General features: G+C 72.2%; 48 protein-coding genes and 3 rRNA genes (2 of these 51 running past the window's edge). 40 read left to right on the forward strand and 11 right to left on the reverse strand.

All coding sequences use genetic code 11. From position 1 onward, the window contains the following. The 9 genes from ACW14Y_RS27870 to ACW14Y_RS27910 form a co-directional block, all read left to right on the forward strand. Positions 1–431, forward strand: the 3' portion of a protein-coding gene (locus tag ACW14Y_RS27870; RefSeq protein ID WP_266274348.1) for an SRPBCC family protein. It extends 52 nt beyond the left edge of the window; 431 of the gene's 483 nt are visible here — the last part of the coding sequence; its start codon lies beyond the left edge, outside the window; its stop codon occupies positions 429–431. A 5-nt stretch (positions 432–436) separates the two neighbouring features. Further along, on the forward strand, positions 437–865 hold the full coding sequence (locus tag ACW14Y_RS27875) for a cupin domain-containing protein (protein ID WP_045942344.1): 429 nt from the start codon (positions 437–439) through the stop codon (positions 863–865). Next, complete coding sequence (locus ACW14Y_RS27880; RefSeq protein WP_380305294.1) at positions 862–2,148, forward strand: beta-ketoacyl-[acyl-carrier-protein] synthase family protein; 1,287 nt, start codon at positions 862–864, stop codon at positions 2,146–2,148. Before ACW14Y_RS27875 ends, ACW14Y_RS27880 begins: the two co-directional genes overlap by 4 nt. After that, positions 2,145–3,380 (forward strand): beta-ketoacyl synthase N-terminal-like domain-containing protein, encoded by a 1,236-nt coding sequence (locus ACW14Y_RS27885; RefSeq protein ID WP_380305292.1) that lies wholly within the window; start codon positions 2,145–2,147, stop codon positions 3,378–3,380. The genes ACW14Y_RS27880 and ACW14Y_RS27885 overlap by 4 nt, the downstream gene beginning before the upstream one ends. Positions 3,381–3,428: 48 nt before the next feature. Then, entirely contained in the window at positions 3,429–3,794 is a 366-nt protein-coding gene (locus ACW14Y_RS27890) for an antibiotic biosynthesis monooxygenase family protein (protein ID WP_030396587.1), read from the forward strand. Between the two features lie 4 nt (positions 3,795–3,798). Next, the gene (locus ACW14Y_RS27895; protein ID WP_456983708.1) at positions 3,799–5,226 is read left to right on the forward strand and encodes an FAD-dependent oxidoreductase; all 1,428 of its coding nucleotides are present in this window, start codon (positions 3,799–3,801) and stop codon (positions 5,224–5,226) included. Between the two features lie 125 nt (positions 5,227–5,351). After that, positions 5,352–5,750: a nuclear transport factor 2 family protein gene (locus ACW14Y_RS27900; protein WP_030301365.1), complete on the forward strand. Its 399-nt coding sequence runs from the start codon at positions 5,352–5,354 to the stop codon at positions 5,748–5,750. A gap of 32 nt (positions 5,751–5,782) precedes the next feature. Continuing rightward, positions 5,783–6,961, forward strand: a complete 1,179-nt coding sequence (locus tag ACW14Y_RS27905) for an RCC1 domain-containing protein (RefSeq protein ID WP_380394593.1) — start codon at positions 5,783–5,785, stop codon at positions 6,959–6,961. A 146-nt stretch (positions 6,962–7,107) separates the two neighbouring features. After that, complete coding sequence (locus ACW14Y_RS27910; RefSeq protein WP_380305288.1) at positions 7,108–8,157, forward strand: ArsR family transcriptional regulator; 1,050 nt, start codon at positions 7,108–7,110, stop codon at positions 8,155–8,157. Between the two features lie 216 nt (positions 8,158–8,373). Here ACW14Y_RS27910 and ACW14Y_RS27915 read toward each other — a convergent pair whose 3' ends face one another. Both ACW14Y_RS27915 and ACW14Y_RS27920 read right to left on the reverse strand, forming a co-directional pair. Further along, positions 8,374–9,126: a GNAT family N-acetyltransferase gene (locus ACW14Y_RS27915; protein ID WP_380312593.1), complete on the reverse strand. Its 753-nt coding sequence runs from the start codon at positions 9,124–9,126 to the stop codon at positions 8,374–8,376. A 171-nt stretch (positions 9,127–9,297) separates the two neighbouring features. Further along, positions 9,298–10,197: an SDR family NAD(P)-dependent oxidoreductase gene (locus ACW14Y_RS27920; protein WP_380312590.1), complete on the reverse strand. Its 900-nt coding sequence runs from the start codon at positions 10,195–10,197 to the stop codon at positions 9,298–9,300. 217 nt (positions 10,198–10,414) lie between these two features. Here ACW14Y_RS27920 and ACW14Y_RS27925 point away from each other — a divergent pair, with 217 nt between their 5' ends. The 11 genes from ACW14Y_RS27925 (at position 10,415) to ACW14Y_RS27975 (ending at position 23,463) form a co-directional block, all read left to right on the forward strand. Further along, the gene (locus ACW14Y_RS27925) at positions 10,415–12,136 is read left to right on the forward strand and encodes an MDR family MFS transporter (RefSeq protein WP_402724549.1); all 1,722 of its coding nucleotides are present in this window, start codon (positions 10,415–10,417) and stop codon (positions 12,134–12,136) included. A 304-nt stretch (positions 12,137–12,440) separates the two neighbouring features. Continuing rightward, positions 12,441–13,415: an NAD(P)-dependent oxidoreductase gene (locus ACW14Y_RS27930; protein ID WP_266274337.1), complete on the forward strand. Its 975-nt coding sequence runs from the start codon at positions 12,441–12,443 to the stop codon at positions 13,413–13,415. A 31-nt stretch (positions 13,416–13,446) separates the two neighbouring features. Beyond that, positions 13,447–15,081 carry an outer membrane protein assembly factor BamB family protein gene (locus ACW14Y_RS27935; RefSeq protein ID WP_380390575.1) on the forward strand — a complete coding sequence of 545 codons (1,635 nt, stop codon included), beginning with the start codon at positions 13,447–13,449 and terminating at the stop codon, positions 15,079–15,081. Positions 15,082–15,156: 75 nt separating this feature from the next. After that, on the forward strand, positions 15,157–15,786 hold the full coding sequence (locus ACW14Y_RS27940; RefSeq protein ID WP_380309616.1) for an NAD(P)-dependent oxidoreductase: 630 nt from the start codon (positions 15,157–15,159) through the stop codon (positions 15,784–15,786). Between the two features lie 201 nt (positions 15,787–15,987). Then, positions 15,988–16,626, forward strand: coding sequence for an NAD(P)-dependent oxidoreductase (locus ACW14Y_RS27945; RefSeq protein ID WP_030396577.1), 639 nt, complete (start codon positions 15,988–15,990; stop codon positions 16,624–16,626). A gap of 289 nt (positions 16,627–16,915) precedes the next feature. Next, positions 16,916–17,596 carry a DUF2269 domain-containing protein gene (locus ACW14Y_RS27950; protein WP_266274334.1) on the forward strand — a complete coding sequence of 227 codons (681 nt, stop codon included), beginning with the start codon at positions 16,916–16,918 and terminating at the stop codon, positions 17,594–17,596. A 13-nt stretch (positions 17,597–17,609) separates the two neighbouring features. Further along, positions 17,610–18,833 carry a sensor histidine kinase gene (locus ACW14Y_RS27955; protein WP_456983713.1) on the forward strand — a complete coding sequence of 408 codons (1,224 nt, stop codon included), beginning with the start codon at positions 17,610–17,612 and terminating at the stop codon, positions 18,831–18,833. Continuing rightward, on the forward strand, positions 18,830–19,495 hold the full coding sequence (locus tag ACW14Y_RS27960) for a response regulator (RefSeq protein ID WP_266274332.1): 666 nt from the start codon (positions 18,830–18,832) through the stop codon (positions 19,493–19,495). Before ACW14Y_RS27955 ends, ACW14Y_RS27960 begins: the two co-directional genes overlap by 4 nt. Positions 19,496–19,703: 208 nt before the next feature. Next, a complete protein-coding gene (locus tag ACW14Y_RS27965; RefSeq protein WP_266274331.1) occupies positions 19,704–20,105 on the forward strand; it encodes an SHOCT domain-containing protein in 402 nt (133 codons plus the stop codon). 38 nt (positions 20,106–20,143) lie between these two features. Continuing rightward, complete coding sequence (locus ACW14Y_RS27970; protein WP_380439259.1) at positions 20,144–20,896, forward strand: ABC transporter ATP-binding protein; 753 nt, start codon at positions 20,144–20,146, stop codon at positions 20,894–20,896. Then, complete coding sequence (locus tag ACW14Y_RS27975; RefSeq protein ID WP_380439249.1) at positions 20,893–23,463, forward strand: ABC transporter permease; 2,571 nt, start codon at positions 20,893–20,895, stop codon at positions 23,461–23,463. The genes ACW14Y_RS27970 and ACW14Y_RS27975 overlap by 4 nt, the downstream gene beginning before the upstream one ends. An 87-nt stretch (positions 23,464–23,550) precedes the next feature. Here ACW14Y_RS27975 and ACW14Y_RS27980 read toward each other — a convergent pair whose 3' ends face one another. Further along, positions 23,551–23,832 (reverse strand): HPr family phosphocarrier protein, encoded by a 282-nt coding sequence (locus tag ACW14Y_RS27980; protein ID WP_402724558.1) that lies wholly within the window; start codon positions 23,830–23,832, stop codon positions 23,551–23,553. Between the two features lie 229 nt (positions 23,833–24,061). Here ACW14Y_RS27980 and ACW14Y_RS27985 point away from each other — a divergent pair, with 229 nt between their 5' ends. The 4 genes from ACW14Y_RS27985 (at position 24,062) to ACW14Y_RS28000 (ending at position 29,677) form a co-directional block, all read left to right on the forward strand. Further along, positions 24,062–26,932, forward strand: coding sequence for a bifunctional acetate--CoA ligase family protein/GNAT family N-acetyltransferase (locus ACW14Y_RS27985; protein ID WP_456983716.1), 2,871 nt, complete (start codon positions 24,062–24,064; stop codon positions 26,930–26,932). 92 nt (positions 26,933–27,024) lie between these two features. After that, positions 27,025–27,624, forward strand: coding sequence for a DUF5998 family protein (locus ACW14Y_RS27990; protein WP_266313222.1), 600 nt, complete (start codon positions 27,025–27,027; stop codon positions 27,622–27,624). A gap of 178 nt (positions 27,625–27,802) precedes the next feature. Further along, entirely contained in the window at positions 27,803–28,987 is a 1,185-nt protein-coding gene (locus ACW14Y_RS27995; protein ID WP_380309606.1) for an alkaline phosphatase family protein, read from the forward strand. A gap of 33 nt (positions 28,988–29,020) precedes the next feature. Then, a complete protein-coding gene (locus ACW14Y_RS28000; protein ID WP_030396566.1) occupies positions 29,021–29,677 on the forward strand; it encodes a thymidine kinase in 657 nt (218 codons plus the stop codon). Between the two features lie 75 nt (positions 29,678–29,752). On the opposite strand, the gene ACW14Y_RS28005 is transcribed toward ACW14Y_RS28000, so the two are convergent. Next, complete coding sequence (locus ACW14Y_RS28005; protein WP_380309604.1) at positions 29,753–30,502, reverse strand: VOC family protein; 750 nt, start codon at positions 30,500–30,502, stop codon at positions 29,753–29,755. A gap of 164 nt (positions 30,503–30,666) precedes the next feature. Between ACW14Y_RS28005 and ACW14Y_RS28010 the strand changes: the two genes are divergently transcribed. Further along, entirely contained in the window at positions 30,667–31,527 is an 861-nt protein-coding gene (locus ACW14Y_RS28010) for a sulfurtransferase (RefSeq protein ID WP_380309602.1), read from the forward strand. A 101-nt stretch (positions 31,528–31,628) separates the two neighbouring features. Here ACW14Y_RS28010 and sepH read toward each other — a convergent pair whose 3' ends face one another. Then, positions 31,629–32,705, reverse strand: a complete 1,077-nt coding sequence (gene sepH / locus ACW14Y_RS28015; RefSeq protein ID WP_380310335.1) for a septation protein SepH — start codon at positions 32,703–32,705, stop codon at positions 31,629–31,631. Between the two features lie 624 nt (positions 32,706–33,329). Between sepH and ACW14Y_RS28020 the strand changes: the two genes are divergently transcribed. Further along, positions 33,330–34,175, forward strand: coding sequence for a hypothetical protein (locus ACW14Y_RS28020; RefSeq protein ID WP_456983718.1), 846 nt, complete (start codon positions 33,330–33,332; stop codon positions 34,173–34,175). Positions 34,176–34,179: 4 nt separating this feature from the next. Here the strand turns inward: ACW14Y_RS28020 and ACW14Y_RS28025 are convergent, their stop codons facing one another. Beyond that, positions 34,180–35,502 carry a D-arabinono-1,4-lactone oxidase gene (locus tag ACW14Y_RS28025; RefSeq protein WP_380310332.1) on the reverse strand — a complete coding sequence of 441 codons (1,323 nt, stop codon included), beginning with the start codon at positions 35,500–35,502 and terminating at the stop codon, positions 34,180–34,182. Positions 35,503–35,595: 93 nt separating this feature from the next. Continuing rightward, positions 35,596–36,852 carry an MFS transporter gene (locus ACW14Y_RS28030; protein ID WP_380310330.1) on the reverse strand — a complete coding sequence of 419 codons (1,257 nt, stop codon included), beginning with the start codon at positions 36,850–36,852 and terminating at the stop codon, positions 35,596–35,598. 134 nt (positions 36,853–36,986) lie between these two features. Between ACW14Y_RS28030 and ACW14Y_RS28035 the strand changes: the two genes are divergently transcribed. Next, entirely contained in the window at positions 36,987–38,129 is a 1,143-nt protein-coding gene (locus tag ACW14Y_RS28035; RefSeq protein WP_380390567.1) for a ferrochelatase, read from the forward strand. A gap of 161 nt (positions 38,130–38,290) precedes the next feature. Then, positions 38,291–39,112 carry an inositol monophosphatase family protein gene (locus ACW14Y_RS28040; RefSeq protein WP_380310337.1) on the forward strand — a complete coding sequence of 274 codons (822 nt, stop codon included), beginning with the start codon at positions 38,291–38,293 and terminating at the stop codon, positions 39,110–39,112. Between the two features lie 167 nt (positions 39,113–39,279). Here the strand turns inward: ACW14Y_RS28040 and ACW14Y_RS28045 are convergent, their stop codons facing one another. Further along, positions 39,280–39,465 (reverse strand): hypothetical protein, encoded by a 186-nt coding sequence (locus ACW14Y_RS28045; protein ID WP_030301315.1) that lies wholly within the window; start codon positions 39,463–39,465, stop codon positions 39,280–39,282. 502 nt (positions 39,466–39,967) lie between these two features. Between ACW14Y_RS28045 and ACW14Y_RS28050 the strand changes: the two genes are divergently transcribed. The 4 genes from ACW14Y_RS28050 to ACW14Y_RS28065 all read left to right on the forward strand — a co-directional run bounded on the left by ACW14Y_RS28050 (position 39,968) and on the right by ACW14Y_RS28065 (position 44,090). Beyond that, complete coding sequence (locus ACW14Y_RS28050; RefSeq protein WP_030396557.1) at positions 39,968–40,621, forward strand: response regulator transcription factor; 654 nt, start codon at positions 39,968–39,970, stop codon at positions 40,619–40,621. Positions 40,622–40,674: 53 nt separating this feature from the next. After that, complete coding sequence (locus ACW14Y_RS28055) at positions 40,675–41,982, forward strand: sensor histidine kinase (RefSeq protein ID WP_380310326.1); 1,308 nt, start codon at positions 40,675–40,677, stop codon at positions 41,980–41,982. Between the two features lie 311 nt (positions 41,983–42,293). After that, positions 42,294–43,271: an acyl-ACP desaturase gene (locus tag ACW14Y_RS28060; protein ID WP_380310324.1), complete on the forward strand. Its 978-nt coding sequence runs from the start codon at positions 42,294–42,296 to the stop codon at positions 43,269–43,271. Between the two features lie 519 nt (positions 43,272–43,790). After that, positions 43,791–44,090, forward strand: coding sequence for a DUF4193 domain-containing protein (locus tag ACW14Y_RS28065; RefSeq protein WP_030396554.1), 300 nt, complete (start codon positions 43,791–43,793; stop codon positions 44,088–44,090). A 266-nt stretch (positions 44,091–44,356) separates the two neighbouring features. Here the strand turns inward: ACW14Y_RS28065 and ACW14Y_RS28070 are convergent, their stop codons facing one another. After that, complete coding sequence (locus ACW14Y_RS28070) at positions 44,357–44,806, reverse strand: DUF3093 domain-containing protein (protein ID WP_380310322.1); 450 nt, start codon at positions 44,804–44,806, stop codon at positions 44,357–44,359. A 115-nt stretch (positions 44,807–44,921) separates the two neighbouring features. On the opposite strand from ACW14Y_RS28070, the gene ACW14Y_RS28075 reads away from it, so the two are divergent. The 6 genes from ACW14Y_RS28075 (at position 44,922) to rrf (ending at position 52,431) form a co-directional block, all read left to right on the forward strand. Beyond that, positions 44,922–45,539: a PaaI family thioesterase gene (locus tag ACW14Y_RS28075; RefSeq protein ID WP_231978753.1), complete on the forward strand. Its 618-nt coding sequence runs from the start codon at positions 44,922–44,924 to the stop codon at positions 45,537–45,539. After that, a complete protein-coding gene (dut, locus tag ACW14Y_RS28080; RefSeq protein WP_380310320.1) occupies positions 45,536–46,003 on the forward strand; it encodes a dUTP diphosphatase in 468 nt (155 codons plus the stop codon). Before ACW14Y_RS28075 ends, dut begins: the two co-directional genes overlap by 4 nt. A gap of 69 nt (positions 46,004–46,072) precedes the next feature. After that, positions 46,073–46,876, forward strand: coding sequence for a DUF3710 domain-containing protein (locus tag ACW14Y_RS28085; RefSeq protein WP_380310318.1), 804 nt, complete (start codon positions 46,073–46,075; stop codon positions 46,874–46,876). A 430-nt stretch (positions 46,877–47,306) separates the two neighbouring features. Further along, positions 47,307–48,829 (forward strand): 16S ribosomal RNA (locus ACW14Y_RS28090). A gap of 277 nt (positions 48,830–49,106) precedes the next feature. Then, positions 49,107–52,229, forward strand: a 23S ribosomal RNA gene (locus tag ACW14Y_RS28095). A gap of 85 nt (positions 52,230–52,314) precedes the next feature. Further along, positions 52,315–52,431, forward strand: a 5S ribosomal RNA gene (rrf, locus tag ACW14Y_RS28100). Together the 16S, 23S and 5S rRNA genes form the textbook arrangement of a ribosomal RNA operon. An 81-nt stretch (positions 52,432–52,512) precedes the next feature. On the opposite strand, the gene ACW14Y_RS28105 is transcribed toward rrf, so the two are convergent. Both ACW14Y_RS28105 and ACW14Y_RS28110 read right to left on the reverse strand, forming a co-directional pair. After that, entirely contained in the window at positions 52,513–52,965 is a 453-nt protein-coding gene (locus tag ACW14Y_RS28105; protein WP_380312261.1) for a GNAT family N-acetyltransferase, read from the reverse strand. A gap of 30 nt (positions 52,966–52,995) precedes the next feature. Continuing rightward, positions 52,996–53,781, reverse strand: coding sequence for a VOC family protein (locus tag ACW14Y_RS28110; RefSeq protein WP_456983722.1), 786 nt, complete (start codon positions 53,779–53,781; stop codon positions 52,996–52,998). Between the two features lie 199 nt (positions 53,782–53,980). Between ACW14Y_RS28110 and recD2 the strand changes: the two genes are divergently transcribed. Continuing rightward, positions 53,981–56,185 (forward strand): SF1B family DNA helicase RecD2, encoded by a 2,205-nt coding sequence (gene recD2, locus ACW14Y_RS28115; RefSeq protein WP_380393413.1) that lies wholly within the window; start codon positions 53,981–53,983, stop codon positions 56,183–56,185. Positions 56,186–56,409: 224 nt separating this feature from the next. Then, positions 56,410–57,263, forward strand: the 5' portion of a protein-coding gene (locus ACW14Y_RS28120) for a citrate synthase (protein WP_375983141.1). The gene runs 436 nt beyond the window's last position; the window shows 854 of its 1,290 coding nt (coding positions 1–854); it begins with the start codon at positions 56,410–56,412; its stop codon lies beyond the right edge, outside the window.

Consider the following 57,263-nt stretch of genomic DNA (forward strand, 5'->3'; position numbering starts at 1 on the left):
TCTGGGACGTCACCAACGACGTCGCCGGCTGGCCGGAGCTGTTCACCGAGTACGCGTCCGCCGAGATCGTCGAGCGCCGCGGCGAGACCGTCCGGTTCCGGCTCACCATGCACCCGGACGAGGAGGGCCGGATCTGGAGCTGGGTCAGCGATCGCACCGTCAACGTCGCCGACCGCACCGTCCACGCCCACCGGGTGGAGACCGGCCCGTTCGCCTACATGCAGATCCACTGGCGGTACGAGGAGCTGCCCGAGGGCGGCGTCCGGATGACCTGGATCCAGGACTTCTCCATGAAGCCCGTCGCCCCGGTCGACGACCAGGGCATGACCGAGCGGCTGAACATCAACTCGCCCGTGCAGCTGGAGATCATCCGGCAGAAGGTCGAGGCCCTCGCCGCCGGTTCCAACGCCGTCCCCGCCGAGAAGGAGTGAGCGCCGTGGCCGCCAGGAACATCCGCATCATTTCCGCCGACGACGTCCCCGCCAACCGCAAGCGCGGCGGCGAGACCCGCGCGGTGCTCTCGCCCGCCACCTGCGGCGCGACCTCCGGCTTCATGGGGACCGCCCGGCTCCAGCCGGGGGAGCGGATCACCGAGCACTACCACCCGTACAGCGAGGAGTTCCTGCTGCTCGTCCGCGGCGAGCTCACCCTCGACCTGGACGACAAGCCCTTCGAGCTGTTCGCCGGCCAGGGCGTGCTGATCCCCAAGGACATCCGCCACCGGCTGCGCAACACCGGCTCCGAGGAGGCCTTCGCGGTCTTCCACCTCGGCCCGCTGGCGCCGTCCCCCGAGCTCGGCCACGTCGACACCGAGGACGGCCCGGGCACCAAGGCCGAGGGCCACATAGTGCTGGGGGAGCGATGACCGCTTCCCCGTCCACGGGTGACCGCCGCGTCGTGGTCACCGGGATCGGCGTGGTGGCCCCCGGGGGCACCACCCGCGAGACCTTCTGGGAACTGATCACCTCGGGCCGCACCGCGACCCGTCGGATCTCCGCCTTCGACCCCTCGGCGTTCCGCTCGCAGATCGCCGCCGAGGCCGACTTCGACCCGGTCGCGGCCGGCCTCACCCCGCTGGAGCTGCGCCGCGCCGACCGCTACGTGCAGTTCGCGCTGGCCGCCTCCCAGGAGGCGGTGATCGACGCCGGACTGGAGCTCGACGAGCGCACCCGGGAGGCCACCGGTGTGGTCCTCGGCTCGGCGGTCGGCGGCACCATCGTCCTGGAGGACGAGTTCGTCGTCGCCAGCGACTCCGGCCGCAACTGGCTGGTCGACCCCGACGTCACCAGCCCGTTCCTCTACCAGGGCCTGATCCCGAGCAGCCTGGCCGCCGACGTGGCCGTCCGGCACGGGGCGCACGGCCCGGCGCTGGTCGTCTCCACCGGCTGCACCTCCGGCATCGACGCCATCGGCCACGCCTACCAGCTGCTGGTGGACGGCGAGGCCGAGGTGATGCTCACCGGCGCCTCGGACTCCCCGATCTCCCCGGTCACCGTCGCCTCCTTCGACGCCATCAAGGCCACCACCCCGGACAACGACGACCCGGCGCACGCCTCCCGGCCGTTCGACCGGGACCGGCACGGCTTCGTGCTGGGCGAGGGCTGCGCGGTGCTCGTCCTGGAGGAGCTGGAGCACGCCCGCCGGCGCGGCGCCCGGATCTACTGCGAGGTGGTCGGCTACGCCAACCGCGGCAACGCCTTCCACATGACCGGTCTGCGCCCGGACGGTCTGGAGATGTCCGAGGCGATCACCGAGACGCTGCGCCAGTCCCGGCTCAACCCCGAGGACATCGGCTACATCAGCGCCCACGGCTCCGGCACCCGGCAGAACGACCGGCACGAGACCGGCGCCTTCAAGCGCTCGCTCGGCCACGCCGCCTACGGGGTCCCGATCAGCTCGATCAAGTCGATGGTCGGCCACTCGCTGGGCGCGATCGGCGCGATCGAGATGGCCGCCTGCGCGCTGGCCGTCGACCGCGGGGTCGTCCCGCCGACCGCCAACTGGCAGAACCGCGACCCCGAGTGCGACCTCGACTACACGCCCAACACCGCCCGCGAGGTGCGGGTGGGCGCGGCGCTCTCGGTCGGCAGCGGCTTCGGCGGCTTCCAGTCCGCGATGCTCTTCGCCAAGCTGGGGAGGGGCCGATGAGCGCACGACGTGCCGTCATCACCGGTATCGGTGTGGTCGCGCCCAGCGGCGTCGGCAGCGAGGCGCACTGGAAGTCGGTCTGCGGCGGCGAGAGCCGGATCGCTCCGATCACCCTCTTCGACGCCGGCCGGTACGAGACCACGCTGGCCGGCGAGGTCCCGGACTTCGACGTCAACCGGTACGTCGAGCGCCGGCTCCAGGTGCAGACCGACCGCTGGACCCACCTCGCCTACGCGGCGGCCGAACTGGCCTTCGGCGAGGCCGAGCTGGACCCGTCCACGGTCGAGCCGTACAAGCTGTCGGTGGCGCTCGCCAGCTCCTCCGGCGGCAACCAGTTCGGCCAGCGCGAGCTCCAGCGGCTCTGGCAGCCGGACACCTCGCGGACCGTCGGCGCCTACCAGTCGATCGCCTGGTTCTACGCCGCGACCGTCGGGCAGCTGGCCATCAAGCACCAGGCCAAGGGCCCGTCCAGCGTCCTCGTCTCGGAGGGCGCCGGCGGCCTGGACTCGCTGGCCCACGCCGCCCGGCTGGTCCGCCGGGGCGCCGACGTGGTGCTCGCCGGCGGCACCGAGGCCCCGCTCGGCCCGTACGCGCTCGCCTGCCAGCAGCGCAGCGGCCGGCTCTACACCGGCACCGACCCGGCCGAGGCCTACCTGCCCTTCGACGAGCGGGCGGCCGGCTTCGTGCCGGGCGAGGGCGGGGTGGTGTTCGTGGTCGAGGACCTCGACCACGCGCTCGCCCGCGGCGCCCGGATCCGGGCCGAGATCGCCGGCTGGTCCGCCACCCAGGACGCCGTCGCCTCCAGCAGGACCGGCTCCGGCTCGGTCCGGCAGTACGCCAGGGCGCTCGGCACCGCGGTCGAACGGGCCGGCCTCACCCCGGGGGACGTCGACGTGACCTTCCCGGACGCGGTGGGCCTGCCCGCCTACGACCGCACCGAGGCCGAGGCGCTGCGCGCGGTCTTCGGCGACGCCGGCCCGGCCGCCGTCACCACCCACAAGCCGCTCACCGGCCGCCTCTACCAGGGCGGCAGCGCCCTGGACGCGGCCACCGCGGTGCTCGCCATGGACAACGGCCTGATCCCGCCGTCGGCGGGCCCGGCCCGTCCGGCGGACGGCTGCGACCTGGCCTTCGTCCGCGAGGAGCGGGCCACCGAGGTGCGCAGCGCGCTGATCGGCGCCCGCGGTTTCGACGGCTTCAACAGCGCCGTCCTGCTGCGCGCGCACTCCTGACACCCACGAGCACCACCCACGAGCACCACGACCCGGAAGGAGACCGTCATGCCGGTCGACGAGGGCGCGGCACAGGGCCGCGTGCTCTTCCTCATCACCGTCAAGGAGGAGCGCCGGGAGGACTTCCTCAAGGCGTACGAGCAGATCCGCCACCTGGTCGCCGAGGGCGTCCCCGGACACGTGCGCGACCAGGTCTGCCAGTCCTCCACCGACCCGGAGCAGTGGCTGATCACCAGCGAGTGGCGCTCGCTGGACGACTTCGTCGCCTGGGAGCGGACCGAGGAGCACCGGGACCTGGTGCGCCCGATGCGCGAGTGCTTCAGCGACGCGAAGTCCATCCGCTTCCACATCAAGGCCGAGACCTCGCGGGACACCCCGAAGGCGGGCCTTTCCACTCCTACCACCGCGGGGTGAGGTCATGACACGGACTCTGATCATCGGCGGCAGCGTCGCCGGCCTGGTGGCCGCGCTGGCGTTCGCCGACCTGGGGCACGACGTCACCGTGCTGGAGCGGGACGCCAACGAGGCCCCCGACACCGTCGACGAGGCGCACGGCAACTGGCAGCGGCCGACCGTGCCGCAGCTCCACCACTCGCACGCCTTCGGTTCGCTCGGCACCAACCTGCTGCGCGAGCGGCTGCCCTCCGTCTACCAGGCGCTGGTCGCGGCCGGCGTGCGGGAGATCGAGCTCGGCAAGGCCATGCCGCCGACCCTGGCCGACAAGACGCCGCACCCGGCCGACGCCGAGCTGCGGATGCTCGGCAGCCGGCGGACCACCTTCGAGCTGGTCCTCCGCCAGGAGGCGCTGCGCAAGCCGGGCATCTCGCTGCGCCGCGGCGAGACGGTGCGCGGTCTGACCGTGGCCGACCGCGGCCCGGCCCGGGTGACCGGCGTGGTCACCAAGGACGGCCGCACCATCGCCGCCGACCTGGTGATCGACGCCAGCGGCCGCCGCTCGCAGGGCCACGAGTGGCTGCGCGAGCACGGCCTGGCCGAGCCGGAACTCGTCGCGCAGAGCGCCGACATCACCTACTACACCCGCTACTACCGGGCGCACGGCCCGCGTCCGGTCGGCCCGCTCAACCGGGGCTTCGGCGCCGGCGGGCTCTGGGACCACTACACCGGCGTGATGTTCCTCGGCGACAACAACACCTTCGCCATCTCGTTCGGCATCCTGCCGGACGACACCGAGCTGAAGCAGATGCGCGCCGAGGACGTCTTCACCTCCGTGGTCCGGGCCACCCCGCTGCTCGCCCCCTGGGTGTCGCCGGAGGCCTCCGACCCGATCTCGCCGGTGCACGCGATGGCGGGCCTGGACAACTCGCTGAAGCTGTACGGGCAGGACGCCCAGCCGGTGCCCGGCTTCCTTCCGGTCGCCGACGCCGTCTGCACCACCAACCCGGCGTTCGGCCGGGGCGTCTCGCTGGCCATCGCCCATGTGCTCGGCCTGGCCGACCTGGTGCGCGAGCACCCGGAGCCGGACGCCGAGCAGGCCGCGCTGGCGGCCGGCCTGGCCGGGCGGACCTTCCGTCCGTGGTTCGAGGACGCCGTCCGCAACGACGCGGGCCGCGCCCGGCTCTGGCGGGCCACCGTGGCCGGCCAGCAGCTGCCGCCGCTGCCGCCGGACGTGCTCACCTTCGGCACCGTCGCCGAGGCGGCCGGTACCGACGAGGTGGTCTGGCGCCGGCTGGTCCGCACCATGATGTCGCTCGACAACCCGGCCGGCCTGTACGAGGACGAGGAGATCCGGCTGCGGGTCAAGCAGGCGGTCGCGGGCGGGCCCCCGCCGTTCCCCGCCCCGGACCGGGCGACGCTGGTCGACATCGTCCGCCGCGCCGCGAACTGACGAACCGTCACCACCGCGTCGGGCGAAGCCGGTTCGACCGCTTCGGGCGACGCCGTTCCACCGCACGGCCCCGCGTTGTTGCACGGCCCCGCATCGCACCGTCGCACAGCTACAGGAGGAGAGTCATGAAGGTCGTCGACCACCCCAACGCCAAGCTCATGGAAGCGGTCTACGCCGCGTTCACCGTGGGCGACGTGCAGAAGGCGGCCAGCTACTGGACCAAGGACTGCGTGCACTACTACCCGGGCACCAGCGAGCTGTCCGGCGCGCACGAGGGCATCGAGTCCGCGCTGGCCTTCGCCGGCCGGATGTTCGAGATCTGCCAGGGCCGGATCACGATGGAGATCCACGAGATCGGCGCGAGCGACTCGTTCGCCTTCGCCACCGTCTTCACCCGGTACGAGCGCGAGGGCAAGAGCCTGGAGATGCCCTTCGTCAACGTCGCGCGGATCCAGGACGGCCTGATCGCCGAGTTCTGGACCTACCCCGAGGACCAGTACGCCGTCGACCAGTTCTGGGCCTGACCGCCCCCCGACTATTGAGAGGTCGCATCATCATGGCAGGCATCATCAGCAGCTGGGGTGACAACACCAACGGCCAGCTCGGCGACGGCGGGACGGTCAACCGGACCACCGCGCAGGACATCAAGGGCCTGGAGAACGTGGTCAAGGTGGCGGCCGGCAGCGGCCACGCGCTGGCCCTGACCGGCGACGGCGAGCTCTGGGGCTTCGGCCGCAACGCCTTCGGCCAGCTCGGCGACGGCTCCACCGAGAACCAGGCCACCCCGGTCCGCACCGTCGGCCTGCCCGGCCGGGTCCGCTCGGTCGGCGCCGGCGGCGGCCACACCGCCGCCCTGCTGGAGGACGGCACCGTCTGGGCCTGGGGCGCCGGCTTCTTCTGCGCCCTCGGCGAGGCCAACTTCGGCGTCCAGCCGGTCCCGGTCCGGGTCGACGGCCTGGAGGACGTGGTCGAGCTGGCGGTCGGCGGCGCGCACAACCTCGCGCTCAAGGCCGACGGCACCGTCTGGTCCTGGGGCCGCGACGACCGCGGCCAGCTGGGTGACGGCCCCGGTTCGACCCGCGAGGGCCGGATCGTCCGCTCCTACATGACCGCCTCCTTCGACTGCCGGCCGCGCCCGGCCGTGATCGAGAACCTGGAGCCGGCCGTCAAGCTGAGCGCCGGCGGCGGTCACAGCATGGTCGTGCACGCCGACGGCACCGCCTCGGTGTGGGGCTTCAACGACCGCGGCCAGCTCGGCGACGGCACCACCGAGGACCGCGCCGCCCCGCAGAAGGTCGCGGGCCTGCGCTCGGTCACCCAGCTGGTCGGCGCCTACCACCACACGGTGGCGCTGCTGGCCGACGGCACCGTGTGGGCCTGGGGCCTCAACGACGGCGGCCAGCTCGGCGACGGCACCACCGCCGACCGCGCGGTGCCGGCCCCGGTGCCGGGCCTGACCGGCGTCAAGGCCGTGTCCGTCAGCGGTGGCGGCACCGACGCGGCCCCCGGCAACGGCGGGCACGCGCTGGCGCTGCTGGCCGACGGCTCGGTGCAGGGCTGGGGCTGGAACAACTGGGGCCAGCTGGCCGCCGGCCAGGTCCAGATCGTCCCCACCCCGACCCGGATCGCGCTGACCGGCCCGGCCGTGGGCGTCGCCGCCGGCGGTGAGATCCCGCCGACCAACAAGTTCATGGCCAACCCCGGCGGTGGCTTCGCCTTCGCCCTGCTGGGCTGAGTCCCGGCCTTGCGCAACCGCCGGGCGGCCCGGCCCGTCCGGGCCGCCCGGCGCGGGGCCGTCCGGCCCGTCCACCCATGACCGCTGACCTCGGGCCGGGGGCGCCGTCCGCCCCCGCCCCGGTCCCCGCAGGGAGGCCTCACCCCATGACCGCCGTTCCCCAGACCGCCCCTGCTTCGGCCGGCGCGGTGTTCCTCTCCGAATTGATGTTCCCGTCCACGCCGCGCTGCCTGGCACTGGCCGCCGAGTTCAAGCTCGCCGAGCTGCTGGCCGACGGCCCGCTGCCGGTGGCCGAGCTCGCCGAGCGCGCCGGAGCGACCGCGAGCGCGCTGGCCAAGGTGCTCTCGCTGCTGACCGAGGACGGTGTGTTCGAGGAGGTCGAGCCCGGCGTCTTCGCCAACACCGGGCTCTCCGAGCTGCTCCGCCCGGGCGTGCCCGGTTCGATGGACGCGATGGCCCGGATGGTCGGCGCCGAGTGGCTCTGGGCCTCCTGGGGCGCGCTGGACCACAGCCTGGCCACCGGGAAGCCCGGTTTCGAGAAGGTGCACGGCACCGCGCTCTGGCCCTGGCTGCAGAAGAACCCGTCCGCCGCCGCGACCTTCAACCAGGCGATGACGGACTTCACCGACGCCCTCTCCGACGCCCTGGTGTCCGCGTACCCCGAGTTCGCCGAGGCCGGCGCGGTCTGCGACCTCGGTGGCGGGCAGGGCACCTACCTGGCCGCGATCCTGCACAAGTACGACGCCCTCGCCCGCGGCGTGCTGGCCGACCTGCCGAGCGTCATCGAGCAGGCCAGGACCCAGCCCGACGTCGCCAAGCTGGCCGAGCAGGGCCGGCTGGACTTCGAGCCGGTCGACTTCTTCGCCGGGGTCCCGGCCGGGATCGGCGCCTACGTCACCAAGCAGGTCTGGCACTCCTGGCCGGACGAGGCGCTGGTCCGGCTGCTGCGCAAGTGCCGGGAGGCCTCGCCGGGCGCCCGCTTCGTCGCGGCGGAGCTGGTGCACCGCGAGGGCGTGCCGAGGTTCGTGAAGAACTTCGACCTGGTCATGCTGGTCACCATGAGCGGCGAGGTCCGCACCGAGGAGCAGTTCGCCGAGGTCTTCCGGCGCGGCGGCTACCGGCTCAACCGGGTGGTGTCCACCGGGACGGCGTTCTCCTTGCTGGAGGCCGTGCCGGACCCCGACCCGCTGGACTGACCGGACGATCCGCCGTCCCGGCCGGACGATCCGCCGTCCCGGCCTCCCGGCCGGACGTTCCGCCGGACCGGCCGGCCGCTCGGGGCCGCCCGGGGGAGAATTCCTCCGGGCAGTTCCCGCGGAATTTTCGGACGGTATTGCGAGAGGGCCCGGATCCGATTTCGGATCCGGGCCCCCGGCATTCCCTCCGGGTATTTCCCGGAGGGAATGCGCCACTCAGTCGAACCGGAATTCCGAGAGGCCGCCGCGGGAGCGGTAGCCGAGCGAGCCGAACAGTGCCTGCACGGTGTCGTTGCCCTCGGCGGTGACCGCCATGCCGACCAGCCCCTCGGCGCGCACCTCGGTCGAGGACTCGGTGAGCAGCGCCCGGGCGTACCCGCCGCGCCGGGCGCCGGGCAGCGAGTAGATCGGGCCGTAGCGCACCACGCCCGCGACGGCGGCGGTCCGGCCGAGGATCGCGACGGGCTCGCCGTCGAGGTCCCAGGCCCGCAGCAGCCCGCCGGCGATCTGGCCCCGGACGGAGCGCGAGGCCATCTCCCGGCTGAGCCCGGCGCCGTGCGCGGCCTCCAGGCACCAGTCGGTGAACAGCTCCGCCTCCTCCTCGCGGGCGGCCCTGGACTGCCCCTCCGGGGCCGGGCGGCCGTCGGTGGTGACGTCTCCGTCCAGGCACAGCATCCGCTCGCGGCGGTCGGCCCTGGCCGGTCGGCCGGTGGCCTCGGACCAGGCCGCGGCGAAGGCGGCGGCCGCCGCGTCCGGCCCGATCACGCCGGGCAGGAGGTCGGGCCCGGCGCCGAGTTCGGCCCCGAGCGCGGCCGCGGCGGCCGCCGGCATCCCGCTGAGCACGACCAGGTGCGGCGCCGTGAACGCCGCGACGCCGACCACCGGCGCCGTGTCCGAAGCAGGGTCCTCGACCCGGCTCCAGGCTATCGGCGGGGCGGTCGGCGGGCGGAATTTAGCGCCGGCCAGCATGGTCAGCAGGATGGAATTCTCGACAGGGTTGCCGGCAATCCACCCACCGGTTTCCGAGATGAACTCTTCGGTGTTCCTCGTGGTTTTTACGAACATATCGAAAAAATAGCCCGAGGGTGGATTGCTGGCAATGGGACGAGTGGGAACGGGCCCCGGTGCGTCCGGTTCCGGTCAGTTCGCGCCGGGGCGACCGGCGCCCGGCCCGCCCTGGCCCGGAGCACCCTGCCCCGGAGCACCCTGGCCGCCCTGGCCGCCCTGTGCACCGGGGCCGCCCTGGCCGCCGCCGGGCCGCCCCATCGTCCCGGCCGTGACGCCGGCCGTCATGCCGCCGTCCAGCCCGAACAGCGAGCCGGTGACGAAGCCGGCCGCGTCGCTGCCGAGGAAGACCACCGCGTTGGCGATCTCCTCCTCGGTCGCGATCCGACCCAGGGCGGTGGCCGCCCCGGCCCGCTCCAGCGCGCCCGGCTGGCCGCCGACCCGCTGGCGGAAGTCCTCGGTGTCGACCGGGCCGGTGATCAGCGCGTTGACCCGGATGCCCGCCGGACCGGCCTCCAGCGCGGTGGCCCGGGTCAGGCCGACCACGCCGTGCTTGGCCGCGGTGTACGCGCCCAGGCCGAAGGCGGTGCCCTGGACGCCGGCGGTGGAGGCGTTGTTGATGATGCTGCCGCCGCCGCTCGCCCGCATGGCGGCGATCTCGTGCTTCAGCGAGTGGTAGGTGCCGACGAGGTTGACCGCGATCACCGCGGCGAAGGCGTCCGCCGGGACCCGGTCCAGCGGGCCGAACGCCCCGCCGCCACCGGCGTTGTTGAAGGCGATGTCGAGGCGACCGTGTCGCTCGACCGTGGTACTCACCAGGCGGGCGACGTCATCCTCGACGGTGACATCGGCGGCGACGAACTCCGCCAGCCCGCCCTTCTCCCGGATCCGCTCCACCACGGCGTTGCCCAGCTCGGCCCGGCGGCCGGAGACCACGACCTGCGCCCCGGCGGCGGCGAGCGCCAGTGCGGCGGCGGCCCCCATGCCCGAGGTAGAACCGGTCACGAGCGCGATCTTCCCCTGGAGTTGGCTCATCGTTAGCTGCCCTTCCGGGCGGCCGCGGCCGCCCTTGACGTTGGCTCTTGACGGCTAATTTTGATTGTATAGTCTATACGAATTCAAGCTCGGAGCAAGGTCTCCGAGCCGGCGGACGCCTCTCAAGGAGTACCCAATGAGCGCCCCGTACGCTGCACCCGCCCCGGAAGTGCCACGTAAAACCTTCTTGACGATCTTTGCTGCCCTGGTGCTTGCCATGTTCCTGGCAGCCCTGGACCAGACGATCGTGGCGACGGCCCTGCCGACCATCGCCGGTGACCTCGGCGGCGTGACCCACCTGGCCTGGGTCATCACCGCCTACATGCTGGCCGCCACCGCGGCCACGCCGCTCTGGGGCAAGCTGGGCGACCTCTACGGCCGCAAGCTGATGTTCCAGTCGGCGATCAGTATCTTCCTGCTCGGCTCGGCGCTGTCCGGCCTCTCCGCCAACATCGGCCAGCTGATCGGCTTCCGCACCCTCCAGGGTCTGGGCGCCGGTGGTCTGATGGCGCTGGCCATGGCCCTGATCGCCGAGCTCGTCCCGCCCCGCGAGCGCGGCAAGTGGCAGGGCTACGCGCAGTCCTGCTTCGTGATCGCCGGTGTGGTCGGCCCGCTGATCGGCGGCGCCTTCGTCGACCACCTGTCCTGGCCGTGGATCTTCTACATCAACCTGCCGATCGGCGCGGTCGCGCTGGTGGTCGTCAGCTCGGTGCTGAAGCTGCCGGTCACCAAGCAGAAGAAGAAGCTCGACTACCTCGGCTCGGCGCTGCTCAGCTCCGCCATCGTCGCGATCCTGCTGGTCTCGGTCTGGGCCGGCGACCAGTACTCGTGGGGCTCGGTCCAGATCATCGGCCTGCTGGTGCTCGCCGCGGTGCTGCTGGTCGGCTTCGTCCTGCAGGAGAAGCGGGCCAGCGAGCCGGTCGTCCCGCTGGAGCTGTTCAAGGACCCGGTCATCCTGGTGGCCACCGTCGGCCTCTTCCTTGCCTCGATCTCGCTCTTCGTGGCGACCGTCTACACCCCGCTCTTCCTCCAGGTCGCCAACGGGGACACCGCCACCGAGTCCGGGCTGCTGCTGGTCCCGCTGATGATCGCGACCGTGGTCAGCCTGACCGTCTCGGGCAAGGTCGTCGCGGCGACCGGCAAGTACAAGCTGTTCCCGATCGCGGGCCTGCTGATCATGTCGCTCGGCCTGTACCTGATGTCGACCCTCAAGGCCGACTCCTCCCAGGTGGCCGCGGGCGGCTTCCTGGCGGTCTTCGGTATCGGCTTCGGTCTGGTCACCCAGGTGCTCATCGCGGCGGTGCAGAACTCCGTCGAGATGCGCCAGCTGGGTGTGGCGACCGCCGCGGCGAACTTCTTCCGCTCGCTCGGTGGCGCCATGGGTGTGACCGTCTTCGGCGCGATCCTCAACGCCCAGCTGCGCGACCAGCTGCCGAAGAAGGTGCCGGCCGAGGCCCTGGCGCGGCTCGGCACGGACGGTCTGCTGACCTCGCCGGCCAAGGTCCGGGCGCAGGCGCCCGAGGTGCGCGACGGCGTGGCCTCCGCGCTGGCCGAGTCGCTGCACACGGTCTACCTGATCGGCATGGTCATCGCGCTGCTCGGCGCCCTGGTCGTGGTCTTCCTCCAGGAGCGTCCGATGCGGGCGCCGATGGGCGCGCCCGGCGGCAAGGGCCCCGGCGGCCAGGGTGGCCCGGGCGGTCCCGGCGGTCAGCACCAGGGCCAGGGCGGCCCCGGTGGCGGCCAGTGGCAGGGTCAGGGCGGCCAGGGCGGTGGCCAGGGCCAGGGTCAGGGCGCGCCCGCCGGCGGCCAGTGGCAGGGCCAGGGCGAGGGTGCCCCGGCCGGCAAGGGCCAGGGTGCCCCGACGGGCCAGGGAGGCCAGGGCGGTCAGCCCGGGCACGCCGGTCCCGCGGGCGGACGGCCGGAGACCGCGGCCGGCTGACGGCCGCCGCTCCGCCCCGGTCGACCGACCGGCGTCCGCCCCGACAGCCCCTCCTCCCCCACCGTTACCCCCGGCGGTGGGGGAGGAGGCTTGTCCGGGGCCGGAACTGATCGCACGTCAGCCTCGGATACGGCTCGAAACGGACGCCGAAAGCCGTCGCGGAGTGAGTGTTCACCCGCTAGGCTGGACGGGCAGTCGGCACCCCGGCCGCGGTGGGGCGGGGTGTCTGGCACGGCCTTCCCCGCCGCACTCCGAGCGCCGGGAGTACCGGCGCGACCAGCCCACCAGGAAGCGGGTCGACTCCATGGCCGACATACCCAGCCGGCGGCGTGCACTCTCCCGGGACCTCCCGCCCGCCGCCGCCCCCGGCATACCCCCGGCGACCAGGATCGGTGTCATCGGTCTCGGCGTCATGGGCGGTGGCATGGCCTCCCGCCTGCTCGACCAGGGCCACCGGATCGTGGTCCACAACCGCACCCCCGAGCGCGCCGCCCCGTTCGCCGCCCGCGGCGCCGTGGTCGCCGCCACCGCGGCCGAACTGGCCTCGCAGGTGGACGTGGTGCTGCTCAGCCTGGCCTCCGAGGCCGCCGTCGAGGAGCAGCTGTTCGGCGCCGGCGGGGTGCTGGAGACGCTGCCCGCCCACGGCATCGTGATGGACACCAGCACCGTCTCCCCGGACTTCGCCCGGTCGGTGGCCGAGCGCGTCGCCGGCCGCGGCCGCAGCGCCGTGGACGCCTGCATCATCGGCAACGGCCAGCACGCCAAGGACGGCGAACTGCGCTTCATGGTCGGCGGCTCCGCCGAGACCTTCGAGCGGCTGAGCGCCGTACTGGAGCCGCTCGCCAAGGAGATCCGCCACCTCGGCCCGAGCGGCCTCGGCGCCACCGCCAAGGTGATGCTCAACGTGCTGATGGGCGTCGAGATGCAGGTGCTCGCCGAGTCGGTGACGCTGGCCCAGCGGGCCGGCATCGACCGCGAGCTGGCCCTCTCGATGATCAGCGAGAGCGGCTTCAGCTCGCCCGTGATGAAGTACAAGGCCGGCGTGATGCGCCGCCGGGCCTACGGCGAGCCGCAGTTCCGGCTCGACCTGATGCGCAAGGACCTCCGGCTGGCCACCGCCGAGGCGGGCCGCCTGGGCGTCGCGACCCCGGTCTGCGACGCCACCCACGAAACCCTCGTCGCCGCCGCCGAGGCGGGCCTCGGCGAGCTCGACTGCGCCGCCGTGCTCTCCCACGCGGAGGTCGCCGCCGGACTTCCCGGCACCCCGGACCGTACGTGAACCACTCGCCCTCACCGAGGAGTTGATCCACGTGTCCCAGCCAAGACGGCCCCGGGCGGCCGGTTTCGGCACCGCCCTGGTCGCCCTGTTGACCGCCCTCGTCCTGCTCGCCGCCACCAATGGCGCGGGCGCCGAGGACACCGAGTCCCGCCCCCGCCCCCCGGCCAACTGGAGCGGTTGGCAGTTCGACCAGGCCGGCAGCCGGTTCAACGGCCAGGAGAGCCGGATCACCCCGGCCACCGTCGGCAACCTCGGCCTCAAGTGGGCCTTCGGCCACGAGAAGGTCCAGGGCGTCTACCTCGGCAGCCAGCCCGCCGTGGTGGACGGCACCCTCTACGTCGGCGGTGCCGAGGGCACCTTCCACGCCATGGACGCGAAGACCGGCGCGGCGCGCTGGACCTTCGACGTCGCCCCGGTGGCCGGCGCCCACTCGGCCACCAACCCGGACCCGGTCCGCAGCAGCCCGGCCGTCGAGGGCAACACCGTCTACTTCGGTGACAACCGCGGCTACCTGTACGCGCTCGACCGCCGCACCGGCGCCCTGCGCTGGTCGCTGAAGCTGGACGCCCACCCGCAGGCCCAGATCACCAGCTCGCCGCTGGTCTACAACGGCCAGGTCTACGTGGGGGTGTCCAGCAAGGAGTCGGGTGCCACCTTCGACCTGACCTACCCGTGCTGCACGTTCCGCGGCTCGGTGGTCGCCGTCAACGCGTACACCGGACAGCTGAGCTGGCGGCACTGGACCACCCCGCAGCCGCAGCAGGTCGGCACCTGGCCGAACGGCGCGGCCCGCTACGAGCCCTCCGGCGTCGCCGTGTGGAGCTCCCCGGTGGTCGACCGGGAGACCGGCACCATCTACGTCGGCACCGGCCAGAACTACACCGGCGCGGCGGGCGACACCGACTCGGTGCTCGCCCTGGACGCCCGCAACGGCAACGTCCGCTGGCGGTCCCAGGAGGTCTTCCCGGACACCTTCACCGTCGCCTGCGGCATCCCCGGCGCCGACGCCTACTGCCCCAGCAAGGCCAACGGCACCGACCACGACTGGGACTTCGGCGCCAGCGCCAACGTCTTCAGCATCGGCAACCGCCGGGTGATCGGCATCGGCCAGAAGAACGGCATCTACCACGTCTACGACGCGCTGACCGGCGCCAAGGTCTGGGACCGCGCGGTGGTCGCCGACCCCAACACCAAGGGCGGCAGCTCCGGCATCCAGTGGGGCACCAGCTACGACGGCACCCGGCTCTACGTCGCCACCTGGTTCGCCAACCCGGGCACCCTGTACGCGCTCGACCCGGCGACCGGGGCGGTCCTCTGGCAGACCGAGAGCCCGGCCGACGGCTGCCAGTGGGGCGGCGCGGCCGCCAACCCCGAGCTGTGCCAGCGGGCCTTCACCCCCGCGGTGACCGCCACCCGCGGCCTGGTCTACGAGGGCGGCGCCGACGGCAAGATGCGCGTCTTCTCGGCCACCACCGGCGCGGTGCTCTGGCAGTACGACGTGGTCCGCGACTTCACCACGGTCAACGGCGTGCCGGGCCACGGCACGGCGCTCTCCGGCGGCGGTGGCGCGGTGGTCGCGGACGGCATGCTCTACGTCCAGGCCGCGTACTACCCGCAGTACCCGAGCAATGCGGGCGGCGTTCTGCTCGCCTTTTCCCTACCGTAGGACCCGTCGGCGTACCGAAGGTCAACTCACGGCCGGCGGCAACCAGTTGCCGCCGGCCCCGGCAAGGAGGAAATTATGGAGATCGTCGTGGTGGGCGCGGCCGGTCGGACCGGACGGCTGCTCGTCGAGAAGGCCCTGGAGAACAAGCACAGCGTCACCGCGCTGCTGCGCGACCCGGCCAAGCTGCCGCTCGAGCACGAGCGGCTGAGCAAGGTCCGCGCGGACGTGTTCGACGTGGAGTCGCTGACCGGCCCGCTGGCCGGCAAGGAGGCCGTCGTGATCGCGCTGGGGGTGACCACCCGCACCACGACCACGGTGTTCTCCGAGGGCGCGCGCAACGTCATCGCCGCCGCCCGGGCGGGCGGGGTGCGCCGACTGGTCACGATGTCCTCGGCCGGCCTGGAGACCAAGCACCTGCCCGCGATGCAGCGCTTCGTCGCCGAGTTCGTGGTGGACCGGGTCTACCGGAACATCCACCTCGACCTGGCCCGGATGGAGGACGAGGTCGAGGCCAGCCCGCTGGACTGGACGATCGTCCGGGTGCCGATGCTGACCGACGGTCCGGCCACCCCCAACTACCAGGCGGTGGTGGGCGGCCACATCGCGAAGGCGTCGCGCATCGCGCGGGCGAACGTCGCGGACTACATCGTCACCCATCTGGATGACACGGCCACCTACGGCCGACGCGTCGAGGTGGCCAACTGATGACCCCCGGCGGGGGCCGGCCCGCCCGCGGCACGTCCGCGGCGCGGGGCTTACCGCCGCGCGCGCCCCCCGGCCGGCCACCCGTCGCCGGGGTCCACCGGGGCTGACCGGGTCCGACCGTTCCGACCGTTCCGACCGTCCGAACCGGTACGACCGAGGCCGTCCGAGGCCGTCCAAGGCCGATCGAGGGGGAAACGCACCGTGAACATCGTCGTCTTCGGCGCGACCGGTGGCACCGGCCGCCACTTCCTGGAGCTGGCCGCCGAGGCCGGGCACTCCACCGTCGCCTTCGCCCGCGACCCGCTGGCCCTGGCCGACGCCCGTCCCAGCACCATCCGGCAGGGCGACGTCCTCGACCCGGACGCGGTGGCCCGCGCCGTCGAGGGCGCGGACGCGGTGGTCTCCGCGCTCGGCATCGGCTACAGCCGGGCCGCCACCACCGTCTACTCGGCCGGCACCGACCACATCCTCAAGGCGATGCGCGCCACCGGCGTCTCCCGGGTCGTGTGCGTCTCCACCACCAGCATGAGCCCGGTGCCCTGGCGCGCCGCCCCGTTCCAACGGGCCCTCACCTCCTGGGTGCTGCACCCGATGCTCCGCCGGCCGTACGCCGACATGGCGCGAATGGAGCGGTTCCTGCTGGAGGACACCGAGCTGGACTGGACGCTGGTCCGGGCCGCCCGGCTCACCGGCGGCCGGGCCCGGGGCCGCTACCGCACGGCGGTCGGCCGCCGGCTGCCCGGGGCCTGGTCGATATCCCGCGCCGACCTCGCGCACTACCTGCTCGCCGCGCTCCAGGAGCCGGCCGCCCGGCGCGAGGTCGTGGAGATCGCCTACTGACCGCCCGCCCGCCGTCCGTCCCGGTCCGCCCGCGGTCCGTGCGCGGCCCTTTCGTCGCCCGTCCGCCGAACGATCCCGGCCGTCGGCCGCCCGCGCGCCGCGCCGCCCGTACTCAACGAGCGGTACGGCCGGCTACTCCCGCCGTGCGATGCCCCGCCCACCCCGGCCGGGCAGAGTAGTAGGTGATCCCGTGGATCACCCAAGCCGTGGGCCGGCGGCCGTACACCATCCACCCGGTGGCCGCCGGCCCGTGGCCCGCGTCGCCCCTCGCCCTCCGGAGCACAAGCCGATGCCCACTCCTCCTGGTCCGCCCGCCGCCGACACCCCCGAGGCCCCGACGGCCCCCGCCGGGACCCCGGCCGGCCGCGCCGACCGCGCCGCCGACCGGCCGGAGCCTCCGGCCGGCCTCGCCGGGCGCCTGCGCCTGCCCAAGCACGCCCGCCGGGTCTGGCTGACCGTGCACGTCGCCTGCTCGGTCGGCTGGCTCGGCCTGACCGCCGGTGTGCTCGCCCTCGGTATCGCCGGCCGCTTCTCCGACAACCCGGACACCGTGCGCGCCGCCTACCTGGCGCAGGAGATCTTCGCCGACTGGCTGCTGATCCCGATCAGTCTGCTCTCGCTGCTCTCCGGCGTGCTGCTGTCCCTCGGCACCACCTGGGGCCTGCTGCGCTACCGCTGGGTCGCCACCAAGTTCTGGCTCACCCTGGCCGCCACCCTGGCCTCGATCTTCGCCCTGCGCGCCTTCATCCACGACGCGGCCGGCCAGGTCGCGGCGGGCACCGTCCCGCCGGACGGCCGCGCCCCGCACGTGCTGGTGATCGCCCCCTCGGTGGCCCTGACCATCTACCTGACCGCCACCGTGCTCTCCGTGGTCAAGCCCTGGGGCATGACCAAGCGGGGGAAGCGGCTGGCCGCCGAGGCCCGCGCCGCGCGCATCGACCGGGCCGCGGGCGCGGCGCCGGGGCGGTGACCGTTACCCGTTCATGAGCACCGACCACGTGAGCACAGGCCACGATCCCTTTCCCGGACCGCCGTGGACCAGACCCTCCTGGACCAGGCTCTCCGCCCTCCTGGTGGCCCTGGTCCAGGTGGTCGGCTCCACCGCCGCCGCCCGCCAGCAGACCGACCGGGCCGCGCTCGACGCGGTCGGCTACGCGCTGCTGCTGCTCGGGCCCGCCCTGCTGCTGCTGCGCGACCGCTACCCCGGCCCGGTGGTGGCCGGCGTCACCGCCGTCACCATCGGCTACCTGCTGGCCGGCTACCCGTACGGCCCGGTGTTCTTCAGCCTCGCCGTCGCCGTCTACGGCGCGCTCGCCCGGGGCCGCCGCCGGTGGGCCTGGATCTCCCTCGGCGGCGGCTACCTGGTCCATCTGGCCAGCTCCCACCTGCTGCCGCACGACTGGCAGCGCGCCCCCGGGCCCGGCCCGAGCTGGTGGCAGGAGGCCGGCGCGGCGGCCTGGCTGCTGCTGATCCTGGCCGGCGCCGAGATCATGCGCTCGCGCGGCGAACAGCTCGCCGCCCGCCGGCTGGCCCGTCGGCAGGCCGAGGAGAACCGCGCCGCCGAGGAGCGGCTGCGGATGGCCCGCGAACTCCACGACATCCTGGCCCACTCGATCTCGGTGATCCACCTCCAGGCCGGGGTGGCCCTGGAGCTCATCGACGAGCACCCGGACCAGGTGCGGGCCGCGCTGACCGTCATCAAGGCGACCAGCAAGGAGGCGCTCGACGAGGTCCGCCAGGTGCTCGGCACCCTGCGCGGCCCGGACGGCCAGGCCCCGCGCACCCCCGCCCCCGGGCTCGCCCGGCTGCCCGAACTCGTGACCCAGGCCGGCCACGCCGGGCTCACCGTCACGGTCGACACGGTGGGAACCGTCCGGCCGCTCCCCGCCCAGGTGGAGCTGGCCGCGTTCCGGATCGTCCAGGAGGCGCTCACCAACGTCATCCGCCATTCGGCCGCGCGGAGCGCCACGGTTCTGATGGACTGGTCCTCCCCGGCGGGGCTGCTGCTCCGGGTGGACGATCCGGGTCCGGCCGCGGGTGGTGACGGCGGAGGCTCCGGCAACGGCCTGATCGGCATGCGCGAGCGGGCCGCGGCCTTCGCGGGCGAGCTGACCACCGGTCCGTACGGCGGCGGCTTCCGGGTCCGGGCCTGGCTGCCCGACCCCGCGGGGTCGGGCACGGCGAGCGAGGGGAAGCGGACGGGATGATCCGAGTACTGCTGGCGGACGACCAGGTCCTGGTCCGGGCGGGCTTCCGGGCCCTGCTCGACGCCCAGCCCGACATCGAGGTGGTCGGCGAGGCGGACGACGGCGGGGCGGCCGTCCGGCTGGTGGAGGAGCTGCGGCCGGACGTCGTGCTGATGGACATCCGGATGCCCGGCACCGACGGCCTGGAGGCCACCCGGCAGATCTGCTCCCGCCCCGAGCTCTCCGCCGTCCGGGTGGTGGTGCTGACCACCTTCGAGATGGACGAGTACATCTTCGAGGCGCTGCGGCTGGGCGCGGCCGGCTTCCTGGCCAAGGACACCGAACCGGCCGACCTGCTGCGCGCCGTCCGGGTCGCCGCGGTCGGTGACTCCCTGCTGTCCCCGGGCGTGACCCGCCGGGTGATCGACGAGTTCGCCAGCCGCTCCCGGGAGCCCTCCGCCGGCGGGCAGCTGCTGGACGCGCTCACCGACCGGGAGCGCGAGGTGCTCACCCTGGTCGGCATGGGCCTGAGCAACGACGACATCGCCCGCCGCCTGGTGGTCAGCCCGCTCACCGCGAAGACCCACGTCAGCCGCGCCATGGTGAAGCTCGGCGTGCGCGACCGCGCCCAGCTGGTCGTGCTCGCCTACGAGTCCGGCCTGGTCCGCCCCGGCTGGCTGTAGCGGCGGCCGGCCCGGCCGGTTCCCGGGGCTGTCCGCCCGGGAGCAGCCCGGGCCCCGGGCCCTACTCCCGGTGTCGTACCCGAGGTGCCGCTCCCCGGAGGACGCGGCGGACCCCCCTCCGGCGAGAAGCTTCAGGTGGCCTCGGAGACCGTCCGGGGCGGCGCGGCCCCCGTCCGAACATGCGGGGCACACCGAGGAGTTGACCGACATGCAGAGCACCGCACTGCTCGCCGACGCTTACTGCCGGGAGGGCTGGGGCCCGTGGAACGGGGGCGGCCCCGGTCCGTGGTTCCTGCTCTTCCCGCTGTTCTGGCTGATCGTCCTGGTCACCGTGTTCACCGTCTTCCGCCGCCGCGGCTTCGCCCGCCGCGGGCCGTGGGGCCCGCCGTGGGCCGGCGGCCAGTGGGGCGGCCCCTGGGGCGGCGGCGGTCCGGGCTGGCGCGGTGGCCCGTGGGGCGGCGGCGGTACCGAGGCCCCGCTGGCGAGCCTGGCCCGCCGGTACGCCGACGGTGAGCTGACCGAGGAGGAGTACCGCACCCGCCGGGACACCCTGCTGGAGCACTTCCAGGGCCCGGACGACACCAAGCCGGGTCAGGGCGGTACCAAGTGACCACCATCCCGGTCCTCGAACTGGTCGAAACCGACCGGATGGCCGCCCGGGTGGCCGACGCGGTCAAGGTCTACGGGGTCGGACGCACCGAGGTGCGCGCCCTGGACCACGTCACCGTCGGCTTCCCGGCCGGCCGGCTCACCGCGATCATGGGCCCGTCCGGCTCCGGCAAGTCCACCCTGCTGCACTGCGCGGCGGGCCTGGACCGGCTGACCGCCGGCACCGCGATGATCGGTGACACCGAGCTGGAGAACCTCAACGACCGCAGGCTGACCCTGCTGCGCCGGGAGCGGATCGGCTTCGTCTTCCAGTCCTTCAACCTGGTGCCGGTGCTGACCGCCCGGGAGAACATCACGCTGCCGGTCGACCTGGCCGGCGGCGAGGTGGACCGGGAGTGGGTGGAGACCCTGATCGACGCGGTCGGCCTGCGGGACCGGCTGGAGCACCGGCCGACCGAGCTGTCCGGCGGCCAGCAGCAGCGGGTCGCGCTGGCCCGGGCGCTGGCCGGCCGTCCGGAGGTGGTCTTCGCGGACGAGCCGACCGGGAACCTGGACTCCCGGACCGGCGCCGAGGTGCTGGAGCTGATGCGCCGCGCGGTGGACGAGATGGGCCAGACGGTGGTCATGGTCACCCACGACCCGACCGCCGCCGGCTACGCGGACGAGGTGCTGTTCCTCGCCGACGGCCGGCTGGTGGACCGGATGGAGCGGCCCACCCCGGCCGGGGTGCTGGACCGGATGAAGGACTTCGACCGTGCCCCCGCGGCAGGCCTGGGAGGCGGCCGGTCATGAGCAGTACCACCGCCACCCTTCGGATCAGTCTGCGCTCGCTGGCCGCGCACAAGCGCCGGCTGGCCGGGACGTTCACCGCGATCCTGCTCGGGGTGAGCTTCCTGACCGGCACCCTGGTGCTCGGCGACACCCTGCGCGGCAGCTTCGACACCCTGTTCGCCGATGCCAACCGGGGCACCGACGCGGTGGTGCGCAGCGCCGACGTGATGGACACCGAGAACACCTTCGGCGGCGTCCGCGCCCCGGTGGACCTGGCGCTGGCGGACCAGCTGCGCCAGGTGCCCGGGGTCGCGGCGGCCGAGCCGGCCATCCAGGGCTCCGGCCAGCTGATCGGCAAGAACGGCAAGGCGGTGGGCGGCCAGGGGCCGCCCACGCTGGCCGGTTACTGGCAGCCGGACAGCGGGCTCAACCCGTACCGGCTGGCCGAGGGCCGGGCGCCGCAGCAGCCGGGGGAGGCGGTGATCAACCGGGGCGCGGCCAAGGCCGGTGAGCTGAAGATCGGCGACTCGACCATCCTGCGCGCCCCCGACCCGGTGCCGGTGACGATCGTCGGCATCGCGACCTTCGGCGCCTCGGCCGACGGCATGGGCCAGAACACCTACACCGGGCTGACCCTCGCGGACGCCGAGCGCTACCTGACCCCGAAGGGGCAGGGCCAGGCCACCTCGATCCAGTTCCGGGCCTCGGGCGGCGTCTCCCAGCAGGAGCTGGTGACGGCGCTGACGGCGAAGCTGCCGGCCGGGCTGGAGGCGGTGACCGGGACGAAGGTCTCGGAGGAGGCCACCGCGCAGGTGTCCAGCCGCTTCCTGACCATGTTCACCACCCTGCTGCTGGTCTTCGCGGGCATCGCGCTGCTGGTGGCGACCTTCACCATCCACAACACCTTCGCCATCGTGGTGGCGCAGCGCACCAGGGAGAACGCGCTGCTCCGGGCGCTGGGCGCGGCCCGCGGCCAGGTGCTGGGGGCGACCCTGGCGGAGGCGGTGGTGGTCGGGCTGGCGGCCTCGGCGGCCGGAGTGCTCGGCGGGATCGGGATCGCGGCCGGGCTGACGTCGCTGTTCAAGGTGATCGGCTTCAGCCTGCCGACCGGCAGCCTGGTGATCGGCGCGGTCTCGGTGGCGCTGCCGGTGCTGGTGGGCACGGTCACGGCGGTCGGCTCGGCGGTCGCGCCGGCCGTGCGGGCGGGCCGGACGGCGCCGCTGGCCGCGATGCGGGCGGTGGCGGTGGACGGCGCGGCCGACGGCCGGGCCGGCCGGGTCCGCTGGACCGCCGGCGCGCTGCTGGTCGCGGCCGGGGTGGTCGCCACGGTGGTCGGCGCGACGGACGGTCCCTCGGTGGGGCTGACCGCGGGCGGGGCGGTGGCGACGCTGCTCGGCGTGGTGGTGCTCGGCCCGGTGTTCGCGACCTTCGTGGTGCGGCTGCTGGGCGCGCCGCTGCCGCGGCTGCGCGGCATGCCGGGCGTGCTGGCGCAGCGGAACGCGACCCGCAATCCGAAGCGCACGGCCGCGACGGCCAGCGCGCTGATGGTCGGGGTCACGGTGGTCTCGCTGTTCACCGTCTTCGGCGCCTCGATCAAGGCGACCATGGACGACACGGTGAGCCGGACCTTCGCCGGGGATCTCGCGATCTCCACCGGCGGCTTCCGGGCCGGTGCGCTCAGCCCGAAGCTGGCGGACGCGGTGGCCGGTCTGCCGGAGGTGCGGCAGAGCGTGGGCCTGGGCCGGGGTGTGGCGCGGGTGGACGGCCACGGCCGGACCCTGGACGTCACCGACCCGACCCGGCTGGCGGGCATCGTGGACCTCGGCCGGGTGGACGGTTCGCTCCAGCTGGGCACCGACGGCCTGGCGGTGTCCAGGACGGAGGCGGAGAAGCAGGGCTGGCAGGTGGGCACGACCGTGCCGGTGCGGTTCAGCGACGGCACCGAGACGCCGTTCACGGTGAAGGCGCTGTACCAGGGCAGTGAGCTGGCCGGCGACTACCTGGTCACCCGGGAGGCGTGGGCCCCGCACAAGGGCCAGGACTCGGACTCGCTGGTGGCGGTCGCGCTGAAGGACGGGGTCTCGCTGTCGGCCGGCAAGGCGGCGGTGACGGCGGCGGCGGTGCCGTTCGGCGACCCGAAGGTGCAGACCCGGGCGGAGTACGCGAAGGACTCGGCCTCGGTGGTCGACATCATGCTCTCGGTGGTCTACGCGCTGCTGGCGCTCGCGGTGCTGATCGCGCTGCTGGGGATCGCCAACACGCTGACCCTGGCGGTGCACGAGCGGACCAGGGAGCTGGGCCTGCTGCGGGCGGTCGGCCAGACCCGCAGCCAGTTGCGCGCGATGGTGCGCTGGGAGTCGGTGCTGGTGGCGATGTTCGGCACGATCGGCGGCCTGGGCCTGGGGTCGTTCCTGGGCTGGGCGCTGGTCCGGGCGGCGGACACCGAGGGGACGGGAAGCTTCGCCGTCCCGCCGCTCCAGCTGTCCGTGGTGCTGGTGGCCGGTCTGGTGGCGGGGGCGGTGGCCGGGCTGCGGCCGGCCCGCCGGGCGGCCCGGCTGGACATCCTGCGGGCGATCGCGGCGGGCTGACGGCCGCCGCGGCGAGGCCGCGCACACCGGAGCCCGGGCCCCCCGACCAACGGGGCCCGGGCTCCGGACGTGTGCGCGGTGCCGGCCTCAGGCCGCGGCGGGCAGCTCGTCCAGGCCCTGCTCGACCAGCGCGGCCAGGCGGTCCAGGGCCTCGTCGGCGCCCTCGGCGTCGGAGGCCAGCACGACCTCGTCGCCGCCCTGCGCGCCGAGCGCGAGCAGGCCGAGCATGGAGCCGGCGTTGACCGGGTTGCCGCCCGGCTTGGTGATGGTGATCGGCACGCCGGTGGCCGCGACGGCCTTGACGAAGACGGAGGCGGGACGGGCGTGCAGGCCCTCGGCCCAACCGATGGTGACGCGGCGCTCGGCCATGAGACGTGCCTTTCCGGTGAAGCTGGTCATGGCCGCGATGGGGGGAACGGCCATGTTGTCTAGACCAGTGTTGCATGCAGCCGACCCCTGCGAGCCGCCGCGTTCGGGACTTGTGATTGTTTCTTTCAGAGCCATAAACGGCGCATAATCCCCGTTCAGAGGCCCTGCCCACCCTGCCGCGAACGCACGCCCGGCGCCATTCGGCCCGCCGCCGGATAACCTGACGATCGTGGACGACTCCGCGGCACCGCACCCCGAGCAGGACCCGACGAACGCCCGGACGTCGGCCCGCCGGGACCACGGCGGGACCGCCCCGGACTACCCCCAGCACTGGGAGGCCGACGTCCTGCTGCGCGACGGCGGCACGGCCCGGATCCGCCCGATCACCCCGGCGGACGCGGGCCGTCTGGTCGAGTTCTACGAACAGGTGTCGGACCAGTCCAAGTACTTCCGCTTCTTCGCGCCCTACCCCCGGCTCTCCGACAAGGACGTCCGGCGCTTCACCCACCACGACTTCGTCCACCGGGTCGGCCTCGCCGTCGTCGTCCGCGACCGCTTCATCGCCACCGTCCGCTACGACCGGATCGACGCCGACGGCCGCCCCTCGGAGACCGGCACCGACGCCGAGGTCGCCTTCCTGGTCCAGGACGCCCACCAGGGCCGGGGCGTCGCCTCCGCCCTGCTGGAGCACATCGCCGCGGTCGCCCAGGAACGCGGCATCCGCCGCTTCCAGGCCGAGGTGCTGCCGGAGAACCGCAAGATGGTGAAGGTCTTCACCGACGCCGGCTACGTCCAGCGCCGCAGCTTCGCCGACGGCGTGGTCCACCTGGAGTTCGACCTCGAACCCACCGCCGCCTCGCTCGCCGTCATGCGGGCCCGCGAGCACCGTGCCGAGGCCCGCTCCGTCCAACGGCTGCTCACCCCGCGCTCGGTCGCCGTGATCGGCGCCTCCCGCACCCCGCAGACCGTCGGCCGGACCCTGCTGCGCGACCTGCTCTCCGGCTTCGCCGCCGCCGACCGCCCGGTCTACGCGGTGAACCGCAACGCCCCGCCCGGCACCGAGCTCGACGGCCTCCCGGTGCACCGCTCGGTCCTGGAGATCCCCGGCCCGGTCGACCTCGCGGTGATCGCCGTGCCCGCCTCCGCCGTGCCCCAGGCCGTCGCCGAGTGCGGCGCGCACGGCGTCCAAGGCCTGGTGGTGGTCACCGCCGGCTACGCCGAGACCGGCCCCGAGGGCCGCGACCGCCAGCGCGCCCTGGTCCGCCAGGCCCGGGCGGCCGGCATGCGGGTGATCGGCCCCAACGCCTTCGGCCTGATCTCCACCGACCCGGAGCACCCGCTGAACGCCTCGCTCGCCCCGGTGCTGCCCGCCCGGGGCGCCTTCGGCGTCTTCTGCCAGTCCGGCGCGATCGGCGTCGCCCTGCTGGAGGCCGGCCACCGGCGCGGCCTCGGGGTCTCCTCCTTCGCCTCGGTCGGCAACCGCGCCGACGTCTCCGGCAACGACTTCCTCCAGTACTGGGCCGAGGACCCGGCCACCGAGGTCGTCCTGCTCTACCTGGAGTCCTTCGGCAACCCCCGCAAGTTCACCCGGATCGCCCGCCGGCTCGCCCAGGCCAAGCCGGTGGTCGTGGTCAAGGGGGCCCGCCACACCGGCAGCCTGCCGCCCGGCCACGCCGTCCCGGCCACCGCCAGCGGACTGCGGGACGCCACCGTCGACGCCCTCTTCCAGCAGGCCGGCGTCACCCGGGTGGAGACCATCACCGAGCTGTACGACACCGGCGACCTGCTCGCCCACCAGCCGCTGCCGCCCGGCGACCGGGTCGCGGTGGTCGGCAACTCCGACTCGCTGGGCCTGCTCACCCACGACGCCTGCCTCTCCGCGGGCCTGCGCCCGCGCACCCCGGTCGACCTCACCACCGCCGCCACCGGCGAGAACTTCCGGATCGCCCTGGACACCGCGCTGACCGACCCCGGGGTGGACGCGGTGATCGCCGTCGCCATCCCGCCGATCGGCAGCCAGTCCTGGGGCCCCCGCCCGCCCGGCCGGCCCACCGGCCCCGACGAACCGGAACCGGGCTCCGACGACCCGGAGATCGCCGCCGCCCTGCTCGCCGCCGGCGAGCGCGCCCGGGCCGCCGGCAAGCCGCTGCTCCTCGCCCACCTCGCCCTCACCGACCTGCCGGACCGGCTGCGCCCCGGCGGCATCCCCGCCTACCCCGCCCCCGAGCGGGCGGTCCGGGCCCTCGCGCACGCCGTCCACTACGCCGACTGGCGCCGCCGGATGGCCGAGGCCGAGGAGACCGCCAGGGTCCCCGAACTCGACCGGATCGACGAGACGGGGGCCCGCGCCCTGGTCGACGCCGCGCTCTCCACCCGCCCCGCGGTCGCCGCCCGTACCCAGCCCGGCGGGGCGCGGATCACCCTGCCCGACCCCGAGGCGGCCGCCCTGCTCGCCCGCTACGGCATCGACGTCTCGCCGACCCTGCCCGCCCCGGACGAGGAGAGCGCGGTGCGGGCCGCCGCGACCCTCGGCTACCCGGTCGCGCTCAAGGCCACCGCCCCGCACCTGCGCCACCGCCCCGACCTCGGCAGCGTCCGGCTCGACCTGACCGGCGAGGCCGGACTGCGCCACGCGCACCGCGAACTGGACGAACTGCTCGGCGGCGCCGCCCAGGCCGCGCTGGTGGTCCAGCGGCTCGCCCCCCGCGGCGTGGACACCGTGATCGGCGCCACCGTCGACCCGGCGGTCGGCGCCATCCTCTCCTTCGGCCTGGCCGGCGCCCCCGCCGAACTGCTGGGCGACGTCGCCCACCGACTGGTTCCGGCCACCGACCAGGACGTCGCCTCGCTCGTCCGCGAGGTCAGGGCGGCCCCACTGCTGTTCGGCTGGCGGGGTGCCGAGGCGGTCGACACCGACGCCCTGGAGGAACTGCTGCTGCGGGTGTCCCGGCTGGTGGACGACCTGCCCGAGGTCGCCTCGGTGGACCTCGAACCGGTGGTCGTCGCCCCGCACGGACTGGCGATCCTGGGGGCGCGCGTACGCATCGCGCCCCTGCCGGTCCGCAGTGATCTGGGCCCGCGCGCCATGAGCACGCTGTAACCTTCCTTGGTTGCGTCCGGACCCGGGCGCCGTTGTCCGAAGCTCGGCGCCGTGCCGCCCGCTTCGTCGGGGGACCATGCCAGGATGGAGTTATGGCGAAGACCGGTACCACCACCACTCAGGACCTGCGTTCCGCGATCGAGCGCAGCGGTTACTACCCGGCCCTGGTGTCCGAGGCGGTCGAGTCCGCGGTGGGTCCCGAGCCGATCAGCTCCTACCTGGTGCACCAGGAGACCACCTTCGACGCCAACGAGGTGCGTCGGCACGTCACCGTCCTGGTGCTGACCCCGACCCGTTTCGTGGTCAGCCACACCGACGAGCAGACCGGGGATGGCAGCAGCCCGGCCGTCCCGATCGCCACCACCTCCACCGAGAGCGTCCGGCTGGACCGGATCAACTCCGTGGTGGTCAGCCGGATGGTCGCCAACCCGGAGACCTACACCCCGGGCACGCTGCCCCGCGAGGTGGTGCTGACCATCGGCTGGGGCGCGGTCCAGCGGCTCGACCTCGAACCGGCCGGCTGCTCCGACCCGAACTGCGAGGCGGACCACGGCTACACCGGCTCCGCCACCGCCGACGACCTGTCGCTGCGGGTCAGCGAGGCCGGCGACGGCCCCGAGACGGTGGCCCAGGCCCTGGTCTTCGCCCGGGCCCTCTCCGAGGCGACCGTCACCAGCGGCCCCCGGGTCTGACCCCCCACCCCGCACGGACCCGCCGCGGACCCCCGTCACCGCCCCGCCCCGCACCACCGCGCCGACCGGCGCCGCCCCGCACGGTCGCGCGCCGACCGCCGCCGCCCCGCCGCCGTCCGGACACCGCCCGCCACGGGTCCGGACCGCTCCGGCCAGCCAGGAAGCCACCTCCGCCACCATGCCCTTCGCCCCCGACGGCCACGACGCCTTCGAGCTCCTCGACCCCGCCACCGCGCCCGCGCCGCCCTACGGCAGCGGCTCGCTCAGCGACCTGCTGCCCTCGGTCGCGGCCGGCCTCGGCGTGCCCGGCTTCACCGCCGCGCTGCCGCTCGCGCCCGCCGACCGCGCGGTGGTCTTCCTGGTCGACGGCCTCGGCTGGGAGCTGCTGCTGCGCCACCCCGAGTACGCGCCGTTCCTCTCCTCGCTGACGGCCGGCTCGCTCGGCGGCACCGGCCGGCCGCTGACCGCGGGCTTCCCGTCCACCACCGCCACCTCGCTGGCCTCGGTCGGCACCGGCACCCCGCCCGGTCTGCACGGCCTGGCCGGCTACACGGTGGCGGTGCCCGGCGCCGGGCACCTGATGAACCAGCTGCGCTGGCAGCCGCCGACCGACCCGGCCGGCTGGCAGCCGTACCCCACCGTCTTCCAGCAGGTGCACGCCGCCGGGGTGGCCACCGCCCAGGTGTCCTCCCCGCTGTTCGCGCAGACCCCGCTCACCCGGGTCGCGCTCTCCGGCGGCACCTTCCTCGGCCGCACCACCGGCGAGGAGCGGATGGACCGGGCCGCCGCCTGGCTGGCCGAGCACGACCGCGCGCTCGTCTACACGTACGTCAGCGAACTCGACGGTGCGGGCCACCGCTTCGGGGTGGACTCGGACGAGTGGCGGATGACCCTGGACGCGGTCGACCGGCTGGCCCGCCGGCTCGCCGAACAGCTGCCCCCGCGCTCGGTGATGTACGTCACCGCCGACCACGGCATGATCGACATCGCCCCCGAGGACCGGATCGACTTCGACGAGGACTGGGAGCTCGGCGCCGGAGTCGCCCTGCTCGGCGGCGAGGGCCGCGCCCGCCACGTCTACGCCGTCCCGGGTGCCGCCGCCGACGTGCACACGGTCTGGAGCGAGGTGCTCGGCGACCGGATGTGGGTGGCCACCAGGGACCAGGCGATCGAGGCCGGCTGGTTCGGCCCCGTCGTGGACGACCGGGTCTACCACCGGATCGGCGACGTGGTTGCCGCCGCCCGCGACGACATCGCCGTCGTCGCCTCCCGCAACGAGCCCGGCGAGTCCGCGATGATCGGCCTGCACGGTTCGATGACCCCGGTCGAGCAGTTCGTGCCACTGCTCGAATTCCGCCGCTGAACTCCCCCGACCTGAAAGGCCCTTGCACCACCCATGGCTGAACTGGTGTTCTTCTCCGGCACGATGGACTGCGGGAAGTCGACCCTCGCGCTCCAGATGGACCACAACCACGCCGCCCGCGGCCGGCAGGGGATCATCCTCACCCGCAACGACCGGGCCGGCGCTGCCACCATCTCCAGCCGGCTCGGCCTGCGCGCCGACGCGGTCGAGGTGGCCGACGAGTTCGACTTCCACGCCCATGTGGTGCAGCGGCTCTCGGCCGGCGGCCGGGTGGACTACCTGATCTGCGACGAGGCCCAGTTCTTCGACCCGGGGCAGATCGACCAGCTCGCCCGGGTGGTCGACGAACTCGACATCGACGTCTACACCTTCGGCATCACCACGGACTTCCGCACCCGGCTCTTCCCCGGCTCCCAGCGGCTGATCGAACTCGCCGACCGGGTCGAGGTGCTCCAGGTCGAGGCGCTCTGCTGGTGCGGCGCCCGGGCCACCCACAACGCCCGCACCGTCGGCGGGGTCATGGTGGTCGAGGGCGCGCAGGTCGTCATCGGCGACATCTCGGTCCGCGAGGACGAGGTCGGCTACGAGGTGCTCTGCCGGCGCCACCACCGCCGCCGCCTGACCGCGGCCACCGCCCGGGCCGCCGTGCTCTCCCCGGACGTCCTCCCCTTCGAGGAGCAGCAGGCCTGAGCCGCGGGCCCGAACTCGCGGGCCCGAGTCGCGGGGCCGAGCAGTGGGCCCGAACGGCAGGCCCGGGCCGCGCCGTCAGCCCGTCTGCAGCACCGAGAAGTGCCCGCCGCGCGGGTCCGCCAGCCGGGCCGCCCGGCCGCGCGGCGTGTCCTGCGGCGCCACCAGCACCCGGCCCCCCAGCTCGACCGCCCGCCGGGCCGTCAGACCGACGTCGGCCACCGCGAAGTGGGTGCGCCAGCGCGGCGGGTGGCCGCGCAGCTCGGCGCCGTGCCGGATCCCGGCCACCGGCCGGCCGCCGACCAGCAGCGCGGACCCGCCCTCGGCCTCGGCCACCGGCACCCCGAGCACCGCCCGGTAGAACGCGGCCGCGCCGTCCGCGTCCGGGGTGAGCAGCTCCGCCCAGGCCGGTCCGCCCGGCCCCGGCCCGGTCTCCCGGCCGAGGTGCTCCTCGCCCTGCCAGAGTCCGAACACCGCGCCGGAGACGTCGGCCGCGATCGCCAGCCGCCCGGCCCGCTCCGCCTGGAGCGGCCCGACCGCGACCGTGCCGCCGCACTCCCGCACCAACTGGGCCGCGCGGTCCGCGTCGTCCACCGCGAAGTAGCTGGTCCACTGCACCGGGAAGCCGGCCACCTCGGACACCCCGAGCCCGGCCACCGGCTCCTCGCCGAGGCGGGCCCGGACGTACTCGCCGAGCTGCGCCGGTCCGGGGGCGAAGGTCCAGCCGAGCAGTTCGCCGTAGAAGGCCCGGGCACCGGGCAGGTCGTCGGTCATCAGGCTGACCCAGCACGGGGTGCCCTGGGCCAGCCGCAGTGTCAGCGCGGGCATGACAGGTCTCCTCAACGGGCGGTCGGCGCACGAAACGGCGCAGTGAGGGTGATGCTTCCACCGTGGCGCTCGTCGAACCCTCGGGCCGCGCGGAAAATCCGGCAAAGAGCGCACAAAGAGCGCTGCCCCTCCGGACAGTCCGGCGCTGCGCCAGAATGACCGCCATGACGACCACTCACGATGACTCCCCGCTGGTGTCGGTGACCGGTTTGCAGGAGTCGCTCGACTCCGGGCGCCCGCCGGTCCTGCTCGATGTGCGCTGGCAGCTCGGCGGCCCGCCCGGCATCGAGGACTACACCGCCGGCCACCTGCCCGGTGCCCGCTTCGTCGCCCTCGACACCGACCTCGCCGCCCCGGCCGGCCCGCCCGGGCGCGGCGGCCGCCACCCGCTGCCCGACCCGGAGGAGTTCGGCGCCGCGCTGCGCCGCCTCGACATCTCGGCCGACCGTCCGGTGGTGGTCTACGACGGCGCCACCTCGCTGGCCGCCGCCCGCGCCTGGTGGCTGCTGCGCTGGGCCGGCCACCCGGACGTCCGGGTGCTGGACGGCGGCTTCGCGGCCTGGCAGGAGGCCGGTCTGCCGGTCACCACCGAGGTGCCGCCGGCCGGGGACGGCGACTTCAAGCCGGTCCCGGGTCAGCTGCCGGTGGTCGACGCCGACGGCGCCGCGGCCTGGGCCCGGGACGCGCTGCTGCTGGACGCGCGGGCGGGGGAGCGCTACCGGGGCGAGACCGAGCCGATCGACCCGAGGGCCGGCCACATCCCCGGCGCGGTCTCCGCGCCGACCACCGAGAACGTCGGCCCGGACGGCCGCTTCCGCCCGGCCGCCGAACTCGCCGCCCGGTTCCGGGAGCTGGGCGCGGGGGAGCGGGGCACCGCCGTCTACTGCGGCTCCGGGGTGACCGCCGCGCACCAGATCCTGGCGCTCGCGGTGGCCGGTCTGCCGGCCACCCTCTACCCGGGCTCGTGGAGCGAGTGGTCCAGTGACGAGACCCGCCCGGTCGCCGTCACCGACCAGCCCGGCTGAGCCCGCGAACGCCGAAGGCGCGGACGACCCCGGTCGTCCGCGCCTTCGCGCCGCTCTGCTGTCCTACGGTCCTGCTGCTCCTGCTGCTCCTGCTACTCCTGCTACTCCTGCTTCTTGCGCCGACTGCCGAAGACGATCTCGTCCCAGCTCGGCACGGTGGCCCGGCGCCCGGGCCGCACGCCGTCGGCCTCGGCCTGGCGGTCGGTGGTGCCGACCAGTCGCTCCCGGTGCGGTGCCACCGCGCGGGGCATCAGGATGTCCGCGTACGCCGATCCCGCGCCGACCGCCGGGGCGGCGGCCGCGGGCTCCGCCTCCTCCTCGGCCACCTCGGCGGGCACCGGCTCGACCGGCGGCGGCGCGCCGACCGCGAGGTCGCCGCGGAAGGCGGGCACCACGTCCAGCAGGCTGGTCAGCGAGTCCCTGGACTCGGCCGTCGCCTCCCGGGACTCCCGGACCTCGCGGGCCGACATGATCCGGTCCGCCGAGGGCCGGTCGATCATCGGACGCAGCGGCCGGTCGTGGGGGAGTCGGGCGATCCGCGGGATGAACGGGAAGACCGAGTCCTCCTCGCGCTCGACCGATTCGCCGATCAGTGCGCGGGCCTCGTCGTCGTTCGGCTGCACCAGTCGCCGGGGCGGGTCGTACGTCCAGGCCGCGCTGCGGCCCTCGCCGTCGGCCCGGTAGGAGAGGATGACCTCCCAGGTGCCGTCGTCGCGCCGCCAGGAGTCCCAGCGCTCGGTCTCCTTCTCGGCGCCGCGCAGCGCGAGCCGCTCTGAGACCGCCTCGCCCAGCTGGGGGCCGGGGGCCTCGCCGTGCCGGCGGATCGCGGTCTTGCGGGCCCGCTCGGCCATGAAGGCGCGCTCGGCCAGCACCGGACCCTCGAAGCGGCGGACCCGGTCGACGGAGATGCCGGCGGCCTGGGCGACCTCCTCGGCGGAGGCACCGGCTCGTATCCGCGCCTGGATGTCCCGGGGGCGGAGGTGGCTCTCGACCTCGATCTCGATCTGGCCGAGGCGCGGCCGGTCACCACGGATGGCGGCCCGCAGCCGCTCGTCGATGGGGAGGGTGTACTCGGTGCTGTCGGCAGCCTTGAGCACCAGCCGTGTGCCGTCGTTGCTGACGGCCACAACCCGCAGTTCGGGCACGCTTACCTCCCGGGTGGTGCCTGCCGACGTCACCTGCGTCGCTGCTCCCGTACTGAGTGTGGCCTGCCCACTCGCGACTGGCCACAACCTTGCTGAGTTCCCCGGCGTGTCGGGCTTACGCCCGGCCACACCGCTGTGGCACGGTTGCCTTTTTGCCACGTCATCCGTCGACGTCGCGCCTGGGTGCCCCGACCGTCCTCGCACGTGGAGTGACGCGACGATCCGGGACCGGTGTCGCCGTGCGCGCCTGCGCCACCACTCCTTGTCAAGCTGCCGGTTGATGGGCAGTCGACAAGTCGACCTGGGCTCAGGCTTTACGAACAGTACTCCATTCGTGGCATCCGAAGGGGCGGCTCGCCGCTCAAGTCTCCCGCGATTCACGGGAATCTCAAGAGCGCACGACCCCAATGGCCGAGGATCGACCGATGAACGGTGATCATCTTCACATATATCTCTCGCGAAGAACCGCATTTTCGACCCTTGTGTCCTTCTTTGGGCAGGATGGAGTGACTTGTTCGAAGGACAGTCGTACTGACGCGAGGGATGTCGATGCCGGAGCAGAAGCCCGAACGGGCCGGAGCGGAGGAAGGTCGCAGGCGAATTGATCTGAGTGGGACTCAGGTCGCCGCCAGTGCGCTGGCCACCGTGGTGGGGGCGGTGCTCGCGTCCGAACTCGGGGTGTACGGAACCATTCTCGGCGCGGCGGTGGTGAGTATCGGCGCGACCACCGGCGGGGCGCTGTTCCAGCACCTCTTCCGGCGCACCGGGGAACAGCTGCGCGGCGCGGTCGACCGGGTCACCGGTCCGGGGCAGCTGGTGAACGGGCTCCGGCAGGCGCCGGAGCCGGACCGGGTCGATCCGGACCGGGCCGATCCGGCCCCGCCGCCCGGCTCGGCCGAGTGGAGCACGCCGAGGGTGGTCCGGGCGCGGCGCCGGTGGGGCTGGAAGACGTACGCGGCCGTCTCGGCCCTGGTGTTCACGGTCGCGATGGTGCCGATCCTCGCCTTCGAGATCGCGACCGGCCGACCGGTGTCGGCGACGGTCCAGGGCGAGTCGGGCACCGGCACCTCGCTGGGCGGCCGGGTCGACCGGAAGCCGCCGGGCGACGCGCCGCCCTCCGGGCCGGCCGCCGTGCCCTCGTCCCCGGCCGGCCGGGACGGCGGGGCCTCGGGTCGGCCGAGCCCCGGTGCCGGGCAGGGTGCGCAGGGCGAGGGGCCGTCCTCCGCCCCGACGGCCTCCCCGTCCTCCGGCGCGTCGGGCGGTTCCGGGGCGACGCCGTCCGCGCCGTCCTCCGGATCCCCCTCGGCCCGCCCCTCCGGCGAGCCGTCCGCGCCGGCCACGCCCCCGGCCCCGTCCGGCGGCGGGAGCGCCTCCGCGAAGCCCTCCGGCGGCGCGAGCCCGAAGCCCCCGGACCCGACCACCGCCGTCGTCCCCCCGCCGGCCCCGGACCCGGCGACGACGCCCCGGGCGCCCCAGGTGCCGCAGGCGCCCCAGCCGTCCTGAGCGGCTAGGCCCCCAGCACCCGGCGCAGGTAGTCGTTGCCGAAGCGGCGGTCCGGATCGAGCTCGTCGCGCAGCGCGGTGAACTCCGCGAAGCGCGGGTAGACCCCGGCGAGGTACTCGGCGTCCCGGGTGTGCAGCTTGCCCCAGTGCGGCCGGCCGCCGTGCTCGGTCATCAGCCGCTCCACCGCCGTGAAGTACCCCTGCTCCGCGGTGCCCCGGTAGAGGTGGACGGCGATGTACGCGGTGTCCCGGCCGTGGGCGGTGGAGAGCCAGACCTCGTCGGCCGGGGCGAACCGCACCTCGACCGGGAAGCTGATCCGCCAGCGGGACCGCTCCACCATGGCCCGCAGCTCGCGCAGCACCTCACCGACCGAGGCGCGCGGCACGGCGTACTCCATCTCGACGAAGCGCACCTTGCGCGGGCTGGTGAAGACCCGGTGGGCGGTGTCGGTGTAGCTGCGGTCCGACCAGGCGCGGCTGGCCAGCGCGGCGATCGTCGGCACCGAGGCGGGGAAGCGGCGCCCGACCCGGCAGGCGCCCTCCCAGACGGTGTTGGAGAGGAAGTCGTCCTCCAGCCACTCCTTGAACCGGGGCAGCGGCGCGGCCGGTCCCTGGCTGCGGTTGTTGCGCTTGGTGGCGCAGCGGTCGGTGTGCGGGAACCAGTAGAACTCGAAGTGCTCGTTGACGGCGGTGAGGTCGTCCAGCCGTCGCAGCACCTCGTCGAAGCGCATCGGCTGCTCGTGCGCGGTGAGCAGGAAGGCCGGTTCGACGGCGAGGGTGAGCGCGGTGATCACGCCGAGCGCGCCGAGGCCGAGCCGGGCGGCCTCGAACAGCTCCGGGCTCTCGGTGGGGGAGCAGTGCCGGACGCTCCCGTCGGCGAGCACGATCTCCAGCCCGCGGATCTGGGCGGCCAGCGACCCGGAGTCCCGGCCGGTGCCGTGGGTGCCGGTGCTGGTGGCGCCGGCCACGGTCTGCACCTCGATGTCGCCCATGTTGGTGAGCGAGAGGCCCGCGGCGGCGAGCAGGCGGTTGAGCCGGTGCAGTGGGAGTCCGGCCTCGACGGTGACGGTGCCGTTCGCGTGGTCGATCCCGCGGACGGCGGTCAGCCCGTGCGGCCGGACCAGGACGCCGTTCCCGGCGGAGGCGATCGCGGTGAAGGAGTGGCCCGAACCGACCGCCTTGACGCTCTCGCCCCGGTCGGCGGCGCGCAGGATCTCCTTGGCCAGCTCCTCCGCACTGCCGGGGGTGACCACCCGGGCGGGCACGGTGCTCTGGTTGCCCGCCCAGTTGGTCCAGCGGGTGCGGGCAGCGGTACTGGCCTGGGGCATTGCGGCGCCTCCTGCTCCGTGGCCGAACGGGTGTCGGCTCACCTCGTTCCCTACCCGCGGGTAGGCCGCAGGTAGGGAGGAGGGTAAGTCAGGTCAGCGTCCGAGGTCCACGGTTTCGGCGGACGCGGGGCTGCCCGGCTCGGCGTCCAGCCCGGCCCGCAGCCGCTTGAGCCCGGCCGCCGCCGTCAGCACGCCGAACACCCCGGCGGTCAGCGGGACCCAGTAGCCGGCCGCCGCGCCCGCGCCGTCGACCGTCCAGCCGCCGACCGAGGAGCCGACCGCGACGCCGATCGCCAGCCCGGTGGTCGTCCAGGTCATGCCCTCGGTCAGCTTGGCGGCCGGGACCAGCCGCTCGACCAGGGCCATCGCCGTGATCAGGGTGGGGGAGATGGCGATGCCCGCGATCAGCAGCGCGCCGCCGACCGCGACCAGGCCGCCGACCCCGCTCACCGACTCGGCGACCAGCAGCAGCGGAACCATGCTGACTGCCATGAAGACCACCCCGCCGAAGAACCGGCTCGCCATCGACCCGCTGAGCTTCAGGGTGCCGAACACGAAGCCGGCCACGCAGGAGCCGAGCGCCCAGAGCGCCAGGATCACGCTGGAGATCGCCTTGTGGCCCTGGTCCTCGGCGTAGGCGACGGTCACCACCTCGACCGAGCCGAAGATCGCCCCGGTGGCGACGAAGGTCAGCACCAGGACGACCAGGCCGCCGTTCAGGATCGCGCTGCGGCCGGAATGGGCGTGCGCGGGATGCAGCGGTGGTTCGGTCCGCCGCTGGGAGGTGAACAGGGCGATGCCGACGGCGAGGAAGATCCCGGCGAGCAGGACGCCGGCCTCGGGGAAGACCGCGGTGGCCAGTCCGATCGACAGGATCGGGCCGACGATGAAGCAGACCTCGTCGACCACCGCCTCGAAGGAGTAGGCGGTGTGCAGCTTCGGCGCCTCGTCCCGGTACAGGTGCGCCCAGCGCGCGCGGACCATGGCGCCGGTGCTGGGCATCCCGCCCATGCCGATCGCGAAGACGAACAGCGTCCAGGTCGGCGCCGAGAAGTGGGCGCAGAGCAGCAGTCCGGTCGCGGCGGCGATCGTGATGACGGTCGCCGGCACGGCGACCCGGCGCTGCCCGTGCCGGTCGACCAGCCAGGAGACCATCGGCCCCAGGACCGCCGCGGAGACCGCCAGCGTCGCCGACACCAGGCCCGCGATGCCGTAGGAGCCTCTCAGCTGGGAGAGCATCGTGACGATGCCGATGCCGGTCATCGAGATCGGCAACCTGGCTATGAAGCCGCTGGACGAGAAGGCCAGAGTGCCGGGGGCGGCGAATATCTGGCGGTAGCTGGACAGCACGGTAGCTCCGCAAATCGGGGGGTAAGGGACGAGGCTGGCAAACACAGCTTACGAACCTTGGCAATCGGTATTTTCCGGACACCGGGCGCCGTCCCGGCATCGGCCCCCCGGCCCACAGTGGCAGGATCGGTCCCATGTCCGACGCGCGCAACACCTCCCTCACCGGCGCCGCCCCGTACGACGCCCTGCTGCTGCTCTCCTTCGGCGGGCCCGAGGCCCCCGAGGACGTGGTGCCGTTCCTGGAGAACGTCACCCGCGGTCGGGGGATCCCCAAGGAACGGCTCCGGGAGGTGGGCAAGCACTACTTCCTGTTCGGCGGTGTCAGCCCGATCAACGAGCAGAACCGCGAGCTGCTGGCCGCGCTGCGCAAGGACTTCGCCGAGCACGGGCTCGACCTGCCGGTGTACTGGGGCAACCGGAACTGGGCGCCCTACCTGGTCGACACCCTGCGCGAGCTGGCCGCCGACGGGCACCGCCGGATCGCCGTCCTCGCCACCAGCGCCTACGCCGGCTACTCCGGCTGCCGCCAGTACCGGGAGAACCTCGCCGACGCGCTGGCGACCCTGGCCGCCGAGGGCCTGCCGGAGCTCCGGGTCGACAAGCTGCGGCACTTCTACAACCACCCCGGCTTCGTCGAGCCGATGACCGAGGCCACCCTGGCCGCCCTGGACCGGCTGCCCGAGGAGGCCAGGGCCGGCGCCCGGCTGGCGTTCACCACCCACTCGATCCCGGACACCATGGCCGAGACCTCCGGCGCCCCGGACGACCCGGCCCGGGGCCGCCCCGGCGGCGCCTACGTCGCCCAGCACCTGGACGTGGCCCGGCTGGTCGCCGCCGCCGTCGCCGGACGCACCGGCGTCGCGGACCGCCCCTGGGAGCTGGTCTTCCAGAGCCGCAGCGGCGCCCCGCACGTCCCGTGGCTGGAGCCCGACATCTGCGACCACCTGGAGGCGCAGCACGCCGACGGCGCCCCGGCCGTGGTGATGGTCCCGATCGGCTTCGTCTCCGACCACATGGAGGTCAAGTACGACCTCGACACCGAGGCGACGGCCAGGGCCGCCGAGCTGGGCCTGCCGGTCGCCCGGGCCGCCACCGTCGGGGCCGACCCCCGGTTCACCGCCGCCGTCCGCGAACTCGTCCTGGAGCGGGCCGCCGCCGAGCGCGGCGAGCCGGTGTCCCGCTGCGCCCTGGGCGCGCTCGGCCCCAGCCACGACGTCTGCGCGGTGGCCTGCTGCCCCAACCCGCGCGCACCCCGCCCGGCCGCCGCCGAGCACTGACCGCCGACGAACACCGATCGCCGCCGAGCACCGATCGCCGCCGAGCACTGATCGCCGTCGAGTACTGATCGCCGTCGAGTACTGATCGCCGTCGAGTACCGACGACCGCCGAGCACCGACCGCCCCGCCTCCCGGAGGAGAAGCCTGTGTCCAGCCCCGCCGTGCCCGACCCCGCCCTGCTCGACGAGCTGCTCGACGTCGCCCTGGACGCCGCCCGCCGGGCCGGGGCGCTGCTGCTCGACGGCCGGCCCGCCGACCTCGGTGTGGCCGGTACCAAGAGCAGCCCGGTCGACGTGGTGACCGAGATGGACCTGGCCTCGGAGAAGCTCGTCCTGGAACTCGTCACGGCCCGCCGGCCCGAGGACGGCTACCTCGGCGAGGAGGGCGCCGAGCGGCCCGGCACCAGCGGTGTGCGTTGGGTCGTCGACCCGCTCGACGGCACCGTCAACTACTTGTACGGGCTGCCGTCCTGGGCGGTCAGCGTGGCCGCCGAGCTGGACGGGCGGGCGGTGGTCGGAGTGGTGTACGCCCCGGCCCGCGGTGAGCTGTTCCAGGCCGTGATCGGCCGCGGGGCGTACCGGGACGGGCAGCCGCTCTCCGCCCGGCCGGCCCCGCCGTGGGGCCAGGCGCTGATCGGCACCGGCTTCGCCTACGTCCGGGAGGTGCGGGTGCGGCAGGCGGAGGTGGTGCTCGCCCTGATGCCGGAGGTGCGCGACATCCGCCGGGCCGGCGCCGCGGCCGTGGACCTCTGCGACGTCGCGGCGGGCCGGCTGGACGGCTACTACGAGCGCGGCCTGGCCCCCTGGGACCGGGCGGCGGGCTGCCTGATCGCGGCCGAGGCCGGCGCCCTGGTCGGCGGCCGCCCCGGGCACGGCCCGGACGGCGAGCTGACCGTGGCCGCCGCGCCCGGGGTGTACGAGCCGCTCCAGGAGCGGCTGGCCGCCCTGCGCGCCTGGACGGACCCGGCGGCGCCCGGCGCCTGACACCGACCGGGACCCCGCCGGGCCGCCCTCCCCGGGCGGATCCGGCGGGGGACGCCCGGGCAGCGAAGAGCCCTGACATACGGGGGATGCCAGGGCCTGGGTTTTCGCACGGCCCCCGTAGGGCCGCTGGTGCCGGAGGTCCGGCGACGGGTCGGGCGGTCGGAGGATCAGGCGGCGGTGCGGTGGCGCTCCAGCACCGTGTCCACGCCGTGCTCGGCGGCGAGACGGCGCAGATCGTCCAGCTCGGACTGTTCCACCTCGGCGAGGAACTCGTCCCCGGCCTCGATCGCGCGGTGCAGGTCCTGCTCGGCGTTGGCGATGCGCTGCAGGATTCCGGCGGTGAAGGCGTCCATACGGGCCCCCTTACTGTGTCGGACGTGCACGGTCGTGCGCCCCCTGCCCCAGGTGTGCGGTAGCCAGCGGAAGCGTCCGATCCGGCTCGGTGAAGATGTCCGGTCGGGCGCGGAGACGGCCCTCGGCCGCTCCCGTGACGCCCCGAGCCCCAGGGCCGGCGCGGATGAACGCACGGCGGGTGGGTGCGATCGGCTCAGAAACCGGATCGCGGGTGTGCAGCTGTCCTCCCCGCCCCGGGGGTCGGGAAACCTCCTGCCGCGAGAAAGTTGCCCGCGTCACAGTCCAACCGGACTGTTCCCGCCACGAACCCCGGTGCGAATCCGGGTGCGGACCCCGCCGCGGACCTCGGCGGCGGACCCCGCCGCGCGCCCGGCGCCACCCGCGGGCGGACCTGCCTCCGGGGCAGCTTATCGCTGCTTTACCGCAGGACCAGGCAGGATGGAGGCACCGTCGGAGCCGTGCGTCCGCCTCCGGGGCCGGCCTGGAGAAGGGACAACGACCGTGCGGGTTCTCGTCGTCGAGGACGAGCAGCTGCTCGCCGAGGCAGTCGCCACGGGTCTGCGCCGCGAGGCGATGGCCGTCGACGTGGTGTACGACGGGGAGGCCGCGCTCCAGCGCATCGCGGTCAACGACTACGACGTGGTCGTACTCGACCGCGACCTGCCGCTGGTCCACGGCGACGATGTCTGCCGCAGCGTGGTCGAGCAGGGCCTCGCCACCCGGGTGATCATGCTGACCGCCTCCGGCGACATCAGCGACCGGGTCGAGGGCCTGGAGATCGGGGCGGACGACTACCTTCCGAAGCCGTTCGCCTTCAGCGAACTCGTCGCCCGGGTCCGCGCCCTGGGCCGCCGTGCCACCGTCCCGCTGCCCCCGATCCTGGAACGGGCCGGCATCTCGGTCGACCCGGGCCGCCGCGAGGTCATCCGGGACGGCCGCCCGGTCCAGCTCGCCCCCAAGGAATTCGCCGTCCTGGAGGTGCTGATGCGGGCCGGCGGAGCCGTCGTCTCCGCCGAGCAGCTGCTGGAGAAGGCCTGGGACGAGCACACCGACCCGTTCACCAACGTCGTGCGGGTCACCGTGATGACCCTGCGCCGCAAGCTCGGCGACCCGCCGGTGATCGTCACCGTGCCCGGTTCCGGCTACCGGATCTGACCGGACCAGCCCCCACCCGCGCCCGCCCCGGCGGACGCCCCGAGAGGACCATCATGACCACCCCGCCCTCGGCCGGCGGGCCCTCCGGCGCGCCCTCCGGCGGGCGCGCCGTGCCCGGCCGGACCGTCCCGCCCAGGCCGCCCCATCCGCCGCGCGCCCCCCGGCTGCACCAGGGCGAGAGCTACGTGCCCGGTGACGGCATGCTCGCCTGGCTCCCCTTCCGCCCGACCATCCGGATCCGGCTCACCCTGCTCTACGGCGGGATGTTCCTGATGGCCGGAGTGGTGCTGCTGCTGCTGATGTACGTCTTCGTGCGCCAGGCCATGCAGGACGTCCGGCCGCTGACCCTGGACTTCGGACCGGGCGGGGTCCGGGTGAACGGCACCTGGATGAGCACCGAGGGGTTCAACCAGTACCTGGCCAACAGCCACACGGACAAGGCCAACGCCGCGCTCAACATGCTGCTGCGCAAGACCCTCACCATGCTGGTCTGCCTGGCCGCGATCGCCTTCGCGGCCGGCTACGCGATGGCCGGCCGGGTGCTGCGCCCGCTCGGCCGGATCACCCGCACCGCCCGCGAGGTCGCCTCCTCCGACCTGCACCGGCGGATCGAGCTGGACGGCCCGGACGACGAGCTCAAGGAGCTCGCGGACACCTTCGACGACATGCTGGAGCGGCTGGACCGGTCCTTCGACTCCCAGCGCCGCTTCGTCGCCAACGCCTCGCACGAGCTGCGCACCCCGCTGGCGATCAACCGCACCCTGCTGGAGGTCCAGCTCTCCGACCCGGGGGCCTCGGCCGACCTCCAGCAGCTCGGCAAGACCCTGCTGGCCACCAACGAGCGCAGCGAGCAGCTGGTCGAGGGCCTGCTGCTGCTCGCCCGCAGCGACAACGAGCTGACCGACCGCCGCCCGGTGGAGCTGTCCGAGGCCGCCACCCGGGCACTGGAGCAGACCAGGGCCGAGGCCGTGAAGCGCGAGGTCGACCTGCGCGCCACGCTGCACCCGGCGATGGTCGCCGGCAACGGCATCCTGCTGGAGCGGATCGCGCTCAACCTGCTCCAGAACGCCGTCCGCTACAACTCCCCGGACGGCTGGGTCGAGATCACCACCGCCCCGGTCCCCGGCGGCGGCGAGCTGGTGGTCTCCAACACCGGCCCGGTGGTGCCCGGCTACGAGCTGGAGCACATCTTCGAGCCGTTCCGTCGGGTCAAGGGCGCCGACCGCACCCGCAGCGACAAGGGGGTCGGCCTCGGCCTCTCGATCGTCCGCTCGGTGGTCCGGGCGCACAACGGCACCATCGAGGCGACCCCCCGCGCCGGCGGCGGCCTCACCATGCGCGTGCGCATCCCCGGCATCTAGCGAGCGCCCCCGGAAGCCCTCCCGCACCCGGGCCCGCCGGGCGGCTCCCGGAGCCGCCACGACCCCCTCACGGCCCTTCTCGGGGCCCTCCGCCGCCCGGGGCGGGACACCTCCGTGCGCCGACCGTTCCCAGCCGCCCCCGCCAGGCCTGTCAAGACGACATAAGCCCTGGCGGGGGCGGCTTGTCTTTTCCGGTCCGGGCAACTTACGGTGTCGTAACCTACGCAACCGTAAGTGTGGGTTGCCCAGTACTCCGGTGTGCCCGTCCAACGCGCTCCTCCGGCGCGTGACCTTCCCCAGGAGCCAGACCCGTGACCATCGCCCCCGTGCAGCGCAGTACCTCGCTCGGTTCGAGCGCCTGGACCGACGCGCGACTGATCCTGGCCCTCGAAGAGGTCGTCGAGAAGGAGCTCGACCGCCACCTCAAGGTCGCCAAGGAGTGGATGCCGCACGAGTTCGTGCCCTGGAGCCGCGGGCGCGACTTCCCCGGCGTGCTGGGCGGCGAGGCCTGGGAGCCCGGCGACTCCAAGGTGACCCCGCTCGGCCGGGTCTCGCTGGTGGTCAACCTGCTCACCGAGGACAACCTCCCGAGCTACCACCACGAGATCGCGACCATGTTCGGCCGCGAGGGCGCCTGGGGCACCTGGGTCCACCGCTGGACCGCGGAGGAGGGTCGGCACGGAATAGCCATTCGCGACTACCTGCTCACCACCCGGGCCGTCGACCCGGACGAGCTGGAGCGGGCGCGGATGTCCCACATGTCGGAGGGCTTCGTCTCCGACAACGCGCACAGCATGCTGCAGTCGGTCGCCTACGTGGCCTTCCAGGAGCTCGCCACCCGCATCTCGCACCGCAACACCGGCCACTACGCCGGCTGCCCGCTGGCGGACCAGCTGCTCGCGAAGATCGCCAACGACGAGAACCTGCACATGGTCTTCTACCGGAACCTGCTGAAGGCCGCCCTGGAGATCGCCCCCGACCAGGCCATGCGCGCCATCGCCGACGTGGTGACCGACTTCCGGATGCCCGGCCACGGCATCCCCGGCTTCGAGCGGGCCGCCGCCCAGATCGCCCTCGGCGGCGTCTACAACCTCCGCATCCACCACGACGACGTGCTGCAGCCCGTGCTGCGCCACCTCAAGGTGATGGAGATCGGGGGCCTCGGCCCGGAGGGCCTGCGGGCCCAGGAGGAGCTCGGCGTCTTCCTCGACGGACTGGACGCCCAGGCGACCAAGTTCGACGAGCGGCAGGCGGCCCGGCTGGCGCGCGTCGCGGCCCGGAAGCAGTAGGCGCGGCGGCGGGCGTCCCTCCGGTCGCTCCTGCGGACGCCCTCCGGGGGTCGCGGCAGACGTACTGGCTTGGGCGGATTTTCAGTGTTTTGCCCGGCCCGGGAGTGAACGTGACCAAGGTCACACCGTGTCGCTCCGAAGGGTCGGGCAACCCCGGAGAGTGATCATCGTCCCGACCGTGCCGATCGCCCTCCGTGAGCGGAGCGGCGATCGGAGGCGGGGCGGAGGATTGGCTCTCCGCCCTGGTGGGCAAGGGAATTGGCGGGCGCGCGGGGGACCTTCGCTCACGGAGCGTGTCCGCCGGGCGCCCGCCGGCACGTTCCGCCGATGGCCCTGGGTGAGGCTCCGGGCGTCCAAGTGGATCATCCCGGCGGACCCCCGGCTGAGTGTCGATTGAGTAACAGGGCTTGAAGTAAGGCAAAATCTCCGCCTCGGGTCGGGCACAAGACCGACCCCCCATGCGTTACGTGCGCTGGAGATACCGCACACACCGCACAACCCGGAGGGGGAGAGCGAAATATGGCTACCGACTACGACACCCCACGCAAGACCGACGATGAGCTCAACGAGGACAGCATCGAGGAGCTCAAGGCCCGCAGGAACGACAAGGGCGGCAACGCGGTCGACGTCGACGAGTTCGAGGCGGCCGAGGGCATGGAGCTCCCCGGCGCGGACCTCTCGAACGAGGAACTCTCCGTCCGGGTGCTGCCGCGGCAGGCCGACGAGTTCACCTGCATGAGCTGCTTCCTGGTCCACCACCGCAGCCAGCTGTACAGCGAGAAGAACGGCAACCCGATCTGCCGGGACTGCGGCGCCTGAGGACCAGGGCGTCATGACTCGGGCCTCGCGGTGTCCGCGAGACCGGTGCGACGCCCCTTCCGGCCCCGGGCAGCGGGGCCGGACGGCAGCTCCGGCGTCCGTCCCGACGGACGCACCAGTCATACGGACGGATGGAAAAGCGTCTCCCGGAGACGCCGAGGGACGGTACCGCGAGGCGGTACCGTCCCTTTCCGTCTGTCCGGGCGCGGCTTCCGTCCCGGCTTCCGTCCCGGCCCGGGACGGGCGTTCCCCCGCGGGGGACCCGCTCAGGCGCGGGCGTTCCGGCGGGCCTCTTCCAGGGCCTCGGCGAGCTTCATCGGCGAGCGGGTGGAGAGGTAGAGGTAGGGCGTCGGGTCGGCCGGATCGCTGACCTCGACCCGGAGCGCGGTCGGCACGTAGCTGCGCAGCAGCATGAAGGCCCGCGGATCGGCCTTGGGGCCGCGCCAGGCGGCGGCCTCGGTCGGACCGAGCGCGTGGGCGGCGCCGAGGGCGTCCACCGGGATCCGGGCCGGGCCGGCCACCAGGGAGCCCTGGACCACCCGGATCCGGGCGGAGCCGTAACTGCTGATCGCGGCGGCGCCGGCGGCGATGCCGACCACCAGCCCGACCAGAGCACCCACCGCGCTGATCCGCAGCAGGATCAGGGCGAGCGTGAGGCCGATCAGGACCGGGAACAGCCACCAGGAGCGCGGCGCGGTGAGGCGTTCGTCGTACATGCCCCCCATTGTGGGCGTCGATACACCGGGCGCCGGACGCAACCCCCGCCCCCGGCACGGCTACCGGTCGGTAGGGTGGGGCGCCGTGACCGGTTCGACTGCCCCCACCGCGCCCCTGACCCCCGCCGCCCCCAGCGAGTCCGCGGCCCCGGCCCACCCGGCGTCGCCCGCGACGCCCCCGCCGGAGGCCGTCCTCCCGCCGCGCGCGCCCGAGGCCCCGGCCCCCGGCACCCGCCTCGGCTCCCACTACGAGCACTGCTTCGGCTGCGGCCCGCAGCACCCCGGCGGACTGCGGATCGACGCGGTCGCCGGGACCGGCCTCGACGTCACCGCCGAGTTCACCGTCCGCCCGGAGCACCAGGGCGGCCCCGGGCTGGCCCACGGCGGCCTGCTGACCACGGCCATGGACGAGACCCTCGGCACGCTCAACTGGCTGCTGCACGTCCCCGCCGTCACCGGCCGGCTGGAGACCGACTTCCTGTCCCCGGTGCCGGTCGGCTCCACGCTGCACCTGCGGGCCTGGATCACCGGTGCGCACGGCCGGAAGATCTACAGCGCCGCCGAGGCGCGGATCGGCGGTCCCGACGGCCCGGTCGCCGTGCGCGCACGGGCACTCTTCATCCAGGTGAAGCTGGAACACTTCACCAAGCACGGTCGTCCCGAGGACATCGAGAAGGTCCTCGACGACCCCGACCTGATGCAGCGCGCCCGAACCTTTGAGGTGAACCCTTGAGCACCACCCCCCGCGAGCCCCTCGACGTCCTGATCCACCGGCTCGACCCCGAGCTGCCGCTGCCCGAGTACGCGCAGCCCGGCGACGCCGGCGCCGACCTGCGGACCACCGTGGACGCGGAGTTGGCCCCCGGCGAGCGGGCGGTGCTGCCCACCGGCATCGCCATCGCGTTGCCCGACGGCTACGCCGCGTTCGTCCACCCCCGGTCCGGACTGGCAGCTCGTTGTGGCGTTGCTCTGGTGAACGCCCCAGGGACGGTCGATGCCGGGTACCGTGGAGAGATCAAGGTGATCGTCGTCAATCTGGACCCGCGCGAGGCCGTCAGCTTCCGCCGAGGGGACCGGATCGCCCAGCTGGTCGTCCAGCAGGTCGAGAAGGCCCGCTTCCACGAAGTGGCCGAGCTGCCGGGGTCGGCACGGGCCGAGGGCGGGTTCGGGTCGACCGGTGGCCACGCAGCGGTCTAGGCTGCCCGCGGCCTCGCAGGAAGCCGAGCAGGTATTCGCATCGGTCTTGGACCGGGAAGGACAGTGACCGTGTTCCGTCGTCGCCAGAAGAGCGAGGACGCTGTCGAGCAGCTCGCCGACGACGCCATCAGCGCCGACGAGCCGGCCGATGACGTCGAAGGTTCCGCCGAGAGCGAGAACGTGACCGAGCTGGACCCGACGGACCGGGTCGGCCTGCCGCCGGCCCCGCGTCCGGACGGTCCGTGGGACCACTCCGAGCTGGAGAACCCGGAGGAGGGCCGCGTCGACCTCGGCGGCCTGCTGGTCCCGGGTGTCGAGGGCATGGAGCTCCGGGTAGAGGTGGCCGGCGACGCGATCGTGGCCGCGACCCTGGTCCTCGGCAGCAGCGCCATCCAGCTGCAGGCCTTCGCGGCCCCCAAGTCGGAGGGCATCTGGGGCGAGGTCCGTGAGGAGATCGCCAACGGCATCACCTCGCAGGGCGGCATCGTCGAGGAGGAGGAGGGCCCGCTGGGCTGGCACCTCCGTGCCCAGGTCCCGGTGCAGCTGCCGGACGGCACGCAGGGCGTGCAGCTGGTGCGCTTCGTCGGCTGCGACGGTCCGCGCTGGTTCCTGCGCGGTGTCATCTCCGGCCAGGCCGCCGTCCAGCCCGAGATGGGCGGGATCCTGGAGCAGGTCTTCCGGCAGACGGTCGTCGTCCGCGGCGAGACCCCGATGGCGCCCCGCGACCCGATCGTGCTGAAGCTTCCCGAGGACGCGCAGATGGTCGCCGACGGCGGCGGCGCGGTCGCGGCCACCGGTGAGGGCGACAACCGCTTCGGCGGCAACTCGATCGACCCGTTCGCCCGCGGCCCGGAGATCACCGAGGTCCGCTGAGCACAGCGCCCCAGCACGCCGATCGCCCCCGCCCGGACCACCGGGCGGGGGCGATTTGCTTCTGACGCTCCCGTCCCCGTACAGTTCCGGAGTCGCCGCGAGAGAGCGGGGACAAGCGGAAAGCGAAGTCGGCTGAATGAAACTCCGGAAAACGGAGCGGAAAACATCTGATAAGCTTGAAACACGAAAGAACGAAGCGCCCGGAGGGCCGGTGTGAAAGCCGCCTGAAGGAAGTGTCCGTTCCTTGAGAACTCAACAGCGTGCCAAAAGTCAACGCCAGATATGTTGACATCCCCGGCCTCGGACTTGTTCCGGGGTTGGAGATTCCTTTTGAAGTAAAACACTAGCGAGGACGCAGTGCGCGGGGCCGCCCTATTCCGGTGGTTGCCGTGCCGCTCGACGCGAGTGCTGACCCGATTACGGGTAATCATTCACGGAGAGTTTGATCCTGGCTCAGGACGAACGCTGGCGGCGTGCTTAACACATGCAAGTCGAACGGTGAAGCCCTTCGGGGTGGATCAGTGGCGAACGGGTGAGTAACACGTGGGCAATCTGCCCTGCACTCTGGGACAAGCCCTGGAAACGGGGTCTAATACCGGATATGACCTGGGACCGCATGGTCCCGGGTGTAAAGCTCCGGCGGTGCAGGATGAGCCCGCGGCCTATCAGCTTGTTGGTGGGGTAATGGCCTACCAAGGCGACGACGGGTAGCCGGCCTGAGAGGGCGACCGGCCACACTGGGACTGAGACACGGCCCAGACTCCTACGGGAGGCAGCAGTGGGGAATATTGCACAATGGGCGAAAGCCTGATGCAGCGACGCCGCGTGAGGGATGACGGCCTTCGGGTTGTAAACCTCTTTCAGCAGGGAAGAAGCGCAAGTGACGGTACCTGCAGAAGAAGCACCGGCTAACTACGTGCCAGCAGCCGCGGTAATACGTAGGGTGCGAGCGTTGTCCGGAATTATTGGGCGTAAAGAGCTCGTAGGCGGCCTGTCGCGTCGGATGTGAAAGCCCGGGGCTCAACCCCGGGTCTGCATTCGATACGGGCAGGCTAGAGTGTGGTAGGGGAGATCGGAATTCCTGGTGTAGCGGTGAAATGCGCAGATATCAGGAGGAACACCGGTGGCGAAGGCGGATCTCTGGGCCATTACTGACGCTGAGGAGCGAAAGCGTGGGGAGCGAACAGGATTAGATACCCTGGTAGTCCACGCCGTAAACGTTGGGAACTAGGTGTTGGCGACATTCCACGTCGTCGGTGCCGCAGCTAACGCATTAAGTTCCCCGCCTGGGGAGTACGGCCGCAAGGCTAAAACTCAAAGGAATTGACGGGGGCCCGCACAAGCAGCGGAGCATGTGGCTTAATTCGACGCAACGCGAAGAACCTTACCAAGGCTTGACATATACCGGAAACGGCTAGAGATAGTCGCCCCCTTGTGGTCGGTATACAGGTGGTGCATGGTTGTCGTCAGCTCGTGTCGTGAGATGTTGGGTTAAGTCCCGCAACGAGCGCAACCCTTGTTCTGTGTTGCCAGCATGCCTTTCGGGGTGATGGGGACTCACAGGAGACTGCCGGGGTCAACTCGGAGGAAGGTGGGGACGACGTCAAATCATCATGCCCCTTATGTCTTGGGCTGCACACGTGCTACAATGGTCGGTACAAAGGGCTGCGATGCCGCGAGGCGGAGCGAATCCCAAAAAGCGGCCTCAGTTCGGATTGGGGTCTGCAACTCGACCCCATGAAGTTGGAGTTGCTAGTAATCGCAGATCAGCATGCTGCGGTGAATACGTTCCCGGGCCTTGTACACACCGCCCGTCACGTCACGAAAGTCGGTAACACCCGAAGCCGGTGGCCTAACCCGTAAGGGGAGGAGCCGTCGAAGGTGGGACCAGCGATTGGGACGAAGTCGTAACAAGGTAGCCGTACCGGAAGGTGCGGCTGGATCACCTCCTTTCTAAGGAGCAATATGCCGCTTGCAGGCGAATGTCCTGCACGGTTGCTCATGGGTGGAACGTTGACTATTCGGCACAGGAAGAGACCAGGGGCTAGTACTGCTTCGGCGTGGAACGCGTTCTGGGATTGACTGTGTCGGGCACGTTGTTGGGTCCTGAGGGAACGGCCGTGAGGTCGTTGCTTCAGAGATGCCGGTCTCATGCGAGGTGGTCTTCGGGCTGCTGAGTGTGGGTGTCTGGTCGTTGTTTGAGAACTGCACAGTGGACGCGAGCATCTGTGGCCAAGTTTTTAAGGGCGCACGGTGGATGCCTTGGCACCAGGAACCGATGAAGGACGTGGGAGGCCACGATAGTCCCCGGGGAGCCGTCAACCAGGCTTTGATCCGGGGGTTTCCGAATGGGGAAACCCGGCAGTCGTCATGGGCTGTCACCCATACCTGAACACATAGGGTATGTGGAGGGAACGCGGGGAAGTGAAACATCTCAGTACCCGCAGGAAGAGAAAACAACCGTGATTCCGGGAGTAGTGGCGAGCGAAACCGGATGAGGCTAAACCGTATTGGTGTGAGACCCGGCAGGGGTTGCCGATACGGGGTCGTGGGATTTTTCTTGACCGGTCTGCTTACCGGTCGGCGAGTCAGAAACCGTACAGGTAGTCGAAGGACATGCGAAAGGTCCGGCGTAGAGGGTAAGACCCCCGTAGGCGAAATCTGTACGGCTCGTTTGAAGAACTCCCAAGTAGCACGGGGCCCGAGAAATCCCGTGTGAATCTGGCGGGACCACCCGCTAAGCCTAAATATTCCCTGGTGACCGATAGCGGATAGTACCGTGAGGGAATGGTGAAAAGTACCGCGGGAGCGGAGTGAAATAGTACCTGAAACCGTGTGCCTACAAGCCGTGGGAGCGTCGGACATGCAGCTTGCTGTGTGTCTCGTGACTGCGTGCCTTTTGAAGAATGAGCCTGCGAGTTTGCGGTGTGTAGCGAGGTTAACCCGTGTGGGGTAGCCGTAGCGAAAGCGAGTCCGAACAGGGCGATACAGTTGCATGCCCAAGACCCGAAGCGGAGTGATCTAGCCATGGGCAGGTTGAAGCGGAGGTAAGACTTCGTGGAGGACCGAACCCACCAGGGTTGAAAACCTGGGGGATGACCTGTGGTTAGGGGTGAAAGGCCAATCAAACTCCGTGATAGCTGGTTCTCCCCGAAATGCATTTAGGTGCAGCGTCACGTGTTTCTTGCCGGAGGTAGAGCACTGGATAGGCGATGGGCCTCACCGGGTTACTGACCTTAGCCAAACTCCGAATGCCGGTAAGTGAGAGCGTGGCAGTGAGACTGTGGGGGATAAGCTCCATGGTCGAGAGGGAAACAGCCCAGAACACCGACTAAGGTCCCTAAGCGTGTGCTAAGTGGGAAAGGATGTGGAGTCGCAGAGACAACCAGGAGGTTGGCTTAGAAGCAGCCACCCTTGAAAGAGTGCGTAATAGCTCACTGGTCAAGTGATTCCGCGCCGACAATGTAGCGGGGCTCAAGCACATCACCGAAGTCGTGTCATTGCAGCATATAGGGCCAACGCCTGCTGTGATGGGTAGGGGAGCGTCGTGTGCCGGGTGAAGCGGCGGTGGAAACCAGTCGTGGACGGTACACGAGTGAGAATGCAGGCATGAGTAGCGATACAAGAGTGGGAAACTCTTGCGCCGATTGACCAAGGGTTCCTGGGTCAAGCTGATCTGCCCAGGGTAAGTCGGGACCTAAGGCGAGGCCGACAGGCGTAGTCGATGGACAACGGGTTGATATTCCCGTACCCGCTTTGAAGCGCCAACGCTGAACCAGGTGATGCTAAAGCCGTGAAGCCGGCCCGGAGTCTTCGGACAAAGGGACGTGGTGGAGCCGCTGAACCAAGTCTGTACTAGGTGAGCGATGGGGTGACGCAGGAAGGTAGTCCAGCCCGGGCGGTGGTTGTCCCGGGGTAAGGGTGTAGGCCGAGTGATAGGCAAATCCGTCACTCATCAAGGCTGAGACCTGATGCCGAGCCGATTGTGGTGAAGTGGATGATCCTATGCTGTCGAGAAAAGCCTCTAGCGAGTTTCATGGCGGCCCGTACCCCAAACCGACTCAGGTGGTCAGGTAGAGAATACCGAGGCGTTCGGGTGAACTATGGTTAAGGAACTCGGCAAAATGCCCCCGTAACTTCGGGAGAAGGGGGGCCATTCCTGGTGACGGCACTTGCTGCCAGAGCTGGGGGTGGCCGCAGAGACCAGCGAGAAGCGACTGTTTACTAAAAACACAGGTCCGTGCGAAGCCGTAAGGCGATGTATACGGACTGACGCCTGCCCGGTGCTGGAACGTTAAGGGGACCGGTTAGCTCTGATTCGTCGGGGCGAAGCTGAGAACTTAAGCGCCAGTAAACGGCGGTGGTAACTATAACCATCCTAAGGTAGCGAAATTCCTTGTCGGGTAAGTTCCGACCTGCACGAATGGCGTAACGACTTCTCGACTGTCTCAACCATAGGCCCGGTGAAATTGCATTACGAGTAAAGATGCTCGTTTCGCGCAGCAGGACGGAAAGACCCCGGGACCTTTACTATAGCTTGATATTGGTGTTCGGTTCGGCTTGTGTAGGATAGGTGGGAGACTTTGAAGCCGTGACGCCAGTCATGGTGGAGTCGTCGTTGAAATACCACTCTGGTCGTGCTGGATGTCTAACCTGGGTCCGTGATCCGGATCAGGGACAGTGTCTGGTGGGTAGTTTAACTGGGGCGGTTGCCTCCTAAAGAGTAACGGAGGCGCCCAAAGGTTCCCTCAGCCTGGTTGGCAATCAGGTGTTGAGTGTAAGTGCACAAGGGAGCTTGACTGTGAGACTGACGGGTCGAGCAGGGACGAAAGTCGGGACTAGTGATCCGGCGGTGGCTTGTGGAAGCGCCGTCGCTCAACGGATAAAAGGTACCCCGGGGATAACAGGCTGATCTTCCCCAAGAGTCCATATCGACGGGATGGTTTGGCACCTCGATGTCGGCTCGTCGCATCCTGGGGCTGGAGTAGGTCCCAAGGGTTGGGCTGTTCGCCCATTAAAGCGGTACGCGAGCTGGGTTTAGAACGTCGTGAGACAGTTCGGTCCCTATCCGCTGTGCGCGTAGGAGTGTTGAGAAGGGCTGTCCCTAGTACGAGAGGACCGGGACGGACGAACCTCTGGTGTGCCAGTTGTCCTGCCAAGGGCATGGCTGGTTGGCTACGTTCGGGAGGGATAACCGCTGAAAGCATCTAAGCGGGAAGCCTGCTTCGAGATGAGCACTCCCACCTCCTTGAGAGGGTAAGGCTCCCAGTAGACGACTGGGTTGATAGGCCGGATATGGAAGCCCTGTGAGGGGTGGAGTTGACCGGTACTAATAGGCCGAGGGCTTGTCCTCAGTTGCTCGCGTCCACTGTGTTGTTCTGAAACAACGACCCCCACACCTGGTCACGGTGTGGGTGCGGTTGACAGTTTCATAGTGTTTCGGTGGTCATAGCGTGAGGGAAACGCCCGGTTACATTCCGAACCCGGAAGCTAAGCCTCACAGCGCCGATGGTACTGCAGGGGGGACCCTGTGGGAGAGTAGGACGCCGCCGAACAATCATTGTGAAGAACCCCCGTCGGGAAACCGACGGGGGTTCTTTGCGTTGTGCCCGATTTCCGTCGGGGCCCGGTTTCCGTCAGAGCGCCAGCTTGAATCCCAGGTGGGAGGGGACGAAGCCGAGGCGCTCGTAGAAGCGGTGCGCGTCGGTGCGGGTGATGTCGGAGGTCAGCTGGACGAGCTGGGCGTCGAGTTCGCGGGAGCGCTCGATCGCCCACTGGATCAGTTCGGTGCCCAGGCCGCTGCCGCGTTCGTCGCCGTGGACGCGCACTCCCTCGATGACGGTCCGGGTGGAGCCCTTCCGGGAGAGGCCGGGGACGACGGTCAGCTGCAGGGTGCCGACGGTCCGGCCGGCGCGCTCGGCGACGACGAGGTGCTGGTGCGGGTCGGCGTCGATGCGGTCGAACGCGGTGCGGTAGGGCGTGAGATCGTCGGGGCTCTCGCGGGTCGCGCCCAGGGCGTCGTCGGCGAGCATCGCGACAATGGCCGGCAGGTCGTCGCCGGTCGCCCGGCGGATCGTCAGATCGTTCATGGTCACACCCTAGAAGGGCGGTTGGCGTCATCAGCCGGGCGGGGCGCTGGTGATGACGGCGAAGGCCGCGCCGTGCGGGTCGACGAGCCTGGCCAGGCGGCCGACGCCGTGCACGTCCTCGGCGGGGAGCCGGACGGTGGCGCCGAGCCGTTCGGCGGTGGTGAGGGTGGCGTCGACGTCGGGCACCTCGAAGGAGGGGAGCCAGTGCGAGGAGATGCCGGCGGCGGTGTCCTGGGGCGGGATCGGGCAGATGCCGCCGTGCGCGTCCGCCGTCCCGCCTCCCGGCGGGGTGAGCACCGTGTAGAGATCCAGGCCGAGCGGGACGTCCTGCTCCTGCCAGCCGAACACCGCGCGGTAGAAGGTCTTGGCGGCCTCGGCGTCGATGCTGAAGCACTCCGTCCAGCAGAGGCTGCCGGGTTCGGTGACGAGGTCCAGGCCGCGGACGTCGTGCGGCTGCCAGACCGCGAAGTCGGCGCCGGTCGGGTCGGTGCAGCCGGTGGTGCGGCCGCTGGTGAGGACGTCGAAGGGGCCGAAGCGGACCGCCCCGCCGGCCGCGCGGACCAGGGCCGCGGTGCGGTCGGAGTCGAGGGTGCGGAAGTGCACGGTCCAGGCGGCGCGGAGGCCGGCGGAGGTCACGGGGCCGAGCGCGGCGACCGTCCGGCCGTCCTGGCGGAAGAGGCTGTGCTCTGCGGCACCGGGGCCGGTGGCGGAGGTCCAGCCGAACAGCCCGCGGTAGAAGGCGGCCGAGGCCGCGGTGTCCGGGCTCGCGAGGTCGAGCCAGTTGGGGGCGCCCGGCCGGAAGTCGGTGGTGAGCACGGTGTTCCGCTCCTTCGATGTCGGACCTGGCCCCTCCCCGCCTGGCTCTCCCCGCCCGCCCCAGCCTGGCACTCCCGCCCGGGATGTCGCACCCGGACGGTACGGTGCGTAGCGGAAGTCGTTCCGCACGGTGACAGGAGGCCCGGTGGCCAGGCAGACAGCGGCGCGCACCGGAGCCGGCACCGGAACCGACCAGGCGGTGCCGCGTCAGCTCGCCCAGGTCGAGGGTGTGCTGGAGCGGATCACCTACGCCAACGAGGAGACCGGCTACACCGTGGCGCGGGTCGACACCGGGCGGGGCGGCAACGATCTGCTGACGGTGGTCGGCGCGCTGCTGGGGGCCCAGCCGGGGGAGTCGCTGCGGCTGCACGGGCGGTGGGGGTCGCACCCGCAGTACGGGCGGCAGTTCGTGGTGGAGAACTACACGACGGTGCTGCCGGCCACGGTGCAGGGCATCCAGCGCTATCTGGGGTCGGGTCTGATCAAGGGGATCGGGCCGAGGTTCGCCGAGCGGATCGTGGAGCGGTTCGGGGTGGACACCCTGGAGGTGATCGAGCACGAGCCGGCCCGGCTGATCGAGGTGCCGGGGCTCGGGCCGAAGCGGACGAAGAAGATCGCGGCCGCGTGGGAGGAGCAGAAGGCCATCAAGGAGGTGATGGTCTTCCTGCAGGGGGTCGGGGTCTCGACCTCGCTGGCTGTGCGGATCTACAAGCAGTACGAGGACGGCTCGATCGGGGTGGTGAAGAACGAGCCGTACCGGCTGGCCTCGGACGTCTGGGGCATCGGCTTCCTCACCGCGGACCGGATCGCGCAGGCCGTGGGCATCCCGCACGACAGCCCGGAGCGGGTGAAGGCGGGCCTCCAGTACGCGCTGTCCCAGAGCAGCGACCAGGGGCACTGCTACCTGCCGGAGGAGCGGCTGATCGCCGACGGGGTGAAGCTGCTCCAGGTGGACGTGGGGCTGGTGATCGACTGCCTGGCGGAGCTGGTGGCCGCCGAGGGGGTGGTGCGCGAGCAGGTGCCGGGGGCGGCGGGGGAGCCGATCACGGCGGTGTACCTGGTGCCCTTCCACCGGGCGGAGATCTCCCTGGCCAATCAGCTGCTGCGGCTGCTGCGGGCGGACACCGACCGGATGCCCTGGTTCGGGGACGTGGACTGGCCGGCGGCGCTCGGCTGGCTGGCCCGGCAGACGGGCGCGGAGCTGGCGCCGGAGCAGGAGCAGTCCGTGCGGCTGGCCCTGACCGAGCGGGTCGCGGTGCTGACCGGCGGTCCCGGTTGCGGCAAGTCGTTCACGGTGAAGTCGATCGTGACCCTGGCGCTGGCGAAGCGGGCCAAGGTGGTGCTGGCGGCGCCGACCGGGCGGGCGGCGAAGCGGCTGGCGGAGCTGACCGGGGTGGAGGCCTCGACGGTGCACCGGCTGCTGGAGCTGCGGCCGGGCGGGGACGCCGCGTACGACCGGGACCGGCCGCTGGACGCGGACCTGGTGGTGGTCGACGAGGCGTCGATGCTGGATCTGATCCTGGCGAACAAGCTGGTCAAGGCGGTGGCGCCGGGCGCGCACCTGCTGTTCGTGGGGGACGTGGACCAGCTGCCCTCGGTGGGTGCCGGGGAGGTGCTGCGGGACCTGCTCGCGGAGGGCGGGCCGATTCCCTCGGTGCGGCTGACCAGGATCTTCCGGCAGGCGCAGCAGTCGGGGGTGGTGACCAACGCGCACCGGATCAACGAGGGGCTGCCGCCGCAGACCGAGGGGCTGCCGGACTTCTTCCTGTTCGCGGAGGAGGACGCGGAGCTGGCGGCGGGTCTGACGGTGGACGTGGTGGCCCGGCGGATCCCGCAGAAGTTCGGCTACGACGCCCGGCGGGACGTCCAGGTGCTGGCGCCGATGCACCGGGGCCCGGCGGGCGCGGGCAACCTCAACACACTGCTCCAGGCGGCGGTGACGCCGGCCCGGGAGGGGCTGGCGGAGCGGCGGTTCGGCGGGCGGACGTTCCGGGTGGGGGACAAGGTCACGCAGATCCGCAACAACTACGACAAGGGGCGGAACGGGGTCTTCAACGGCACAGTGGGAGTGGTGACGGCCCTCAGCGTGGACGACCAGCGGCTGACGGTGCTGACGGACGAGGACGAGGAGGTGCCGTACGACTTCGACGAGTTGGACGAGCTCGCGCACGCCTACGCGGTGACCATCCATCGGTCGCAGGGCAGCGAGTACCCGGTGGTGGTGATTCCGGTCACCATGTCCGCGTGGACGATGCTTCAGCGAAATCTGCTCTACACGGCGGTGACCAGGGCCCGAAAACTGGTTGTGCTGGTGGGGTCACGGAAAGCGATCGCCCAGGCGGTTCGCAGTGTCAGTGCAGGTCGGAGGCATGCCGCGCTCGACCACCGGTTGGCGTCTGGATGATCCTCCAAGGGATGCTTGCCTCTATTGTTCTCTTGACGTGAAGAGATTTACGGCAGAGCCTGGTGGGGTGCCGATCTTGTCCGGTTCGTACCGGCTGCGGTGGCAGGTTTTGTAGGGGCGGGCCCTTTCGGGTCACCCCGGGTGCGCGGCTGTCCGCCGGATGGGGGATGGTAGAGACAGTCAGGGCACCTTGGAAGAGGATTCATTTCGTCGGTGAGGAAGACGTGAGCGACAACTCGGTAGTACTGCGGTACCAGGACGGCGAGTACGAGTACCCCGTCGTCGAGAGCACTGCGGGCAACGCCGGCTTCGACATCTCGAAGCTGCTCCCGCAGACCGGCCTGGTCACCCTGGACAACGGCTTCGGCAACACCGCCGCCTACAAGTCCGCGATCACTTTCGTGGACGGTGACAACGGCATCCTGCGGTACCGCGGTTACCCGATCGAGCAGCTCGCCGCCAAGGGTGACTTCATCGAGACCGCCTACCTGCTGATCAACGGCGAGCTGCCGAACGCGGGCCAGCTGGCGGAGTTCAACCGCGAGATCACCCAGCACACCCTGCTGCACGAGGACGTCAAGCGCTTCTTCCAGGGCTTCCCCCGGGACGCCCACCCGATGGCGATGCTGTCCTCGGTGGTCGGCGCGCTGTCGACGTTCTACCCGGAGAGCCACAACCCGTTCGACGCGGCCCAGCGCCACCTGTCGACGGTCCGCCTGCTGGCGAAGCTCCCGACCATCGCGGCCTACGCGTACAAGAAGGCGATGGGCCAGCCCTTCGTCTACCCGCGCAACGACCTGAGCTACGTCGAGAACCTCCTCCGGATGACCTTCGCGGTCCCGGCCGAGGACTACGAGCTCAACCCGGTCATCGTCAACGCGCTGGACAAGCTGCTGATCCTGCACGCGGACCACGAGCAGAACTGCTCGACCTCCACCGTGCGCCTGGTCGGCTCCAGCCACGCCAACCTGTTCGCCTCGATCTCGGCGGGCATCTCGGCGCTGTGGGGCCCGCTGCACGGCGGCGCCAACCAGGCCGTGCTGGAGATGCTGGAGAGCATCCAGAAGGACGGCGGCGA

Source organism: Kitasatospora sp. cg17-2 (genome assembly GCF_054031055.1).

What these genes read in the sequence shown, in the direction of transcription:
- ACW14Y_RS27880 (WP_380305294.1), top strand. Translation starts at nt 862, where the DNA reads ATGACCGCTTCCCCGTCCACGGGTGACCGCCGCGTCGTGGTCACCGGG.
- ACW14Y_RS27885 (WP_380305292.1), top strand. Translation starts at nt 2,145, where the DNA reads ATGAGCGCACGACGTGCCGTCATCACCGGTATCGGTGTGGTCGCGCCC.
- ACW14Y_RS27890 (WP_030396587.1), top strand. Translation starts at nt 3,429, where the DNA reads ATGCCGGTCGACGAGGGCGCGGCACAGGGCCGCGTGCTCTTCCTCATC.
- ACW14Y_RS27895 (WP_456983708.1), top strand. Translation starts at nt 3,799, where the DNA reads ATGACACGGACTCTGATCATCGGCGGCAGCGTCGCCGGCCTGGTGGCC.
- ACW14Y_RS27900 (WP_030301365.1), top strand. Translation starts at nt 5,352, where the DNA reads ATGAAGGTCGTCGACCACCCCAACGCCAAGCTCATGGAAGCGGTCTAC.
- ACW14Y_RS27905 (WP_380394593.1), top strand. Translation starts at nt 5,783, where the DNA reads ATGGCAGGCATCATCAGCAGCTGGGGTGACAACACCAACGGCCAGCTC.
- ACW14Y_RS27910 (WP_380305288.1), top strand. Translation starts at nt 7,108, where the DNA reads ATGACCGCCGTTCCCCAGACCGCCCCTGCTTCGGCCGGCGCGGTGTTC.
- ACW14Y_RS27915 (WP_380312593.1), bottom strand. Translation starts at nt 9,126, where the DNA reads ATGCTGGCCGGCGCTAAATTCCGCCCGCCGACCGCCCCGCCGATAGCC.
- ACW14Y_RS27920 (WP_380312590.1), bottom strand. Translation starts at nt 10,197, where the DNA reads ATGAGCCAACTCCAGGGGAAGATCGCGCTCGTGACCGGTTCTACCTCG.
- ACW14Y_RS27925 (WP_402724549.1), top strand. Translation starts at nt 10,415, where the DNA reads ATGTTCCTGGCAGCCCTGGACCAGACGATCGTGGCGACGGCCCTGCCG.
- ACW14Y_RS27930 (WP_266274337.1), top strand. Translation starts at nt 12,441, where the DNA reads ATGGCCGACATACCCAGCCGGCGGCGTGCACTCTCCCGGGACCTCCCG.
- ACW14Y_RS27940 (WP_380309616.1), top strand. Translation starts at nt 15,157, where the DNA reads ATGGAGATCGTCGTGGTGGGCGCGGCCGGTCGGACCGGACGGCTGCTC.
- ACW14Y_RS27950 (WP_266274334.1), top strand. Translation starts at nt 16,916, where the DNA reads ATGCCCACTCCTCCTGGTCCGCCCGCCGCCGACACCCCCGAGGCCCCG.
- ACW14Y_RS27955 (WP_456983713.1), top strand. Translation starts at nt 17,610, where the DNA reads ATGAGCACCGACCACGTGAGCACAGGCCACGATCCCTTTCCCGGACCG.
- ACW14Y_RS27960 (WP_266274332.1), top strand. Translation starts at nt 18,830, where the DNA reads ATGATCCGAGTACTGCTGGCGGACGACCAGGTCCTGGTCCGGGCGGGC.
- ACW14Y_RS27965 (WP_266274331.1), top strand. Translation starts at nt 19,704, where the DNA reads ATGCAGAGCACCGCACTGCTCGCCGACGCTTACTGCCGGGAGGGCTGG.
- ACW14Y_RS27970 (WP_380439259.1), top strand. Translation starts at nt 20,144, where the DNA reads ATGGCCGCCCGGGTGGCCGACGCGGTCAAGGTCTACGGGGTCGGACGC.
- ACW14Y_RS27975 (WP_380439249.1), top strand. Translation starts at nt 20,893, where the DNA reads ATGAGCAGTACCACCGCCACCCTTCGGATCAGTCTGCGCTCGCTGGCC.
- ACW14Y_RS27980 (WP_402724558.1), bottom strand. Translation starts at nt 23,832, where the DNA reads ATGGCCGAGCGCCGCGTCACCATCGGTTGGGCCGAGGGCCTGCACGCC.
- ACW14Y_RS27990 (WP_266313222.1), top strand. Translation starts at nt 27,025, where the DNA reads ATGGCGAAGACCGGTACCACCACCACTCAGGACCTGCGTTCCGCGATC.
- ACW14Y_RS27995 (WP_380309606.1), top strand. Translation starts at nt 27,803, where the DNA reads ATGCCCTTCGCCCCCGACGGCCACGACGCCTTCGAGCTCCTCGACCCC.
- ACW14Y_RS28000 (WP_030396566.1), top strand. Translation starts at nt 29,021, where the DNA reads ATGGCTGAACTGGTGTTCTTCTCCGGCACGATGGACTGCGGGAAGTCG.
- ACW14Y_RS28005 (WP_380309604.1), bottom strand. Translation starts at nt 30,502, where the DNA reads ATGCCCGCGCTGACACTGCGGCTGGCCCAGGGCACCCCGTGCTGGGTC.
- ACW14Y_RS28010 (WP_380309602.1), top strand. Translation starts at nt 30,667, where the DNA reads ATGACGACCACTCACGATGACTCCCCGCTGGTGTCGGTGACCGGTTTG.
- ACW14Y_RS28025 (WP_380310332.1), bottom strand. Translation starts at nt 35,502, where the DNA reads ATGCCCCAGGCCAGTACCGCTGCCCGCACCCGCTGGACCAACTGGGCG.
- ACW14Y_RS28035 (WP_380390567.1), top strand. Translation starts at nt 36,987, where the DNA reads ATGTCCGACGCGCGCAACACCTCCCTCACCGGCGCCGCCCCGTACGAC.
- ACW14Y_RS28045 (WP_030301315.1), bottom strand. Translation starts at nt 39,465, where the DNA reads ATGGACGCCTTCACCGCCGGAATCCTGCAGCGCATCGCCAACGCCGAG.
- ACW14Y_RS28055 (WP_380310326.1), top strand. Translation starts at nt 40,675, where the DNA reads ATGACCACCCCGCCCTCGGCCGGCGGGCCCTCCGGCGCGCCCTCCGGC.
- ACW14Y_RS28065 (WP_030396554.1), top strand. Translation starts at nt 43,791, where the DNA reads ATGGCTACCGACTACGACACCCCACGCAAGACCGACGATGAGCTCAAC.
- ACW14Y_RS28070 (WP_380310322.1), bottom strand. Translation starts at nt 44,806, where the DNA reads ATGTACGACGAACGCCTCACCGCGCCGCGCTCCTGGTGGCTGTTCCCG.
- ACW14Y_RS28105 (WP_380312261.1), bottom strand. Translation starts at nt 52,965, where the DNA reads ATGAACGATCTGACGATCCGCCGGGCGACCGGCGACGACCTGCCGGCC.